Origin of the sequence: Limosilactobacillus avium (assembly GCF_947381485.1) — a bacterium.
Classification (GTDB): domain Bacteria; phylum Bacillota; class Bacilli; order Lactobacillales; family Lactobacillaceae; genus Limosilactobacillus; species Limosilactobacillus avium.
The window spans coordinates 1-47,447 of the sequence record NZ_CANCWN010000015.1 but is presented as its reverse complement, the minus strand read 5'-3'; the positions used below and the strand labels follow the sequence as shown (position 1 = coordinate 47,447).

40 protein-coding genes, 2 tRNA genes, 1 pseudogene and 1 riboswitch are annotated in these 47,447 nt (G+C 51.1%); of the genes and pseudogenes, 14 read left to right on the top strand and 29 right to left on the bottom strand.

Going from position 1 to position 47,447, the window contains the following annotated elements; all coding sequences use genetic code 11:
• Positions 1 to 270 precede the first annotated feature (270 nt).
• Together QOS01_RS06200 and QOS01_RS06195 are read left to right on the top strand one after the other, a co-directional pair.
• A complete protein-coding gene (locus tag QOS01_RS06200; protein ID WP_283621561.1) occupies positions 271 to 873 on the top strand; it encodes a nitroreductase family protein in 603 nt (200 codons plus the stop codon).
• Between the two features lie 123 nt (positions 874 to 996).
• Complete coding sequence (locus tag QOS01_RS06195; RefSeq protein ID WP_283621560.1) at positions 997 to 1,830, top strand: AraC family transcriptional regulator; 834 nt, start codon at positions 997 to 999, stop codon at positions 1,828 to 1,830.
• Positions 1,831 to 1,874: 44 nt separating this feature from the next.
• Here QOS01_RS06195 and QOS01_RS06190 read toward each other — a convergent pair whose 3' ends face one another.
• Positions 1,875 to 4,103, bottom strand: a complete 2,229-nt coding sequence (locus QOS01_RS06190) for an alpha-galactosidase (RefSeq protein ID WP_283621559.1) — start codon at positions 4,101 to 4,103, stop codon at positions 1,875 to 1,877.
• Between the two features lie 169 nt (positions 4,104 to 4,272).
• Here QOS01_RS06190 and QOS01_RS06185 point away from each other — a divergent pair, with 169 nt between their 5' ends.
• Together QOS01_RS06185 and hpt are read left to right on the top strand one after the other, a co-directional pair.
• Complete coding sequence (locus QOS01_RS06185) at positions 4,273 to 4,566, top strand: type II toxin-antitoxin system RelB/DinJ family antitoxin (protein ID WP_283621558.1); 294 nt, start codon at positions 4,273 to 4,275, stop codon at positions 4,564 to 4,566.
• A gap of 177 nt (positions 4,567 to 4,743) precedes the next feature.
• The gene (gene hpt, locus QOS01_RS06180; RefSeq protein WP_283621557.1) at positions 4,744 to 5,283 is read left to right on the top strand and encodes a hypoxanthine phosphoribosyltransferase; all 540 of its coding nucleotides are present in this window, start codon (positions 4,744 to 4,746) and stop codon (positions 5,281 to 5,283) included.
• A 45-nt stretch (positions 5,284 to 5,328) separates the two neighbouring features.
• On the opposite strand, the gene QOS01_RS06175 is transcribed toward hpt, so the two are convergent.
• The 11 genes from QOS01_RS06175 to QOS01_RS06125 form a co-directional block, all read right to left on the bottom strand.
• Positions 5,329 to 5,466, bottom strand: coding sequence for a hypothetical protein (locus QOS01_RS06175; protein ID WP_283621556.1), 138 nt, complete (start codon positions 5,464 to 5,466; stop codon positions 5,329 to 5,331).
• A gap of 130 nt (positions 5,467 to 5,596) precedes the next feature.
• On the bottom strand, positions 5,597 to 6,760 hold the full coding sequence (locus QOS01_RS06170; RefSeq protein WP_283621555.1) for an RNA-guided endonuclease TnpB family protein: 1,164 nt from the start codon (positions 6,758 to 6,760) through the stop codon (positions 5,597 to 5,599).
• 166 nt (positions 6,761 to 6,926) lie between these two features.
• Entirely contained in the window at positions 6,927 to 7,904 is a 978-nt protein-coding gene (locus tag QOS01_RS06165) for an aminotransferase class I/II-fold pyridoxal phosphate-dependent enzyme (RefSeq protein WP_283621554.1), read from the bottom strand.
• Between the two features lie 185 nt (positions 7,905 to 8,089).
• A complete protein-coding gene (locus QOS01_RS06160) occupies positions 8,090 to 9,901 on the bottom strand; it encodes a KxYKxGKxW signal peptide domain-containing protein (protein WP_283621553.1) in 1,812 nt (603 codons plus the stop codon).
• Positions 9,902 to 10,131: 230 nt separating this feature from the next.
• Positions 10,132 to 10,203, bottom strand: a tRNA-Gln gene (locus tag QOS01_RS06155).
• A gap of 6 nt (positions 10,204 to 10,209) precedes the next feature.
• A tRNA-Glu gene (locus QOS01_RS06150) sits at positions 10,210 to 10,281 on the bottom strand.
• Positions 10,282 to 10,334: 53 nt separating this feature from the next.
• The gene (locus tag QOS01_RS06145; RefSeq protein WP_283621552.1) at positions 10,335 to 10,574 is read right to left on the bottom strand and encodes a hypothetical protein; all 240 of its coding nucleotides are present in this window, start codon (positions 10,572 to 10,574) and stop codon (positions 10,335 to 10,337) included.
• A gap of 42 nt (positions 10,575 to 10,616) precedes the next feature.
• Entirely contained in the window at positions 10,617 to 11,363 is a 747-nt protein-coding gene (locus QOS01_RS06140) for an alpha/beta hydrolase (RefSeq protein ID WP_283621551.1), read from the bottom strand.
• Between the two features lie 14 nt (positions 11,364 to 11,377).
• Positions 11,378 to 12,283 (bottom strand): ArsR/SmtB family transcription factor, encoded by a 906-nt coding sequence (locus QOS01_RS06135; protein ID WP_283621550.1) that lies wholly within the window; start codon positions 12,281 to 12,283, stop codon positions 11,378 to 11,380.
• Positions 12,284 to 12,445: 162 nt separating this feature from the next.
• On the bottom strand, positions 12,446 to 13,540 hold the full coding sequence (gene asd / locus QOS01_RS06130; protein ID WP_283621549.1) for an aspartate-semialdehyde dehydrogenase: 1,095 nt from the start codon (positions 13,538 to 13,540) through the stop codon (positions 12,446 to 12,448).
• A 109-nt stretch (positions 13,541 to 13,649) separates the two neighbouring features.
• Positions 13,650 to 14,306, bottom strand: coding sequence for an NAD(P)H-binding protein (locus tag QOS01_RS06125; RefSeq protein ID WP_283621548.1), 657 nt, complete (start codon positions 14,304 to 14,306; stop codon positions 13,650 to 13,652).
• 171 nt (positions 14,307 to 14,477) lie between these two features.
• Here QOS01_RS06125 and QOS01_RS06120 point away from each other — a divergent pair, with 171 nt between their 5' ends.
• Both QOS01_RS06120 and QOS01_RS06115 read left to right on the top strand, forming a co-directional pair.
• On the top strand, positions 14,478 to 15,488 hold the full coding sequence (locus tag QOS01_RS06120; RefSeq protein WP_283621547.1) for a hydroxyacid dehydrogenase: 1,011 nt from the start codon (positions 14,478 to 14,480) through the stop codon (positions 15,486 to 15,488).
• Positions 15,485 to 15,916 (top strand): winged helix-turn-helix transcriptional regulator, encoded by a 432-nt coding sequence (locus QOS01_RS06115; protein ID WP_283621546.1) that lies wholly within the window; start codon positions 15,485 to 15,487, stop codon positions 15,914 to 15,916. Before QOS01_RS06120 ends, QOS01_RS06115 begins: the two co-directional genes overlap by 4 nt.
• Positions 15,917 to 16,016: 100 nt before the next feature.
• Here the strand turns inward: QOS01_RS06115 and QOS01_RS06110 are convergent, their stop codons facing one another.
• From QOS01_RS06110 to QOS01_RS06090, 5 genes are all read right to left on the bottom strand, one after another.
• A complete protein-coding gene (locus QOS01_RS06110; protein ID WP_047769170.1) occupies positions 16,017 to 16,268 on the bottom strand; it encodes a GlsB/YeaQ/YmgE family stress response membrane protein in 252 nt (83 codons plus the stop codon).
• A gap of 15 nt (positions 16,269 to 16,283) precedes the next feature.
• Positions 16,284 to 16,457, bottom strand: coding sequence for a CsbD family protein (locus QOS01_RS06105; RefSeq protein ID WP_283621545.1), 174 nt, complete (start codon positions 16,455 to 16,457; stop codon positions 16,284 to 16,286).
• A gap of 222 nt (positions 16,458 to 16,679) precedes the next feature.
• Positions 16,680 to 17,024 (bottom strand): carboxymuconolactone decarboxylase family protein, encoded by a 345-nt coding sequence (locus QOS01_RS06100; RefSeq protein ID WP_283621544.1) that lies wholly within the window; start codon positions 17,022 to 17,024, stop codon positions 16,680 to 16,682.
• 118 nt (positions 17,025 to 17,142) lie between these two features.
• Positions 17,143 to 18,435: a C1 family peptidase gene (locus QOS01_RS06095; RefSeq protein ID WP_408612466.1), complete on the bottom strand. Its 1,293-nt coding sequence runs from the start codon at positions 18,433 to 18,435 to the stop codon at positions 17,143 to 17,145.
• A gap of 102 nt (positions 18,436 to 18,537) precedes the next feature.
• Complete coding sequence (locus QOS01_RS06090) at positions 18,538 to 19,170, bottom strand: sugar O-acetyltransferase (RefSeq protein WP_283621542.1); 633 nt, start codon at positions 19,168 to 19,170, stop codon at positions 18,538 to 18,540.
• 181 nt (positions 19,171 to 19,351) lie between these two features.
• On the opposite strand from QOS01_RS06090, the gene QOS01_RS06085 reads away from it, so the two are divergent.
• Together QOS01_RS06085 and QOS01_RS06080 are read left to right on the top strand one after the other, a co-directional pair.
• On the top strand, positions 19,352 to 19,834 hold the full coding sequence (locus tag QOS01_RS06085) for a nitroreductase family protein (RefSeq protein ID WP_326521102.1): 483 nt from the start codon (positions 19,352 to 19,354) through the stop codon (positions 19,832 to 19,834).
• A 141-nt stretch (positions 19,835 to 19,975) separates the two neighbouring features.
• A complete protein-coding gene (locus tag QOS01_RS06080; RefSeq protein WP_283621541.1) occupies positions 19,976 to 20,620 on the top strand; it encodes an NAD(P)H-binding protein in 645 nt (214 codons plus the stop codon).
• A 165-nt stretch (positions 20,621 to 20,785) separates the two neighbouring features.
• Here the strand turns inward: QOS01_RS06080 and QOS01_RS06075 are convergent, their stop codons facing one another.
• Complete coding sequence (locus QOS01_RS06075) at positions 20,786 to 23,215, bottom strand: glycoside hydrolase family 2 TIM barrel-domain containing protein (protein ID WP_283621540.1); 2,430 nt, start codon at positions 23,213 to 23,215, stop codon at positions 20,786 to 20,788.
• A 234-nt stretch (positions 23,216 to 23,449) separates the two neighbouring features.
• Here QOS01_RS06075 and QOS01_RS06070 point away from each other — a divergent pair.
• The 3 genes and pseudogenes from QOS01_RS06070 to QOS01_RS06060 all read left to right on the top strand — a co-directional run.
• Positions 23,450 to 24,286: pseudogene (locus QOS01_RS06070) on the top strand (glycoside hydrolase family 3 N-terminal domain-containing protein); the annotation flags it as partial.
• Positions 24,287 to 24,397: 111 nt separating this feature from the next.
• The gene (locus tag QOS01_RS06065; protein ID WP_283621564.1) at positions 24,398 to 25,738 is read left to right on the top strand and encodes a glycoside hydrolase family 3 C-terminal domain-containing protein; all 1,341 of its coding nucleotides are present in this window, start codon (positions 24,398 to 24,400) and stop codon (positions 25,736 to 25,738) included.
• Positions 25,738 to 27,180 carry a PTS galactitol transporter subunit IIC gene (locus QOS01_RS06060; protein ID WP_283621539.1) on the top strand — a complete coding sequence of 481 codons (1,443 nt, stop codon included), beginning with the start codon at positions 25,738 to 25,740 and terminating at the stop codon, positions 27,178 to 27,180. The genes QOS01_RS06065 and QOS01_RS06060 overlap by 1 nt, the downstream gene beginning before the upstream one ends.
• Before the next feature lie 355 nt (positions 27,181 to 27,535).
• Here the strand turns inward: QOS01_RS06060 and QOS01_RS06055 are convergent, their stop codons facing one another.
• The 5 genes from QOS01_RS06055 to QOS01_RS06035 form a co-directional block, all read right to left on the bottom strand.
• Positions 27,536 to 29,065, bottom strand: coding sequence for a glycoside hydrolase family 3 C-terminal domain-containing protein (locus tag QOS01_RS06055; RefSeq protein WP_283621538.1), 1,530 nt, complete (start codon positions 29,063 to 29,065; stop codon positions 27,536 to 27,538).
• Positions 29,007 to 29,507 (bottom strand): glycoside hydrolase family 3 N-terminal domain-containing protein, encoded by a 501-nt coding sequence (locus tag QOS01_RS06050; protein ID WP_283621537.1) that lies wholly within the window; start codon positions 29,505 to 29,507, stop codon positions 29,007 to 29,009. The genes QOS01_RS06055 and QOS01_RS06050 overlap by 59 nt, the downstream gene beginning before the upstream one ends.
• A 64-nt stretch (positions 29,508 to 29,571) precedes the next feature.
• A complete protein-coding gene (locus tag QOS01_RS06045) occupies positions 29,572 to 30,981 on the bottom strand; it encodes an MFS transporter (RefSeq protein WP_283621536.1) in 1,410 nt (469 codons plus the stop codon).
• Between the two features lie 282 nt (positions 30,982 to 31,263).
• Positions 31,264 to 32,484, bottom strand: coding sequence for a helix-turn-helix transcriptional regulator (locus QOS01_RS06040; protein ID WP_283621535.1), 1,221 nt, complete (start codon positions 32,482 to 32,484; stop codon positions 31,264 to 31,266).
• A 23-nt stretch (positions 32,485 to 32,507) separates the two neighbouring features.
• Complete coding sequence (locus QOS01_RS06035; RefSeq protein WP_283621534.1) at positions 32,508 to 34,037, bottom strand: DUF5060 domain-containing protein; 1,530 nt, start codon at positions 34,035 to 34,037, stop codon at positions 32,508 to 32,510.
• A 211-nt stretch (positions 34,038 to 34,248) separates the two neighbouring features.
• Here QOS01_RS06035 and QOS01_RS06030 point away from each other — a divergent pair, with 211 nt between their 5' ends.
• Together QOS01_RS06030 and QOS01_RS06025 are read left to right on the top strand one after the other, a co-directional pair.
• Positions 34,249 to 37,035, top strand: coding sequence for an alpha-L-rhamnosidase (locus tag QOS01_RS06030; RefSeq protein ID WP_283621533.1), 2,787 nt, complete (start codon positions 34,249 to 34,251; stop codon positions 37,033 to 37,035).
• A gap of 10 nt (positions 37,036 to 37,045) precedes the next feature.
• Positions 37,046 to 38,272, top strand: coding sequence for an MFS transporter (locus QOS01_RS06025; RefSeq protein ID WP_283621532.1), 1,227 nt, complete (start codon positions 37,046 to 37,048; stop codon positions 38,270 to 38,272).
• A 72-nt stretch (positions 38,273 to 38,344) separates the two neighbouring features.
• Here the strand turns inward: QOS01_RS06025 and QOS01_RS06020 are convergent, their stop codons facing one another.
• From QOS01_RS06020 to QOS01_RS05995, 6 genes are all read right to left on the bottom strand, one after another.
• The gene (locus tag QOS01_RS06020) at positions 38,345 to 41,014 is read right to left on the bottom strand and encodes an alpha-L-rhamnosidase (RefSeq protein ID WP_283621531.1); all 2,670 of its coding nucleotides are present in this window, start codon (positions 41,012 to 41,014) and stop codon (positions 38,345 to 38,347) included.
• 106 nt (positions 41,015 to 41,120) lie between these two features.
• A complete protein-coding gene (gene ribH, locus QOS01_RS06015) occupies positions 41,121 to 41,582 on the bottom strand; it encodes a 6,7-dimethyl-8-ribityllumazine synthase (protein ID WP_283621530.1) in 462 nt (153 codons plus the stop codon).
• A 2-nt stretch (positions 41,583 to 41,584) separates the two neighbouring features.
• The gene (ribA, locus tag QOS01_RS06010) at positions 41,585 to 42,766 is read right to left on the bottom strand and encodes a GTP cyclohydrolase II (RefSeq protein ID WP_283621529.1); all 1,182 of its coding nucleotides are present in this window, start codon (positions 42,764 to 42,766) and stop codon (positions 41,585 to 41,587) included.
• Positions 42,766 to 43,368, bottom strand: coding sequence for a riboflavin synthase (locus QOS01_RS06005; protein WP_283621528.1), 603 nt, complete (start codon positions 43,366 to 43,368; stop codon positions 42,766 to 42,768). Before QOS01_RS06005 ends, ribA begins: the two co-directional genes overlap by 1 nt.
• Positions 43,361 to 44,419 carry a bifunctional diaminohydroxyphosphoribosylaminopyrimidine deaminase/5-amino-6-(5-phosphoribosylamino)uracil reductase RibD gene (gene ribD / locus QOS01_RS06000; protein ID WP_283621563.1) on the bottom strand — a complete coding sequence of 353 codons (1,059 nt, stop codon included), beginning with the start codon at positions 44,417 to 44,419 and terminating at the stop codon, positions 43,361 to 43,363. The genes QOS01_RS06005 and ribD overlap by 8 nt, the downstream gene beginning before the upstream one ends.
• A 145-nt stretch (positions 44,420 to 44,564) precedes the next feature.
• A riboswitch (FMN riboswitch) is annotated at positions 44,565 to 44,707 on the bottom strand.
• A 90-nt stretch (positions 44,708 to 44,797) separates the two neighbouring features.
• Positions 44,798 to 45,580: a PhzF family phenazine biosynthesis protein gene (locus tag QOS01_RS05995; protein ID WP_283621562.1), complete on the bottom strand. Its 783-nt coding sequence runs from the start codon at positions 45,578 to 45,580 to the stop codon at positions 44,798 to 44,800.
• A 304-nt stretch (positions 45,581 to 45,884) separates the two neighbouring features.
• Between QOS01_RS05995 and QOS01_RS05990 the strand changes: the two genes are divergently transcribed.
• Positions 45,885 to 47,279 (top strand): L,D-transpeptidase, encoded by a 1,395-nt coding sequence (locus tag QOS01_RS05990; protein WP_283621527.1) that lies wholly within the window; start codon positions 45,885 to 45,887, stop codon positions 47,277 to 47,279.
• Positions 47,280 to 47,447: the final 168 nt, after the last annotated feature.

Genomic DNA, 47,447 nt, shown 5'->3' with positions numbered 1-47,447 from the left:
CCCCTTTATAACTTGCGCCATTTTCACCACAATCTTTCATCATCGGCCAGTCAACAAAGCTAATTAATACCTGAACATCACTCTCTGTTAAGAATATTATATCATATCCTAAAACGTGCGTTCGATTAAAGGATTAAAAATAGGCAATTCATCACGTCCTTAAAAGAACGTGTTTCCTTGCCTGTTTTCAAAAATAATTCCCCTCTTGTATTGCTTCAACATGTTTGTTACTATTAGTAAGTGAAATGAACGAACAAGGAGGAATTAACTATGGAATCAAAATTAAATGAATTACTAGCTAAGCGGCGCAGCATCTACGCCCTGGGTAACCATGTTAACGCCCAACCCGAAGAGATCTTTGACCTGGTGAAGGCCACCGTCCGCAACTCACCAAGTGCCTTCAATAGCCAAACCGTCCGGGCGGTTGTCCTCTTTAACCAGTCATCAGATAAGGTGTGGGATATCGTTGAGGCAACGCTGCAGAAGATTGTTAAGGACCCGGCCGCTTTCCAGAAGACCAAGGAAAAGATTGCCAGCTTCCGCGCCGGTTACGGAACAATCCTCTACCTCACTGACACGGCGACCGTTCATAAGCTAGAAAAGCAGTTCCCATCCTATGCCGCCAACTTTGGCCCGTGGGCAGAACAAGCAATCGGTGGTGCCCAGCAGGCAGTCTGGGCCGCCCTGGCCGAACAGGGAATTGGTGCAAGCCTCCAGCACTACAACCCGCTGATTGACGACGCCATTCACGAAGCATTCAACCTCCCCGCTAGCTGGCAATTAAGGGCAGAAATGCCGTTTGGCTCAATCGAAGCCCCTGCTGGTGAAAAGGATTACTTGGCGGAAAGCGACGTCTTCGAGCTAATTAAGTAACTACTAGTGAAAAAGCTCCTCATGGCCACAAGCCACGGGGAGCTTTTGGATGTTTCATGTGAAACACGACACCAATTTTCAAGGAAAGGGGGTAAAATAGGTGGTAGAAGGGGGACGGCAAATATGGAAAAGGCAACCGCATTCGATTTTTCACCAACTAACGATTCTTTCTTGGGGATTACGTCCCTGGGACGGTCCGACACATTGCCTGGCCACCATTATGGTCCCGCCGTCCGTCCCTACTACCTAATTCACTATATTCTCGCCGGTACGGGTACCTTCCGGGTGAGCGACGTTGAGTACCACCTCCACGCCGGCCAGGGCTTTTTAATTGAGCCCAATTACCAGACCTACTACGTTGCGGACGAGTACACCCCATGGTCTTATGTGTGGGTTGGTTTTACCGGTAAGTACGCCGATGAGCTGGTCAACCAGCTGGGCCTTTCCGAAGACCTGCCGACCTTCAATAACCAGTATTCCTACGAACTGGTTGACTGTATCAACCACATCATGAAGTTACCACCGGATAAGCCGGAAAACGAGCTGCTTGCCAACAGCTACCTCCTGCGCTTCCTCAGCTTTATCGCCCGGTCGAAGCCCATCAACGCGCCCCACACGATTTTGCAAAAGAACCGGTACGTTGACCAGGCCATTCAGTACCTGAGTACCCACATTGCTACGGCATCGACTGACCAATTGGCTAGGGCCGTCAGCCTGGACCGCAGTTACCTCAGTGGCCTTTTTAAGAAGACGACCGGGCTGACTCCCAGTCAGTATATCCGCAACTTCCGCATCACGAAGGCCCGCCACTTATTGGAGTCCTCCCAACTGACGATTGACGAGATTGCCCAGGCCAGTGGCTACGAGCACGCTAATTCCTTTTCCCGAATCTTCAAGCGAACGTACGGCCTCAACCCACGCGAATACCGCAAGCAGGCTCAGGGAAAACATAAATAAGGTCGCTAGTATCCCGAAATCTCGGATACTAACGACCTTTTTCATTACTTTGCTTCAAAGATAAACAGCCGACTGTAAAAGTCAGTTACCTGCTTGGTGGCGGCTGACTGTTCCGACTCCGCATCGGAAACTACAAGGCCAATGTTAGCAAGTTCCTGACCATAGTAGCAACCCCAATCCTGACCGTTTTCTTCCTTAACCTGGTATTCCTGGTCAGCCAAGAGGCCCGGAATATGCTGGAGGCGGTATTCCGCGTTAACGTCGTTGAGCATCTTAAAGTAGCCCAGTGCCGCGTGTCGTTGGTCGGGGGACACCACTAGCCAGGCGGTGAAATTCCCCTCAAACGGTGTCTTCAACCGGTAGAAGCGGCCAAATTGGAACAGGCGCCGGTACTTCTTCATGAAGGTAATTTGGTCCTTAATTTGGGCCAACTCAGCCCCCGTCAGCTTACCCAGGTCGAGTTCGTAGCCGAGGTCCCCAAAGAAGGCGACGTCACCCCGGGCCTTTAGCGGCGTCACCCGGTTGACCTGTTCGTTAGGACAAACCGAAACGTGGGCGCCCATCGCGCTGGTCGGGTAACAGTACGAGGTCCCGGTTTGAATCTTCAACCGCTCACCGGCATCGGAATCATCACTCGTCCAGGCCTGTGGCGCGTAGTACAACATCCCCGCGTCAAAACGGCCGCCACCGGAAGCACAGGATTCAAAGAGGACCTTCGGGAAGGCCTTGGTCAGTCGGTCGTAGAGTTTGTAAACCCCCAGAATGTAGCGGTGGAAGATCTCCCCCTGCTGGTCCGGACGGTAGGCGGCGGAGTAGCATTCAGTGATGTTCCGGTTCATGTCCCACTTCACATAGTCAACGTGCCCGTCCTTAATAACCTTGGCAACCAGCTGGTAAATATAATCCACCACTTCCGGTCGGGAAAAGTCGAGGACGTACTGGCGACGGCCCTGGGATGGGTGCCGGTCCGGCGTCTGGATGATGTAGTCAGGGTGGTTGCGGTAGAGGTCACTATCCTTATTGACCATCTCCGGTTCGAACCACAGGCCAAACTGCATCCCCAACTGGTGAATTTTCTTTGAAAGGCCGCTGATCCCATCGGGTAAGCGGTCGCGGTTGACCCACCAGTCACCTAGGCCGGCCGTTTCCTTTGTCCGTTCCCCAAACCAGCCATCGTCGAGGACAAACAATTCAACCCCCAGCTGCTGGGCCTGCTTGGCGAGCCGGAGCAGCTTTTCTTCGTTAAAGTCAAAGTAAGTGGCTTCCCAGTTATTAATCAAAATCGGCCGCTCGCGGTCACGCCAGTAGCCCCGGGCAAGGCGGGTCTGGTAAAGGCGGTGGAAAGTCTGACTGAGGCTGTTCAGACCCTTACTGGTGTAAGCCATCACCGCTTCCGGAGTTTGGAACGACTCCCCCGGCTTGAGCTTCCAGGAGAAGTGGAAGGGGTTGATCCCCATCTGGACCCGGGTTACCTTGTAGGCGTCCACCTCCGCCTGGGCGAGGAAGTTACCGCTGTATACGAGGGAAAAACCATACGCTGCCCCCTGGAATTCGTCAGTGTGGGGCCGCTTCAGAATAACAAACGGGTTTTGCATGTGGCTAGAAGCGCCCCGGGTACTACCCACGGACTGGATGCCGGGACGGAGGTGGGCCACCTTCTTTTGTCGTTCCCGGCCCCAGGCACCAGAGAATTGCACCCAGTCGTAGTCATCGTCCGGCAGGTCCAGGTTCATGCTCATCGCCGTTGTCAGCTGGTGGGTCGCAGTCCCCTGGTTAATGAAGTAAACACTGCGGGCAATCGCGTCGTGGTCCGTGAAGATCGTGTAGTAGAGGACCATCTCAACCTTGGTAAGGTCGTCGCGAAGGGTGACCGCCAGCGTTGTGGCCTCACCATCGTCCTCAGTATACGTAGCGGGAAGGCCGGACAGTGTTGGCTTTCCTGCTGAAATTTGGTGACTGACGTAGTGGAAGTTCGTAACCGTACTACCGTTGGGCTGTTCGAGTTCGACTGCCGGCATCCGGTAGTCGCTGGTTCCGTATGACGGGTACTCCTGCTTGACGTTCCCCAGCGAGAATCCATAATCATCATAGACGTAGCTCATCATCGGCCGGTAGCCATTTTCGACCAGGTAACCGTGGTCACCTCTGTCCGGGACCCGGGCACCGAAGTAGAGTTGGCCCAGTTGGCCGTTTCTCAGCACCTTAATAATGTAGCTAATGTGGTCATTATACAGGTGAAACTCCTGACTCGTTTGGTGGTACTTAATTGGCATTTTATCGTGCTCCCTTCACAAATTTAGTTTCATTCTAGCTAATAAAAGCGCTTTTGTCGTTGACCGGTCGTGGGTAAAAGGGAACATTTTGTGGGGTCCCATAATTGACGACTGCTCTGTTTCACTATATACTTATTTATATAAATTAGTATACGAAGGAGCAATTTGAATGGCACAGATTAATATCAAAGTTGATGACCAATTGAAGGATGACGTTAGCGCTATTTTCAACGAAATGGGACTCGATATTACAACCGGCATTAAGATTTACCTCAAGCGGGTCCAAAGAGACAGGAGAATCCCCTTTGACCTTACCAGTAACCAGTTTGACGCCCAAAAGCTTGCCCAGCGTCACCAGAACGGTGACCAAGAGGTCGTTGCCAACCTGAACGAGCTCTTCAACGCCCTTGCTAACCAGGGAACGTCAACGGGAATTGGCGGAACCATCCTTAAAAAACGTTAAAAAAAGAAGCTGGAGCCGACATACTCCAGCTTCTTTTTTGACTTAATTTGCCAGTTTCCCTTTAAATAGTTCAGATTTATGTTAAAATTCAAGAGTTAAAAGGGGCCATCAAAGTGATTGTTTCGTAAAACACGAACATTATTTTAACTGGTAGCGACACGGCAAAAGGAGAATTTGATGAATAACGATATTGAACAAGTCTTATACACCCAGACGCAGATTGACCACCGGATGGATGAAATCGCCAACCAACTGACGGAGAAGTACCAGGACCAGTGTCCCCTGATTGTCTCCGTCATGACGGGGGCGGTCGTCTTCACGGTGGAGATGATCAAACGTCTTAAGTTTAAGCTCAACCTGGACTACGTCGACGTCTCCAGCTACGCCGATGGTACCCAGTCAGCGGGAAAGGTCAAACTTGTTCAGGACCTGTCGTCAAACATTGAAGGGCGCCCCGTTATCATCATGGAAGACATCATCGACACCGGTCATACCCTGAAGTACCTGGCGGACCTGTTGAAGGGGCGTGGCGCCAAAAGCATCGAAATCTGTGCCCTCCTCGACAAGCCGGACCGCCGAGAAGTTGATGTCGAGGCGGACTACGTTGGTTTCAAGGTTCCCAATGAATTCATCGTTGGCTACGGGCTCGATTACAGCGGCCTCTACCGTAACCTCCCCTACATTGGAATCCTGAAACGGTCCGTTTACGAAAATTAAGATTATCCTATGGCACTCCGTCATCGTTTGGTAACGGGGTGCCTTTTATTTTTCAGCTAAGAAGGCGCTCACCCGGGAAAGGCCAGCCATCAAGTGATCACTTTCAAAGGCATAGCCAATCCGGACTGAATTCTCAACGCCAAAGCAGGCCCCGAGGACCAGGAGCGTCTGGTACTTGGCCATTAGCTGATCACGTGAACTACTCGGCCATTAATGACCGCGCTTCTGGGAACATAGAGTAGTATTTAGGATGTTATACCTGTATTCAAGCTACCTAACTTACAGAACTCCACTCTTTTACCATGGCTAGTCCCTAGCCAATAGCTTTTAATCCTTGATGTAAGATATTAACTGCCGCATTAATATCGCGATCGTGATGAGTACCACAGTTTGGGCAAGTCCATTGACGAACCTCGAGTGGTTTAGGACCAGTATGATAGTTACAGTGGCTACAAATTTGACTGGTATAGTCCGGTTTAACAGTTACTAATTTCTTACCATACCAGGCACATTTATATGCCAACATAATGCGGAACTGATACCAACTAGCATTCGTAATGGCCTTAGCTAGGCAGTGATTTTTCTGAAGGTTTTTGGCTTTCAAATCTTCAATGACAATTACGTCGTACTGCTTAACCAAGGTCGTTGTCAATTTATGTAAATAATCTTTACGCTGGTTCGCTACCTTAGCTTGGTAACGGGCCTTTTGTTGCTGGGCTCGTTGCCAGTTTTGGTAATCACCTAGTTCTTTCTTGATGGTTTTGTGGTTATGGTTCCATTGAAAGACGGCAACCGTCGCCTGATGCTTCCGTTTGGCATACTTACTTTGCCACCTGATTGCTTGCTTTTCTGCCCATTTAGCGTTAAAGGTTCCGTACTTAATCCCATCAGAACTAATGGCTAGATTAGCGATACCAACATCAATTCCGACTGCTTTTCCCGTCTTCTTTAAGTGTTCGGGAACCTCAACCGCCACTTGTAATGACAGATAGTAGCGGCCAGTGGGCTCGAGGCAAACCGTATAGCACTTAATCTTGTTATTAGCTAACCGGGTGGTTTTACTGGTTCGAATGCTACCCAGCTTAGGTAATCTCACTCGCCGCTTAGCAAGCACCCGACAAACTGACCGCCCCGTATAAGCTTGCCGAATAGCGCGACGCGATTTAAAACGTGGGTAACCGCCCCGATGTTTAAATAACATCTTGAAGGCTTGGGCGAGGTTGTGATTAACCACTAGAAAACTAGTTGAGTCACTCGCCCTAAGAAATGGGTATTCCTGTTTGAGTCTTTTCAGTAGATAATTCATTCCGTATTCATTGACAAAGTGACTACTGGGATTATTCTGATATCGCTCCTTGGCCATCGCCAACATTTGGTTCCAAACGAAGCGCTCGTTACCAAACATCTGCCATAATTGTTCCCTTTGCCGGCCATTGGGATATAGGCGAAGTTTGATTCCCTTTATAACTTGTGCCATTTTCACCACAATCTTTCATCATTGGCCAGTCAACAAAGCTAATTAATAACTGAACACCACTCTCTGTTAAGGACATTATATCATATTCTGAAACGTATGTTCGATTAAAAGATTAAAAATAGGCAATTCATCACGTCATTAAAAGAACATGTTTCCTTGCCCATTTTCAAAAAGCGGTGCTGGCCAAGGGGGCATCGTAATAAAGTAAAGCAGTGGTCCCCGCAGTTGGCCGTTGCCACGAAATCTTATCCTGCCCGGCAACCCACTTGGTTAAAAGCTGGAGGTTTTCCCGGATAATCAGGCGGTTACGGTGCAGGATCTTTTGCCAGTTCTGCAGGGCCAGCGTACCGATCATCTCATCCACGACACCACAGGAAATGGTGGCATAGTCCCGGTGAGAAAGGAGTTGGGTCATCAGCGCCCGGTCACGAGTAGCAATCCAACCTAGGCGGAGGCCGGCCAGCGAGAAGGCCTTGGAAAAGCTACTGGTAGAAATTCCCTTTTCATAAAGGTCAATAATTGATGGTGAATACTGGTCGTCCTGGGTTAGGTGGCGGTAAACTTCGTCACATAAGACATAAGCATCAACGGACTTGGCAACCGTCACTACCTCTTCAAGTTTAGCTTCTGGTATCAGGGCCCCGGTTGGGTTATCGGGATTATTCAGGATGATCAGCTTGGTGTGCGGCGTCACCAGCTGCTTAAGTTCTTGGATGTCCGGGAGGTAGTGGTTCTCCTTGGTCAGGGGCAGTAACTTAACGGTTGCCCCCAGGGCCTGGGGAATCGACTCCAACTGCTGGTAAGTCGGCGTTACCACCACTACCTCGTCCCCGGGCTCGACCACCGTATTGAGGACCAGGTTATTGGCACCAATTGCGCCGTGCTCGGTCACAATGTCATCCGGTGCAAGCGGCGTCCGGTAGAGCTGGGCAATCCCCTGCTTCAGCTTGCTGGCCCCCTCAATTGCCCCGTAAGTTAGGCGCGTGTCCAATAGCTTAGTGGTAAATTCGTTTTCGTCGACTCCAGCAACTTTCAGGAGCGCCCGGAGGGAAAGCGGTGAGACACAGGTTTCACCCAAGTTGTACTGGGCCTTAGTTTCGTACTTATTCATCCACTGTTCTACTCCAAAATCCTTGATTTTCATCTGTTTGTCCTCCTTAAAAAATAAGGCACTTATAGCAAACCTTAGATGGCCAGGCCATCATACCTGCGGCTTACTATAAGTGCCTAGAGCTTACCCAACCGGTGTCGGGTAAGCCGTTTTTTAATTTGAAACTAATTTATTCTCTTTAGGCAGCATTGTCAAGGTACCAGCATAGAAAGATTTCCTTACAGCGGCGTCACCCGGTTAGGGTTAAGTACATCTAGGTAAAAACGGGCTTCATTGGCATTAGTACCATTCTCATCATCAGCATACTGACTAATAAGGGTGTACTTATGGCCGATTTGGCAATCGGTCATATATCCCTCAATGAAGAATCCCGAGTCTGCAGCGTTCTTATATTGCTGACCAAAACGTTTTGCCACGTCAGGCTGCTTATGATTCATTTTCATCCAGTCTTCCATTGGCATATCGTCGCAGATAAACTGCTTTGCTGATAAGACCTGGTTAGTGGTGTTATCAAGCATTATGAACCGGCGATATTTTTTAGTGTCATTGGTCGCGTGCCACCCCTCCGCAATAAAACTCAAGAAATTAGGGCTGATCTGTGCACCTATTGCGTGTCTTTCCCGATAAAGTTTAAAACTCTTAAGGTGGGCCGCATTTTCGGCTGTTGGTGCTGGTTGACCAATTGGCGCTGGTTGAGCTGGTTGACCAGCCACTAACTGCTTAGGATAGAACCAATGATCGACCGGAGTACTACCGTTACCAGCTTGGTCATTGGTCCACCGGCTAACGACCAGGAGCTCGTGGCCATCCCAAGCCTTATTATATGGGATGGTTATATTAAGCCCAGAGTTTGCCGCATTGGCGATATGTGGGAAGACCTTGGCAACGTCAGGACGGGATTGATTTGTCGTTACCAGCTGACGGGCAACCTCTATGCCGGCCGTATGGTCAAGGACGATGATGTAATGGTACTTCTTGCCATAGGCCAGATTATCCGCGTGCCAACCCGCAATAGTCATTTGCCCATCCTTTTCAACAAACTGGTCAAGGTTAGCACGGTCGTCATCGTCACCGAAAAGCCATTGTGGATCAAACCATTTATCGACATAGTTGCTGTTGGCGTCAGCGGCCCCAGTCCACCGACTGATAAATAGAACTTCATCGTTAACAAACGCTGGATTCAGGTCAAAGTTAAGGTCAAAGCCAGATTGGTTGGCGTTGAACACACCCGGGTATGCCTTGGCAACGTCCCCCCGGACATTATTATCCGTGACTTCTTGCCGTGCAATCTCCCGATTTTGGGTCTTATCATAAGCGATGATGTAGTGGTGACTGCGGTTCCCTATTGCCGCCTGGTTTGTTGCGTGCCAGCCATGAACACGAACCTGATTACCATTCAGCTCAACACCGTCAAGGTAAGCATAGTTATTCATATCGATATGAACTGGTAGCCAATAATCGGTACGCAGGCCTTCACCGTTCTTAGTGTCGTTACTGTAACGACTTACCAAGACTAAAGAGTCACCTAGGTTAGCATACGGGATCTCCAAACTTGCCCGGAAGCCTGCTTTTTGACTGTTAGCAATCCCCGGGTAAACCTTTTGGACGTCAGGACGGTTGATAATATCAGGTCCAGCAACCTTGACCCGCGCCAGTTCTGAGTTTGTTGTTTTGTCAAACATGATGGCATAGCGGTAAGGCAGGGTCTGACTAGCATCGGCTGCGTGCCAACCAGTTGCAACCACCTGTACGTTGCCCGCCGTTGATGACGGCGCCAGTTCTACCTTGTCCAGGTAACCCTTATTTTCATTATTAGTTGCTTGGCCATTTGTAGCAGCAAACTGCTGTTGGGTAGTCGCCGTCATGGTGGTGGAACTTTGGTTTGCCTGCTGAGCTACCGTTGCCGTTTGCGTCGGCGTCGTTGTATCAGCACTGGCATTGCTGGTCAGCATAATCCCCCAAGTTGCCAATGCAATTGTTGCCGTTAGCCACAGTTTGCCGGCTTTGTATAACTTCTTATGTTCTTTCATTAGAATGAAAACTCCCCTCAAAATAACTTGCAGACTTGTACCCGGTAAAGTGCAATCCTGCAGTATTTTAATTATATAGTTACTTTCCTAATAAAAGGGAGAAATCTGCGAACGCTTTCAAAAACATCGCTTTTAGCTGAAATATTGAGAGGAAAAATTTCAGTTTCTGCATAAAAGCAAAAAAAGGTGGTCAAAACGGACACAATCCGTTTTGACCACCCTAAAGCTGATTGGGCTAGCTGGATTCGAACCAGCGCATGACGGTACCAAAAACCGTTGCCTTACCGCTTGGCTATAGCCCAATAAAGTGACCCGTGCGGGATTTGAACCCACGATACCAGCGTGAAAGGCTGGTGTCTTAACCACTTGACTAACGGGTCATTCAACAGCATTAACTATTCTAATAAACTTCATCCTAAAAAGCAAGAACTTTTTACAATTTTATCTGCCGCCGGATCAGGTTGCCGTAAGAGTGTTGGCCGCTTTCAATCACCTTTGCCCGGTTTTCGGCCTTGATCCAGTAGTCGAGCTCCTTAGCCGCTGCCAGTGACCGGTACGTTTCCGGATAGTCTTTTTGGTAGGCCCGACGCTTGGCCGCCAGTGCTTCCTCGTAGACCCGCTGGCAGTCCGCCACCGTCTTGGCCCGGACCAGTGCTGTTTGATAGTCATCCACTGGGGTCACCCTCCTTGTACGTATAGGATTATCTATATAATCCTAATTCTTGAGAAACTCAGTTACCGTGTTCAGAATTCCATCTAGCTTGGCGCCCTCCAGCATGTGGTCCTCACCCTCCATTAGGTAAAGCTTGCTCTCGGGCAAAATAACGTTGTACTTGCGTGCGGCCTCGGGTGAAACGACCTTATCAGCGAGGCCATGAATGATCAGGGCTGGGCCAGCGAAGTGTTGGGCCGTCTCGTAAATTGGCAATAGTTGGGCGGTCCGGAAGTACTGACCACTAACGTCCTGGTCGTGTACCCGGACCTTCAACGGAATGTGGTTGGGGTCGTACTTGGTCCCCTGACACTCACCCACTAGGACATCGTCCTTCAGGGTCGCGGCCGGGGACATCAGGACGAGCTTGTTAATCACGTCGCGGTAGTAGGCCGCCAGCATTGAAGCTACGACCCCACCTTGGGAGTGGCCCACCAGGTCAATCGTTTTTGCACCCATCTTTGTCCGCGCAAAGTCAATGATTGCCATCCCGTCCAGCAATTCACCCAGCACTGTCATATTGGCGAAGTCGCCATCACTCTCACCACAACCAGCAAAGTCCATCCGCAAAGTTGCTAGGCCGGCCTTGTTCAGGGCGTGGGACAGGTCATAGAGAATTTTGCCAGCCTCATAGCCACGGTTTCCTTGGAAACCATGCATTAGGATCACGACATGGTCATTCTTGAGGCTGGTTGCCCCCTCCAGGACCCCACGGAGGGTGAGTCCGGAGCGTTTAATTTCAACTTTCATTTCTTCTTCCCCTTCTAGTGTTCGTTTGCTTGGCTGTAGTAAAAGGTGCCCTTGATTCCCTGGTCATGGTTGCCGAAATGGTTGCCAAAAATCGTGCAGCCCCCGGCATTCTTGGCCTTTTCCTTAACCTCAATCCGCAGCGTCCAGAAACTCTTATGCGAATCAATATCGCTAATCACGGTATCGGCAGCGTGGTGGCCGTCAATGAAAGAACCGTGCTTGGAAATCCGGAATGACTTCAGGATCCCGTACTGGTTCATATCATTGTAAACCCACTTTGGCGTGTACTTCCCCCGCACGTCTGAGAAGTCACCCGGGCTGGTCCAGGTCCCGATCTCGTACCCATCAAGGCTGACGGTAATGTCAGACGGCCACTTATTATTGGAGAACGGGAACTCGGAACTCAGCTCCGCCGACAACTCGATCATCTCCAAATCCTGGTCGGGGGTCAGGTAGTTGGGAATCTTGTATTCGATGTAACCCTTGGCAAACCACACCATCCCAGCCTGGTAACGTTGCGGGTCCACAAAGTAGCGTGGGTTGTCCACTTTACCAATGAAGCCCTTTTGCCCGGCCAGCCCGCACGAGGGCTTAACGTCAAAGTTGCTAAACTGGCCCACCGGGATCTCAACGTGGTAGTTCTCGTACGGAACGTACAGTTGTTGCGGAAAGTTAATGTCGATCGTATCAATCTGCAGGCTTGAGATCCGCTGGTTTCCCTTCTTTTCCGTCCGAATGATGTGGGCGGCTTCCAGCTTATTCAAGTGCATAATGATAATCGTACTGCTTAAGCCCAGCGCCCTAGAAAGCTGGGCAACGTTCATCTTGCTCTTGGACAGTAAGTTGATAATCGCGATCCGGACCTTACTGTCTAAGGCCGTAAAGACCGGGAGCGACTTCTCCGAAACGTCAATATCCATATTTAATTCCCCTCTTTATCAACGTCCACTATCACAATAATATTAATACAAATATTAACATCGAGCCACCGCTTTGTGAATTATTCTGCCTAAAACGGACACGCCTCACAGAGTAAAAAAATAAGCTTGCGGGCACCGTTGCTCGCAAGCTTATCTAATCATTTACTTAGCTTCAATATAACCCTTAGCCTTCAGTAATTCGGCTAGTTCAATCGCCCCACCGGCGGCACCACGGGCGGTGTTGTGGGACAGGCCGACAAACTTCCAGTCGAAGAGCTTGTCTTCCCGCAGACGGCCAATGGAAATTCCCATGCCGTGCTCGAAGTTGACGTCGTAGCGGACTTGCGGCCGGAAATCATCATCCAGGTATTGGATGAACTGCTTAGGGGCACTTGGCAACCCCAGCTTTTGTGGTTCACCACTGTAGTCCTCCAGGGCCTTGATCAATTCTTCCTTGCTTGGCTTTTGCTTAAAGTTAACGAAGGCCGCCACGGTGTGCCCGTACAGTACTGGCACCCGCAAACACTGGCTGGTGATCACTGGTGATTGGGCCGGCACGATGGCCTTCTTCTCATCGTCGACGTGGCCCCAGATCTTCAGTGGCTCGTCTTCGGACTTCTTTTCTTCACCAGGAATATATGGGATGACGTTCCCCTGGATTTCTGGTGCCCCTTCCAGCGTCTTTCCGGCACCGGAGATGGCCTGGTAGGTACATGCCAGGGCCTGGGTCGGTTCAAACTTCATCCAGGCTGCCAGGGCTGGCGTATAACTTTGGATTGAACAGTTGGGCTTAACCGCCACGAACCCGTGCTTAGTTCCCAGGCGTTCCCGCTGGTACTTGATGACTTCGATATGGTCCGGGTTGATTTCAGGAACCACCATTGGAACATCCGGCGTCCACCGGTGGGCACTATTATTGGAAACAACTGGGGTCTCGTGCTTAGCGTACTCGTCTTCCAGCTGGCGAATGGCGTCCTTGTCCATGTGGACCGCGGAGAAAACAAAGTCAACCTGGTCGGCAACCTTGTCAACGTCCTCCGCATCAAGGATAGTCAGGTTCTTGACGTTTTCCGGAATTGGGGTCGTACCCATCTTCCAGCGGTCCTTAACGGCTTCACCGTATTTCTTACCAGCACTATGCTTGCTGGCGGCCACGGCCGTCACTTCAAACCAGGGGTGGTTAGCAAGTAATGTAATAAAGCGTTGGCCAACCATCCCGGTCGCACCAATCACACCGACTTTTAGCTTTGCACTCATTCCAAATGCCTCCATACTTTTATCATTAATTTTTAATCATCTTCTAATATACACTTATTATTTAAAAGTTTCCATGTTTTTACGATAAAAGTGGCGACAAGATTGCAAGTTAGTACCAAGCCGGTTTATCGCCAGCGGTGTGCGGCTTGTTAACACCGAGGTCCTGACGGGCATACTTGGCAGGGTGGGCAATCACTTCTTCTACCAAGTTGCCAATTGACTTTCTGGAAACCTCGGTCCCCTTAAAGGGTTCGCCCCGCTTGGTGGTTTCGTAATCAACCTCGTCCTTATCGGTCAGCCAGGCCGGCCGGATAATGGTGTAATCAAGGTCAGATGCCGAAACCACGTCGGCGGCTTTGCGGTAGGTGCCCAGGTAGCTGTCTTCCTTGCCCCCACCGAGCATTTCATTATTCCATTCGCCGAACTTGCCAGGGACCTCATCATAGATACCAATCGAAGAGATCCATACCAGCTGCTTGACCCCGTTTTGGTCCATTGCCTCAACGATGTTTTGGGCCTGCTGCTCAATCTGGGGGTTCCGCAGGTTGGCGTACACAACGTCCGCCTTGGCTACCGCTGCATTTAGCTCCGCCGTCTTCAAGGTATCGCCCTTGATCACCGTCTCCCGGACATCATCAACGTTGGTCAGGTTCTGGGGATGACGGGTAAAGAGCAAGAGGTGGTCGTCAGTCTTCTTTAAGAGGGCCGTAATTGCGTGCCCCGCGATCTTACCAGTTGCACCGAGAATCAAAACTTGTTTCGTCATTATTATCGTCCTCCTCGTTCTTCGTTCACTTACCAGTATAGTAGGATTATGGCTTATTAAAAGTAAGCACTTTTGGGTAAGCTAGTTACCCACGGGTAAGATACCGTTGAGCGCTGGGCACTCACGCAATTCACCTTTTTTGCCATATAATAGGGGAAAGGAGGCGCACTTATGAAAATTGTAATTGCTGACTACCCTGAATCGATGATGAAAAGCCACCAGCTGGAGAAAAAGGTCCTACAGGCGGGCCTTCCCGGCTGCCAAGTCGTGGTCTTCCCCTACCAGGATGACCGCCGGACAGCTTTTCTAGAGGAAATCCACGATGCTGATGCGCTCCTCACCGCCTTCATCAAGGTTGATGAAGAGATGCTGCGGGCGGCACCACAGCTCAAAGTGGTTTCCATCAACGCCACCGGTTACGATAACGTTGACCTGACGGCGGCCCGGCAGCATGGGGTCGCCGTCTGCCCCGTCGGTGAGTACTGTACGGAGGATGTTGCTGAATTCACTATCACCACCATGCTTGCCCTGGTGCGTAACCTCAAGGCCTACCTAAGCGACGTCGACCACCAGCACGAGTGGCGCTATGATTACGCCCAGCCTAACTGCCGGCTTAGTAACATGACGCTGGGGATCTTCGGCCTCGGTAAAATTGGCCGGGCCGTTGCCAAGAAGGCCGCCGCGCTGGGGATGACGGTTATCGCCAACGACCCCTTTATCAGTAAGGAAAACTACGCCAAGGTAGCTGACCGGGTAAGGCTGACCAGCGTCAACGATATCTTGGCCCATGCAGACGTCATCACCAACCACATGAACCTCAACGACAGTAACCACCACTTCTTTACCGCCGACCGCTTCCAGAAGATGGCCAAGCACCCCTACTTTTTGAACATGGCCCGGGGCGCCGAGGTCAACGAGGACGACCTGGTCCAAGCATTGGATGAGCGGCAAATCAAAGGGGCAGCCCTGGATGTTCTGGCAACCGAGTTCCCCGACCTCGCCCATAATCCGTTGGTCGGCCGGGAAAACGTCCTGGTCACGCCGCACACCGCCTTTTACAGCACTGACTCGGTGACTGCCCTGCAAAGGATTTCGTGTCAAAATATCGTCGACTACCTGACCGGCCACCCGGAAAAGGTCTTCAAACTCGTGGTTAACCCCCAGGAAGGAGGAGAACAATGACCGCTCCCAAGATGTTTAATACCGGCGCTGAATACGCCCTTTCCATCATCGGCGGTAAGTGGAAGCCCGTTATTTTATACCTGCTGGCGGGGCACCCTCGCCGGACGAGTGAACTTGTGAAACAACTGGGTGCCTCATACAAGGTGCTTAGCGACCAGCTTCGTGAGCTGGTGGATGCGGGCATTGTTAGCCGCAAGAGCTTCAACACGATGCCACCCCACGTTGAATACCGGTTGACCAGTGAGGGAGAAAATCTCTACGCCGCCCTGCGCTACCTGAACTACTGGGGTGAGCAGCGGGCAGCAACCGACCCTGATGTTAAAATTATGTGCACCGAAAAGATGAAGGAGCTGGGTAACGACGGCCTCTGCGTTATTACCAAGCAGCACCTCCACCACTGGAAGCAAGAAATTATTAAACAAAAGTGATGTTTCATGTGAAACTTATTTGAGTGAGCAGTAAATGTTCCGCAAAATAAAAGCACTTCTCAACACCCCAATCGGGATACTGAGAAGTGCTTTTTCTTTCTTAGGTTTCCGGCCGGATGCCGAAAATCAGGGAGACGATTAGTACCAGGATCACCGCACCGATGATTGACGGGACAACTGCCATCCCCGCAACCTGGGGTCCCCAGCTACCAAGAACTGCTTCACCGAGTGAGGAACCAACCAGTCCAGCGATGATGTTACTGATGACCCCCATGGAGCCACCGCGTTTGGTAATCGCTCCGGCAATCAAACCGATCACGCCACCAACGATTAATACCCATAACCAATGCATTGCGTCCCCTCCTTACTATTCTTTATCTTTTAATTCGTCCTTAACGTCTTGGGCCTTGTCTTTGGCCTTACCAAATGTTTTTTGGATTTTGCCTTCCGCTTGTTCGCTCTTGTCATTGGTCAGTTTACCCTTGACTTCCTTGAACTTGCCGGCAACTTGATCCTTTAATCCGTGTTTATCGCTAACCATCGTAATCAACCTTTCGCTGTTGTCTATTGCGACACGACAATTCGGGCCTTTCTCCCGGTGACTAGTGACATTTGCTGATTTTAGTGTACCAAGGCTCCCGGCCCCCAGCAATCCTTTTGCGGTGACCTTACGCTTTAGTTAACCTTCTTGGCGAATCTTAAGATTTTGATTAAAAAAAGCGCGAGCGCCCGGTTTTACCCGTACGCTCGCGCTAAATTCCTCCTACTTGTCTCCGAGGAGCTGGTCAGCACATGCTAGTGCCTTGCCACCGTATACCGTTGATGGGCCACCACCCATCATGATGGCAACGTTGATGGTTTCAACAATTTCATCCCGCGTGGCACCAAGCTTAATGGCACCCTGCACGTGTTGAATAATACAGCCCTCACAGCGAATCGTGATTGCAATGGCTAATGCTTCTAAGGCCTTGGTCTTGCTATCTAAGGCCCCGGCCTTGATTGCCTCATCGTGGACGTTTAAGAAGGCCTTCCCCGTTGCTCCCGTGCTGGAAAAGAGGTTCTTATTATTTGCCATTACTTCGGCTAACTCTTGCTTGTAATCAGTCATCTTCAGCCACCCTTTCATGATCAACATCTAAACATCTGTTTAAATAATACTATATGGAAAGCGCTTTCTCAAGTGAGTGTTTAAAAAGGCCACGCCCAATTGCATGGCCCTTTCAAATCTATTGTAGTGAATCCCAAGCCGTCAGTTCGACCGGTTCACTTGCGGCCAGTTTTTGCAGGTCGGCTGGCAGGTACTTCTTGTCAATTACTGCTTCGTAGGTATATTCCTCAAACCAGTCCTGGGTCATCACGAAGTAACCATTGTCCCCGTTATCCTTGCCCCAGCTGTTTTCAATCTTCCACCGGCTTGGTTGACCGTTTTCCAGGTCAAAGCCGGTCAGGGTCATGGCGTGAGAAACCATTGCCTGCCGGGATTCCAGCCGGTCCTTCTTGTCCATTGTAAAGTCCACGTCCAAAAGTTCGGCGCGGTGGAAGAGCTGGGCATCCATCAGGCCCCGCTTCCGGTCCATCTGTTGGAGGACGTCATTACCAACCCAGACGGTTTCACCCGCCTTTAACTGCTTGATTGCGGCGTCCTGGAGGTCCTTAAACGGTACGTTCATAAACTTGATTGGCACCCCACCAACCACGCTATCCTGGGTTGGCATTGAGTAAACCTTACCGTACTCGTGGTCCGGTGCATTGGTGACCACCACGTAGTCGTTGAAGTTGGTGTCGAAGTACTGGTGGTAGAAGTCAAGCGGCGTCAAACCGAGAACCTGGTGGAACTTCTTGTCGTCGTCTTTAAATTCCAGGTCAAACTTAACCGGTGGTTCACCGAAGGAGTAGGCAGCAACCTTGTAGACGTCGGCCATCATTTCTTCCTTAGCCGCATCCAGGTCCGCCTCCTTGGCCCCGTCGTTAACCAGCCTGCGGAGCTTCAAGGCATCCTTACGCATCAGGTAGTTCATTACCTCGGCCACATCAGTAGTGTCCTTGGTATTGTGCGTGTCCGGCATGACGTATTCCGGAACGACCCCGTACTTTTCAACAATGGCGGCGGCGTTGGCCCACTGACCACCGTCATTCAGGGCAAAACTAAGGTAGAAGTCGACCAGCCGGTCATGGAGGGGCTTATCCGCCGTCTCAATAATCTTTTGGAAAAACATGTTTGCCCGTTCAATCCGGTCCCAGAAGAAAAGGTAGTTTTGGGAAAGCTCGAAGTCTTTAAAGTTGTACTTCTTCGCAAACTTGTGCCGGAGGGTATTCAGGGTCGCAAATGACCAGCAACGACCACTGTGCCGCTGGTTACTTGGCTTCCCCGTCTTGATCTCATAGGAAAAGGCCCGGTGGAGGCGCTGACTGGCGATGGGGTCCTCACTAGCGTTTTTGATCCCGTTCTTTTGTACCGCCCGGGAGATGACTGCTGCATCCTTGCGGGCGTGGAAAATTTTTTGGTATTTTTCAACCATTGCTGTTGTTAACTGGCTTTCTTTTGCCACAATAATCCCTTCTTAATTAAAACATTTACTACTATCATAGCGCATTTACGGTGGGGCAACATCAATATTGACCTATTCACCGTAGTGGTAGTCGCCGGTCCGGTTTTCCATTCCCCGGTAGCGGTCATCAGTCCAGAGGGGCCGAATTACTTTTGCCGGATTACCGGCAGCGATGACGTTGGCGGGGATGTCAGCAACCACCACGCTCCCGGCACCAATGATGCTGTTATCACCAATCGTAACCCCGCCGACCACGGTTACACTAGCGCCAAACCAGACGTTATTGCCCACCGTGATGGGGCGCGATTCAACGTAGCCCGCCCGGCGGCCGACCGCGTCTTCCACGTGGTTTGAGGTGTAGAAGCCGCACTTAGGACCAATCTTGACCTCATCGCCAAACTTAATTGGCGCGCAGTCCATGAAGAAGCAGTCGTAATTAGCAAAGAAGTTGCGGCCCAAAAAGATGTTCCGGCCAAACTCAACATGGAAGTTGGGCAGGACCGTGAACCCGTTCGCCGGCGTCTTCGCAAAGAGCGTCTTCAGCATCGCTAAGTCGGCCTTCCCCGTCCGGTAATATTCAAAGTTGTACTGTCGGCACAAGTCGAGGGCCCAGTTGCGGACCGCCGTGATTTCTGGAGCAACGTCGTCATAGGGTTCCCCCGCGTTGACCGTCGTCAGGACCTTCTTAATTAGCTGTTCATCCATCGTAAATTCTCCTTTCTGCCCATTATATCATTGCGGGTCCTCCACCAAGGGTTTCTCCTTTACTTACTTATCTTTAGTAAGATAGAATAACAATGAATAAATTGACTAGGGAGGAATTTTCATGGAATTCAAGGAAGCCGTTAACTACCGCCAATCCATCCGTTAATTCACTAACCAGCAAATCGCCCCGGATGACCTTAAAGAGATTGTCCAACTCGCCCAGCGGACACCATCCTGGGCTAATTCCCAACCGTGGCAGGTTTACATTGCCACCGGTCAGACCCTGGAGAAAATCAAGGCTCACCACCTGGCAGCTGCCCAACAGGGCGTCAGTGGTAACTCTGACTTTCCGGTTGCTCACCGTACCCAGTGGGGGCAACAAGCCCAGGAAAACATGGCAAAGTGGGGCCAAGAACTTCAATCATATCTTGGTGACCAAATGCCCCAGATGAGTGCTGCTCAGGCCCACCTCTTCAACGCTGCCGCCCTCGTCTACCTAGTTTTGCCACAGGGCGCTACTGACTGGTCGGTTTATGACCTCGGCGCTTTTGGCCAGACCCTGATGCTCGCCGCAGCGGACAAAAAAATTGACTCAATGCCCGCCTACGAGATTGTTCGCTACCCCGATGCGGTTCGCAAACTGATGGGAATCCCGGCTAACTAGCAGGTAGCAATGGGGATTGCCCTCGGCTACCGTGACCCGGCATACCGAATCAATGGCTTCCGGACCAAGCGAGCGGCTGAGTCAACAATTTTGACAATCAAGGACTAAGCAAGTTAAGTTGAACATAAAGGAGGAATTCTCATGAGTAAAGTATTTATCGCGGGCGGCTCTGGCCGGGTCGCAACTGACCTAATCAAGGACCTGGTAGCCGCCGGAAACAACGTTGTTGCGGGGGCCCGCCATCCCGAAAAGATCATTGAGTTGGCTGGGGTCACGCCGGTCACCCTGGACCTCCATGGTGACGTCGCTAAGATTGCGACCCTGATGGCCGGCAGTGACGCGGTTTACTTCGTTGCCGGCTCCCGGGGCAAGGACCTCTTACAGACCGATGCCATGGGTGCGGTCAAGACGATGCAGGCCGCCCAGCGTGCCGGCGTTAAGCGCTACATCATGTTGAGCTCCATGTACGCCCTCCAGCCAGAAAAGTGGGCCGACTACCCGGCATTGGCTTCGATCACCGACTACAATATCGCCAAGTTCTTCGCCGACAACTACCTAATCAGCAATACTGACCTGGACTACACAATTATCCAACCGGCTTCACTGACCGAGGAAGCGGCCACCGGCAAGGTTAGCTTTGGAGAAGGCAACGACACTACGAACCCGATTCCGGACGTTGCCCGTGTCTTGGCCAGCGTACTGACGGCTGATAACACCATCGGCAAGGTCATCATGATGCGCAGCGGCCAGGCACCAATTGAAGACGCGGTGGCAGCTGTAAAGTAGCCCTCCATACCAAAGGAGTACCCGTTTCCGGTACTCACCTAAAAAATAATGCTAATACCGAAAGTACGGTCCAACATCCAGAAGGGATTCGACGTTGGACCGTACTTTTTCTGTCATTTCTTTGTATAAGGAGTTTGTTTGTATTCCTGAGGTTGTTGAATACAATTATTTGCTACTTGGTGCAATCTGAAACTTAACTTTTGCATCTGATAGTTTGGAGTTTGAAATAGTAACCGTCACCTCCCCTCGTTGCGTCGGCCGCAGGATTGCCTGGGCCTGCCCATGATAGGTATGGGTCTTAGTATCAGCATAGTTATCTTCACCTTGCGGGTTAGCATTTCCAAAGCCCACTAACTTTGCTGGGCCATCAACCGTTATCGTGAGCGGACAATCCTCTTGCGAATTCAATCGACCATTTTTATCAACCAAAGCAAGGTCAACGTAGGCGAGGTCAGCCGAGTTATTAGTAATTTGATTTTCTTCTAGCTGGGCCCGAATGTGGTCGACCTTTCCAGCCGTCTGCAGGCTAAATGATTTGCCCGCACTAGTCGCGGTTAACGTACCGGGTTGGTAAGGCAGGTTAAATATTGCCCGGTGGTCCTTAACCGCTTGGGTGGCGATTTGGTGACCATTTAGGGTTAGGGTAGCCTCCTCACCGGCAGCGTATACTTCGACCGTGACGTCTTGACCTTCGTAGCCACGCCAGGTCCAACTACTAATACCATCGATGAAGCCCCAGCTACCAAAACCAAACTCATTTGGCTCTTTCTTGATCCAGGGGTAGCGAACCGCGATGTACGGCGCCTGCCGTTTGCCAAAAACAATTTCCCGGTAGTACGAAACTGGACAGCGGTTGCCAAGCAGGTCAAAGTCCCCGCTAGCGGCAGTCCGCCACGGGTATTGGCCATAAAAGTCGCCTTGACCGCGCCCGTAGTGCATTTGACCAATGCCACACTCGCCAAGGTAGTCCCAACCAGTCCAGGTGAAATCCCCTAGCAGGTATGGGTACTTTTTAATGAGGGCCCAATTTTCACTAATCTGGTAAGGGTAGGTTTCCGTCCCCAGAATCAACCGGTGCGGGTACTTCTTGCCATCCATCACGTAACGAGCGGTCCCGTAGTTATAACCGGCAATGTCGAGGGCCGCAAACGATTCGGCCGTCGCCTGACCGGTCAGCTCATCTTCAATGACTTCCTTGGTCAAGGATGACATGTTAGCCGCGAGGGCATTGATATCCATCTTTGCCGGGTGGTCACCATTTTTTGCCTGCCCTTGTTGCATCTTTTTGGCGATTACCGCTCCCAACGTTACCAGGAAATTCGTCGCGTCGGTAATGTAGCGGGTATTATCAAGCTGACGAAGATAAGCAACAATCTTACGGGCCTGCTGTGCCCCATACGGTGTTCCCAGTGACTGAATTTCGTTACCAATTGAGTACAGAACTACCGACGGGTGATTATACGAACTATTTACGAGTGAACGGGCCATATACTTCCAGTGGCCAGTAAAGTCTTGGGCAACATCTTGGGGATTCTTTGGCCGGTCCCATGCATCGCTTAACTCGTTTAGCACCAGGACCCCATAGTGGTCACAGGCATCCAAGATATTTTGACTAGCCTGGTTGTGGGAGCAACGAATTGCGTTGAAGCCCGCAGCATGCAGCTTTTGAATCCGGCGCCATTCAGCAGCCCGGATGTCCGCAGCACCAATTAACCCGTTGTCGTGGTGAAGGCAAGCTCCCCGTAGCTTGACAGTCTGGCCGTTCACCATCAGTCCCCTTTGCCGGTTCAGGGCTAGGGTCCGAATGCCCACACTGGTTTGGGCTGTGTCAATGACCTGGTCACCATCCATAATTGCTACCTGTAGGGCATACAACGTTGGCGACTCTGATGACCACAGCTGGGCATCGGCCACATCGAGACGCTGTTGAAATTCTTCCCTGTCACCATCACCAAACATGGTTAATGGGCATGCGGTACTAGCAACGGTTTTGCCATCTGCATTATCCAATGTGATCCGGGCGGTCAAGTCCTTAGCATGGTGTCCATGGTTAATAACTTGAGTAGTCACGGCAAGCGTTGCCAGTCCGTCCGCTACTCCCATGGCCCGGACACGCAAACCATTAACCGGAATTTGAACCTCATTACCAACATAAAGGTGGACGTCCCGGTACACCCCCAGGCCGGAGTACCAACGAGAATCATCAGCACTTACCGCGGTGACCTTGATATCGTTAGTCTGGCCGTAACGTAAGAAGCGGTCGAGTGACACCAAAAAACTAGCATAGCCGGTTGGTTCACCACCTGCATACTGGTCATTAACGTACACCTTACTGTGGGTATAAACACCTTCAAACTCAAGGGTAACGTACTTAGCGGCCCATTCTTTGGGAACCATTAAGTGCTTTACTAGGGTCACCGTCCCGTTCGGGTAGTAGCCCTTCTTATTACCGGTTGGCGCATTGTGGTCACGGTCACGGTGAATTAGGTCATCGTATGGCAGGGTAACCGGCTTCCCCTTGGCAGGAGCAAGGGACAGACCACCTTGGCCACCAGTTAATACCTCCCAGTTACTGTTAAAATCTGTTGGAATCATTGATCTTCACTCCATCCTCTGTTCCTATGTAAGCGTTTCACATTCACCGTGAGTATACCGACTTCCACTGGTTGGCAAGCACTATTTTTAGGTATTTAGGGTCAATTTTAGCGTTAACAGTAAGCAAACTTCCTATTCACCATTTATTCCCCCAAAAAGCTAATATTATTTTTTAAAGCCCTTTCATAGAATTTAAATTAGGAACTGAATTAAGAATAAGGAGGTTACCCAACTATGGAGGAACCAAAAGCAATTTTAAAGAAGTTAACACTAGAAGAAAAAGCTAGTCTGTGCTCAGGACGTGGCGCCTGGCACACCAAGACCATAAAGCGGCTCGGCATTCCAGAAACGATGATGTGCGATGGCCCCGTCGGCCTGCGTAAGCAAGTTGGTAAGGAAGGCAACTTGGGAATCAACGAATCCGTCAAAACGGTTTGTTTTCCTGCCACTGCAACCCTGGCCTGGTCGTTTGACCCCCAAGCAACGGCTGCCCTTGGTAAGACCCTTGGACGGGAATGCCAATCACAAAATGTCCAAATGCTCTTAGGACCTGGAATGAACATCAAACGAAACGTCCTCGGTGGCCGTAACTTTGAATACTACAGCGAAGACCCTTACCTCACCGGTCAACTTGCGGCCGCCTACATCAATGGGCTCCAGTCCACGGGGGTGGCTGCCTGCGCCAAGCACTTTGCCTGAAACAGCCAGGAAACCTTCCGGATGTCTGGTAATTCAATCATCGCTGAGCGCCCACTTCACGAAATTTACCTGGCCGCCTTTGAACATGTTGTTAAAAATACCCACCTGCGGTCAATTATGGCCGCTTACAATTCACTCAACGGTCACTTCTGCTCGGAAAATAAGGACCTCCTTACCACCACTTTAAGAAACAAGTGGGGATTTTCCGGGATGACCGTTACTGACTGGGGAGCCGTCAAAGACCGGGTTAAGGGAATTCAAGCCGGCTGTGACCTGGAAATGCCTGGTGGCCCAGGTGCCCAAGACGATGCCATTGTAGCTGCTGTTAAGGATGGGCGCTTAGCAACGGCCGACCTCGACAAGGCCGTTTTAAACGTCCTCCGCTTCATCAAACAGGCCGTTGATAACCGGCAAACGGTCACTGGTAACCTTGATGCTGACCACGACCTCGCGGTTAAGTTAGCGACCCAGTCAGACGTGCTTATGCAAAACAAACATAACTTGCTCCCGTTAAATAAGGGACAAAAGGTAGCCTTTATCGGCGCCTTCGCCCAAAAGCCACGCTTCCAAGGTGGCGGTAGTTCGCACGTTAACGCCTACAAGGTCAGCTCTGCCCTTGATTATGCTAAGGACCAACACCTCAACATTAACTTTGTGCCTGGTTACGATGCCGATAGTGACGACCCTGACCATCAATTAGAAACTGCCGCAGTAACTGCTGCCCAGGGTGCCGATGTGGTAGTTATCTTTGCTGGCCTTCCTGACCGTTACGAAACTGAGGGTGAAGACCGGACAACCATGAAAATGCCTGCTAACCAAAACCAGCTGATTCACGCGATTAGCGCCGTCCAGCCGAATACGGTGGTCGTCCTCCACACTGGCTCACCAGTTGAAATGCCATGGAAAGATGACGTTGCTGCCATCATGAACATGGGCTTAGCTGGTGAAGGGGTCGGCGAGGCCACCGGTCAACTGCTCTACGGTCAAGCTAACCCTTCTGGTCACCTAACGGAAACTTATCCTCAACGACTGGAGGATACTTCTTCCTACCTCAACTACCCTGGTGAAAAAGGGACAGTCCACTACCGGGAAAACATCTTCGTCGGTTACCGTTATTACGACAAGAAGAAAGTCGCAGTTAACTTCCCATTTGGTGCCGGTCTCTCCTACACGACCTTTAAATTTACTAACCTAACGCTTTCAACAAGCAGCATGAAGGACACCGACCAGGCAACTATTAGCTGTGACGTAACTAACACTGGCAAGCAGGCTGGGGCAGTGACTGCTCAGCTATACATTGGCTGCCAGCACTCCGCCGTCCTGCGTCCTGTCCGTGAGCTCAAAGGCTTCCAGAAATGTTTCTTAAAGGCCGGGGAAACTCAGCAGATCACCTTTATCCTTAACCGGGAAAGCTTCCAGTACTGGAACGAACAAATTCATAACTGGACAGTTGAGTCTGGAAACTATCAACTAGCAATTGGTGACTCAAGCCGGCACTTACCATTAACCGGTTCAATCACGGTAATAGCCACGACCAAGCTGCCAATTCACTACTCAATTTATACGCCAATTGCCGAGGTAATCGACCACCCCGACGCTAAGAAGGAACTGGCCAAGGTTATGCAGCACCAGGTTTTGAAGATTGATGACCAAACGCTGGAAGCAATGGATCCCCAAAAGCGACAGAAGACGGAAGCAACGATCGAAGGAATGCTCCAAAATGCTGCTTCGATGACCCTGATGGCAATGGTTAGTCTCGGTAGCATGAGCATCAAGAAGCTCCGCCTAATGATTGACCGCCTCAATAGCAAGGAGGACGCTTAATGCTGACGACCTTAACCCACTTCTTTGCGGCATTCGGCGCTACCGTCGTGGTGCCGGTAATGATCTTCATCATTGCCCTATGCCTGCGGGTGCGTCCTAAAGTCGCCCTTGCTTCCGGTCTGTATGCCGGGGTCGGATTGACTGGTTTTTCCTGGATCATTACCGCCTTTACCCCGCTCGTCACTAAGATCATCAAGCAGATGGTCCATTCAACGGGCATTAACCTCCCGATTGTTGACCTTGGGTGGCAGGCGGGATCACTGGCCGCGTTCGGGGCGCCAGTCGGTATCCTGATCTTTGTTTTGGCCCTCATCTTCGAGCTTATCCTTTTCTGGCTCGGTATCACAAAAGTCCTCGTCCCCTCCGGTCTCTGGAACAATTACGGGGATATGATTTGGGGCGTGCTCGCCTATTACGCCACCGGCAAGTTATGGATTGCCCTTGCCCTACCAGCGTTTCTAATTTGCTTTTCACTGATTCTGTCCGAGATCCAGGCCGACCGGTGGTCAAAGTACTACCAGATTCCCAACGCCTGTACCTGTTGCCTCCACAACATTGAAATGGTGATTCCCGCCATCATTCTGGACCCGCTGTGGAATTGCCTGGGGCTCAACAGGATTGCCATCACCCCCAATGGTCTCAAAAAACGTTTCGGTGTCCTTGGTGAGCCAACTTTCCTTGGTGCCATCCTCGGTGTTTTCATTGGGATATTAGGTAATTTGACTGACCTCTTCACTTTTAAGGCCTGGGGCCAAATTCTCCAGTTTGCCATCCAACTAGCAGCGGTCATGACCATCTTCCCCCTGGTGACAAAGATCTTTGCCGATGCCTTTGTCCCACTGGCCAACGAAATTGATGCCCACCGCAAGGCCCAGGACGCCAAGGAAGGGACCATTTCCAATAAGAAACAGTGGTTCCTCGTAGTCGATGATGGTGTGGGGTACGGTGAAACGACCACTATCCTCTCGGGAATGATTCTTATCCCCATTATGGTGGCAATTGCCTTTCTCCTCCCCGGCAATCGGACCCTTCCAGTGGTCGACCTGATTGCCCTGCCATACATGTGTGAATCATTTGTTGCACTGACTAATGGTAATATCGCCAAGGTGATTGCCAATGGGGTCGTCTGGTTTAGCGTCGGCCTCTATGCTTCATCCTGGCTGGGGTCAATCTACACCGGCGCGGTTTCACACTTTGGCGTCGCCCTACCAGCCGGGGTGGTAATGATCACTAGTTTTAACCTGATGGCCCGACCAATCAACGCCTTGATCTTTGCCGCATTTATTTCCCAAAGTCCCCTGTGGATTGGTATTTGTATCGTTGCCTACCTTCTTTCACTAGTTGGCTTACGACGTTATCGACCACAAATCTGGTCCTACCTGAACAAGATGGCTAGCAAGAACGCCAGCAGCAAGGATCACGCTATCCAAACAAATAAATAGCAACTACTTAAATGGCCCCCTACAGGCAATTAAATTACTTGTAGAGGGCCGCGCTTTTTAGGGAGCAATTGTTTCACTATTTATATTTTGTGGGGCCACAGGGCCAGGTACTTTTTGGCGACTGCTAACTCCAGTCTAGCATCGTATAATTCTTGGCTTTTCTTTGCCCGTCGCTGATTAGTGAAGCCCGGGGTTAATGACCACCAGCTTCGACTAATGATTTTTTAATAGTGGTTTGCCACAGCCAGTTGGGAAGCGTAATGGACTTATTTATGATTCCCCTTTACAATTACAAATACAAAGCGACTGCTAACTGCCGTATTTACCGGGTGTTAGCAGCCGCTTCATTTTTCTTTTATTCAACTTGGGCAACAAATTGCCGCTTCGTGCCGTCAATCAGGGCATCCTTTGTGACGGTGACCTTTCCTTTGGTATTCAAGTTATCCGATACATCCCCAGCCAACAAGGTGAACTGGCCATGCTCAACCTTCCACTTCATATCTTCATCCAAGAAAGCGAACAGGCTCGGGTTGACGATGAAGGTAACCGTCTCCTTCTCACTAGGTTGGAGTTCAACCCGTTTGAACCCGGCTAACTGCTTATTGGGCCGAACCATTGAGGCGACCTCGTCTCGAAAGTAGAGTTGGACAACCTCGGCACCGGCCACGTGGCCAGTATTTTTAACGTCCACACTGACCTTAAATACTTGATCAGGGGTGACTTGGTCATGGTCAACTCGCAGGTGGTCAACCTTAAAGCTCGTGTATGAGAGTCCGTGGCCAAAGGCATAGCGTGGTGTCCGCGGCCCGTCAACGTAAGTATTGAAGGCTGCGGATGCCCCTGTATCAGTCCCCGAACCATTGTCATGGTTATAGTAAACCGGAATTTGTCCGGCGTTCCGGGCTACCGAGCAGGTTAGCTTGCCGGACGGGTTAATTTTGCCCGTCATAATGTCGGCCAGGACTTCCCCACCGAATTCGCCAGGTGTCCAGGCCTCAATAATGGCGTTTAAGTACTTATCGGCCACATCACTGGAAATCGGCCGGCCGTCAAAGTGGACCCCTACTAAGGTCTTGCCTAGCTTGGCAACCTGCTTAATAAACTTATCCTGAATTGCCGGCAGGTTAATGCTTTGGGAATCAATCCCTTCCCCGGTGGTCGAGGTCATGTTCCAGCCGTACTTACCACCAAGCGTCAGAACAACAACATCCGCCTTCTTAGCTACTGCAAGGGCCTCAGCGAAGTGCGTATCGTCATTGCCGACATAGGGGAAGCCGTATGCGTACTCGACAGTTGCCCGTGGACAGGCGTCCTTAAGCGCAGCAAAGAGACTCTTTGCCTGTGGGTAACACTGCCGGGTCAGTTTCTCAACGGCAGCCGGTTGACGGTGCACGATTGACCCGGGATAGGTATTCACGGTTGCGTGGGGGTTAACCGGTGAATCATCATCGGTTTCGATTCCGGCCATCGTGACCTTAACCCCGACCGTTGATTCTTTCATCCCCATATAGGTGTAGCAGCCAAAAAGGGACCGAACTGAATCGGCGTGGCAGCCGATTACGGCAATCCTCTTGGTTTCAGTGTTGAGCGGCAATGCACCATCGTTTTTTAGCATGATAACTGATTTAGCAGCCGCCTCCCGGCTAATCTTCTTTGCTGCCGGGTCACTGTAAATTTTGGCGACCTCATCGTTTTCTTTAGCAAAGGGGTGTTCGAATAAGCCGAGTTTAAACTTCGTTACAAGGGTGTGATAAACGGCCCGGTCAAGGTAGGCCTCATCTAGTTGGCCATTCTCAATCATCTTTACCAGGTCCTGGTTGTAACAGTTAACAATTGGCAACTCGGCATCCATCCCGGCCAAAGCGGGGATCGCGGGTGACGTCAAGGACGGGGGCACACACCTGCCGCATTCCCACTGCCCGACTCTGCTTACCAATGACCTTCCCAACCTCTTCCTCAAGGACGGGGTCCCAGGTCGAAGCCTGACCAATTCCTGATGGAAAGGTTGTTGAATTAGCCACCAGGGGGCCCGACAGTGACTCAATATGGAACAAAGCTGGGATGTGGTGGTCAGACAGGCGCATTGCCAATCGCTGGTCTTCGTTGACCATCTTGGCAACCGCCTGCTCTGTTGGCATTGCCACAGCAATCAGGTTAGAAACCTGGCCGAAGCCGTGGGGAAAGAGGTCGTCCGCCTTCCGCTTTCCCATTTGAGCCCGTCCAAAGCATTGGACTTGCCCTAACTTTTCGGCTAGTGACATCTTACTTAGCAGGTCCTTCGCCCGCTCCTCTGCACTAAGCGCGGAGTTTAAATACTTTTCCGTCATCGTTCATTTCCTCCTTAAATGAAAAAGCCATAGCTTAACTTAGTTATGACTTTTGAACCTAAAACTATTTTTCTGGAGTACCCTTATCGCTTGCTTGCTGAGCCCGCTTCTTCTTTAACGCTTCACGAATGGTTGGTAGCTGAGCATCCAGCTTGTTATAACCAAGCAGGCGGAAGCCAAGCATGAAGAAGAGCACAGCGGGAACCACTGAGAAGAGCAGCCGAATCATCAGGATTGACAAGCCCGAGTTCGTGGCGGCTGAACCGGTGTAACCATAGGCACTTAAGAAAACTCCTAGGCCGGCAGAACCAAGCGCCGCACCCAGCATGTTCATCAGGTTATTCAGGCTTGACATTGTTCCTTCCATCCGGGCTAATCCCCGGTATTCGTTAAAGTCAGCACAATCCAGAATCAAGAGAACCAGGAGCATTGAGAATGGTACCGCCCCGGCTCCAAAAAGAATTTGGCCAACCATCAACAGTGGAACGTTGCCACCCGCAAAGTAGTTAATCAGGTAACCGAGTGAAGCGATGAAGAACCCGGCTGACATCAGCTTGGCAGTCGAAAACTTCTTGATCCAGCGGGGGAACAGGAAGGCCAATGGCAGGACGATGATGTTTGCCGCGGATACAATTCCCATAGCACCAACGTTGTGGGCAATGTACTTGTAGTAATAAACCTGGACCCCCATGCTGGTAATAAAGTTGAAGAAGAAACCAGCAAAGCAGATAATCCAGATGTAACGGTTATTCTTCAAAACCGTCAAAATATCCTTCCAGCTAACCCGGTTAGCCTTCTTGGCATCCTGGGCAGAAGAATCAATTTGGTATTTTTCAGGAATGAAGAACATCCGGAACAGGCCCAAGATGGCCATTGGAATGGCCCAGATTAATGCTAAATGACTCCAGCCAGCAGCACTATTTTCGTAAACCTTGAGCATCATTGGGAAGAGAATATTGAACAGGATTGAAACTAGCATAACAATGATTCCACCGATTGAAGTAATCTTGTTAATCTGTGGTTTCTTGAATGCCCGTGGGAAGTACACCGTATTTGAAGCCACCAGGATTGGGTAGAAGATTGAATTAACCAAGGTGTACATCACGAATACCCAGATTACCTTGGCGGTCATACTAAACCAACTCGGCGTCGAGAAGAGCAGGAAATTTGCTAACCATAGGCCAATAACGAATAATTCGAATGGTCGTGCTTTCCCCCACCGGGTGACGGGGGCGTTATCAACGATCCAACCCGCAATAGCGTTAGAAAAGGCATCAACAACCTTTGACACAACCATTACAACACTAACAATTGCGGCAGACATCTGTAGGGTGTCAGTACAGTACAACATTAAGAAACCGGCAAATAGAATAACAATTGACCGTGAAACTTCACGACTTTGCCAGCACCATAGATCCTTTTGACTAACATAGTCCGGTTTTTGCTTCCGGGCTGCTGCTTTTTTGCCAAACATACTATTCACGCTTTCTTTTTTATCCTTGTAAGTAACGATTACCAACCCCCACCAACTATTCTTGGCGCCTTAACTGCCGATGAGGGAGCCATTTAGGTTTGCCCTAATTACACCCCATATCATAAAGAAAGCGGATACATTGGTAGGGCAAAAATTAGCTAAATAGGATTTATTTTAACTGATTGCGATAATTTCGTGAAAAAATTACTAAATTTGATAATAAAAGAAGGGGGGCGCTAGTGCCCGGAAAATCCGAACACTAGCGCCCCTTTTTGCATTCTCCTACTCCTTCATATCAACATTCTGCTTTTGCTTCCGGTATTCCCAGGGACCCATCCCCACAACCTTATGGAAGACCTTTGTAAAGTAGTTCCGGGTGCCGAAGTGGAGTTCCTCGGAAATATACTGGACGCTCCGGTTGGTGGTGGTTAAGAGGATCTGGGCCTCCCGAATTCGGACTTGATTTATGTACTGCTTTAAGCGAATTCCCGTCTCGGCGTAGAATTTTTTTGTAAAGTAGTATTTTGTATAGCCCATCCGCTGGGCAATCTGTTCAACGTTTAGGTCATCTTTAGCATGGAGTTGGATGTAGTCACAGCATCTTAAAACCGTACTGGAGACCCCACTTTGTTGCCGATATTCATGGACCCGGGTTACGTACTCGCTCAGCATCTCACGAGCTAATGTTTCCAAAGAGCTCGTCGTTGCAGCATCTTCAATTGCCTGTAAAAAGTTATTCTGGATCTTTTGGGCCGTCTCGGCAGGCATCCCACCATCCATCGCCGCTCGAGCGCCTAATGCACAAAAAATCATCAGGGTGTCCTTACCATCACGGAGGGGGGTGCCCGAGCTGAGGAGGAGGTCGCCATTAGAGTTAAATGAACTCTGGTCAAGAATTTCGCGGTAGTTTAAGTTCCCATCACGAATTGCGTCAAGGATCTGCCGCTCGCTCCGCATGTCGGCCTCTGCATTCTTCCTTTTTATTTTAGTGGCGGTCTTACTGTCAACCTGAATACTAGCAAAGTTCTGTGGGGTAGTCGCAGTCTGGTAAATTAAGTAATGGAGCATAATGGCGTACTGGTTGAGCATCTGGGGAAGAATCGTTGGAATTTTCTTTACCAATATATTCGCCATGTTGATCTCATCATGCGAGTGGTGCATCAATAACAACTGGGTATCCATTTTACCGATTGAAACCGGGTGGATAAAGACTGGCCCGAATAACGCCAAGTATTTACGCTGGTCATCATATGACACCCATTCAGCTAGCCAGTTGAAATCAAGGCGGTCGCTGAATAAGATTGGCTGGTTAACTTGTGCCTGGTCTTGCAGTTTCGTGTACAGGTTTTCGTGCAAGAAGAAGTTGAATAACTGCCCCTCAAACTCACCGCTACTAATGATATGTTCGCGGTGGTCATCTAAAAGGGCAACGTTCATACCGGTCGCTACGTGCACCTGGTTAGCAAACAATTTTAACGCCGCAATCTTTTTCGCAGCCTCCATTACAATCGCTCCTTCGTTTTTTATTATTCAATCCGGCGAGCAAGGATTGCCATCCCCTCCTTGCCAGGGAGGCTAACGGTAATTTGGCCGTTGACCCCCGCTACAACCATCTTCTTAGTCATTTGCCAACTGTCAATCACTTCAATCTGGTACTTACCGTCCGTCGGCAAGTTAATCGTTGGCCGGGCGGTACAGTGCCGGTCGTAATAATACAAGAAGGCACTATTGTTAGGGCACTTACCAATGAATTCCCGGTTGCTATTCATTAGGCTCTCCGCCTGCTGCCAGTCAAGCTTAGCTAACATATAGTGGGCAAAGCCGGGAAAGTCCGCCGGGTGTTTAGCCGCCCGGGCCTTGAGTTGGTTATACTTTTCCTCATTCATATCATTTCCGGCAAATTCCAAGGGACCGGGGAGGCTTTCGACAATTTTCTTCAAGAAGGCAATCCGTGCTGGACTCTCCCCCTTCAATTTGCCACCGGCTGCCCACCACAGGATGTTGTCCGGCGATAAATATGTTTCCCCGTGTGTACAGTAAGCGCCCTGGGTAATAACTTTCCAGAACCGGTTGACCATTTCAAAGGCGGAAATGTTTCCCCACTCGTCATTAATGTTTCCTTCGTAACGACACTCATCGACCATCATTGGCTTTTGGAACTTACGAATCGTCCGGCTGACGTAGTCCACGTTCTTAATTTGAACGCAGATGTGGGTAGTGGCCGGATTATTGAAGTCCCATGGGATTACCATATGGTGGTTACTTAACAGGTGGTGGTAAGGGTCGTTTTGGTGAAGGTAATCGGCAATCGCCAGCCATTGCTCCTTTTTAAACGGTAAGAGGTCGTACTCGTTTGCCAGGCTCCACCAAATATTGGGGTAGGCACTAAACCGCCGAATAACGTAATTCAAATATGTTAAGCACTGCTTGGTATTAAGCTTAGCTAGTCCCCAGTGGTCGTAGGGGTGGAAAAGAATCAGGTCGGCCTGGATCCCCAACTGGTTCAAACGAGCAATCACCCGATCTAAATTATCCCAGTACGCCCAAACTGGCTGGTCAACATTGAATTGGTCACCGTCCTTTTTAAACGGCAACCAGCGGGGCTCCCGGTGGTTAAATTCATACCACTTGGGGAAAATACAGAGTCGAACCTTATTAAAGGGGGCCGCGGTTAATGACCTAAACGTCTCTTCAATTACCGCTTCACTTTGGTGGGCTAAGGCATAAACGGTTATACCAAAGGGGTAAAACCAGTGACCGGATTCTGTCTTAAAGTGGGTCCCCGCTGCCCGAATAATTCCCGTGGCGGTTTCGTCAGCAGGCTGGCACACCAGGTCGCCGGTGTCCGTGACCACCCCACTTACTTGGTAGTGGTACTGCCCTGCGAACCGGGGATAAAAGCGGACCCGGTATTCCCCATTACCAGCGTAAAAGCCACTGACTGTTTGCGAATGACCATCACTGCTAGTAAACGTTGCCGTTAAGTCAACATCAACGGCTGAACCCGCGGGTGCGGGTGCTTGGTATTCTAGTTCCATCATTTCATATTGTTTCATACGGCATCAGCCTCCTTTATTTTACCGTTATCATAGCGCCCTTGAAACCGATTACAGTAAAAAAATAGCGTTTGCTGATAATAATTAGCGTTTTTGCAGTTAAAAGCTAATTATTATCTTTATTGCCCAAAAAGGTAACGACAGATTAACAACTGCCAACCTATAATTCAATGAAAGCGCTATAAAAATGTTAATGAAGGAGAGTATTACCATGAAAATTGACCGTCTACAAGTTAACCACCTCACCCGGCCCCTCGGGTTTGACCTTAGCTCAACAAGCCTTTCCTACTACTTTTCTGGTAGTGAAGGGACCCGGCAAGCCGCTACCCGGATTGTGGTCGCCACTAACCAGGAACTGCAAAACCCGGTTGAAGATACCGGTTGGCAAGCTGATATTTCACCCTTGGGTTATCGCCTGCAAACAAGGCTCGCCCCCCGCACCCGTTACTATTGGCAAGTGAGTGTAAAAAATGATCTTGACCAGACCTTCACCAGTGGTATTGACTGGTTTGAGACCGGCAAGATGACCGAATCATGGAGTGGCCAGTGGATAACCTGCCAGTCAACTACTGACCGCCACCCCATCTTCACCAAAAAATTTAATTGCCAACAGACAGTTACCAAAGCACGCCTGTACATCTGTGGACTTGGTCTTTATGTTCCCTGCCTTAACCACCACCGGGTCGGTAACGAATACCTTGCCCCCGGCACCCATGATTACGCGGCCTGGCTCCAGTACCAGACCTATGACGTAACGGACCAGCTACAAGGTGAAAACCAATTAGCAGTTCTTCTTGGTAATGGATGGTACCGGGGACGGTTCGGACTTAATGCTCCAGCAGTTGATCCTAAGAAGCAGGCCCCCTGGTCACTGATTGCCGAATTACACGTTACCTATGCTGACGGCAGTCAGGAAGTAATTAATTCTGACGAAAGTTGGGCGGTCGGCCGCTCAACAATCACATCTTCCGGAATCTACGACGGTGAACGGCGGGACGATACCCTCCAACCAGTTGAATTGACCCCGGCCCAGCTCGATCAAAGCCAGCACGCCCCACTTCATGGCCGCCTATCCTTGCCGGTTAAGATCCATGAAAAGCTACCAGTTAAACGAATCATTCACACTGCTAAGGGCGAAACCGTCCTTGATCTGGGGCAAAACTTTGCGGGGACATTCCAGATTACCGTTGACCGTCCCGCAGAAAGCATCCTCTACTTGCAATTTGGTGAGCACCTTCAGGACGGCGGCTTTTTCCGTGGTAATCTACGGTCGGCCAAGCAAGAATTCTCCTACGTTTCTGACGGGAAGCCGCACACGATTCGTCCCCAATTTACCTACTATGGTTACCGCTATGTTAAGGTTACCGGCTGGGAAAACATTACTAAGGATGACTTTGTCGGTCTTGCCCTCTACTCCGATTTGACCCCCGCTGGGCAGCTCGGTACGGGAAATAAGAATATTAACCAGCTGGTTCATAACGCCCGTTGGGGAATGCACAGCAACTTCATCGATACACCAACAGACTGTCCCCAGCGGGATGAGCGGCTGGGCTGGACAGGGGATGCACAGGTCTTCTGCCCCACAGCAACTTACTTTGCCGACACGGCAGCTTTTTACAAAAAGTACCTCTTTGACATGCGAACGGAACAGGAAAAAGGTGACGGCCGTATCGTCAACGTCATCCCCGACTACATCAAGGATAAGCAGTCAGCAGCTGTTTGGGGAGACGTTGCGACGATTATCCCGTGGACCCTCTACAAGTTCTATGGTGACCGTAACATTCTCAGGGATAACTTCTTTTTAATGCGCGACTGGGTTGACTACATTACTAAAGTTGACGGCAACGACCACGGCTGGGAGCGGGTCTTCCAGTGGGGTGATTGGCTGGCATTAGACAACCCCCGCCATGATCCTAACGAGGTCTTCGGTGGAACAGACGCGGGCTTCATTGCGGACGTATACTACTTCAATAGTGCAATGATTGTTAGCCAGGCCGCTAACCTACTCAGTAACACCAAGCTAGCTGACCGCTACCAAGAGCTTGCTAGCCGGGTTCGCCAGCGAATTGAAGACGAGTTCTTTGCGCCGAACGGGCGGCCGTGCATTGCGACCCAGACCGGGTTGTTACTCGCGCTAAAATACCAGCTCAGCAAGAATCCAGACCAGGTTCGGGCAATGCTGCGGAAAGCCTTTAGCGACAATTGCGACCACCTGCAAACCGGCTTTACTGGGACGCCGTTACTGGGAGACGTCCTTACCCAAAACAAGATGACCGACTTAGTCTACAAGCTCCTCCTCAATACTGATTTTCCTTCCTGGCTATATGCCGTTAAGATGGGCGCAACAACTATTTGGGAACGGTGGAATTCGGTTAACCCCGACGGTAAAATTGAAACCTCAATGTCGAGCCTTAATCACTACTCATACGGGTCCATCGTTGAGTGGCTATTTAGGTATGCCGCTGGTCTCCACCAAGACCCCAACCACATTGGTTTTACTAACCTCGCCTTTGCTCCCCACCCGGATAAGTCGCTGAGGTTTGTCACGGCTTCATACCATGGTGCTGGTGGTGACTGGCACATCAGCTGGCAAATTATCGATAACCACCACCTGAATATCAAACTAACGGTCCCATTCAACTGTCAGGCAACTATTAAGCTGCCCTACTTAGCTGACCAGGAGGCTCCCCTAGCAAACAAGATCTTCGCTAATTTTAATGACCACACCTGCCACCTAAGTGCTGGTCATTATGACGTCACCTACACAAGTGACCGGCCCCTCCTGTATGTCTTTAACAATAACTGTAAAATTAAGGACCTCTTCGCTAATCAAAAGGTCAAGGACTGCCTGCTTACCAGTCTCCCGCAGCTGAGCCGGCTGCCAAAGGATGTCTTTGACCAGCCCCTCCGGCCATTCTTACTCCAATATGGTGGACCACTGGGAATTGACAAAGCCGACCTGGATAAAGTTGACCAGCAACTGCAGGCACTGAAGTAGGAGGGTCGCCATGACAAGTAAAATCAACGCACGCGCTGCTAAATCTGTCCCACTAGCTAATTTCTTAAATTCCGGGGCGATTGTTACCGGTAGTACGGGGCTCGCCCTGTGGACAAAAAGCCTTAATTTGAGCAGTCTTCAAGTTGGAGCTCTGGGAGCCTGTTCTGCTAACGCTTTTGGCGCTGCCTTTGGTGCCCTAATTGGTGGTTGGATTGCTGATCGGTGGGGACGGCAGATGATCTTTCGCTATGATATGCTGGTCTACTTGCTCGGGACGATACTAATTATCTGCGCCCCTAACTTTTTCCTTCTTTTGACCGGCTTTATCGTGACCGGTCTAGCCGTTGGCGGGGGGATTCCTACAACCTGGACCTATGCCGGTGAGTCAACCGATTCTCACGGCCGGGCCCATAGTGTGGGAATCACCCAATTTGCCTGGACAATCGGTCCCGCAATTATCTATGCAATTGGGGGGATGGTCGCACCACTGGGCCTAATTGGTACCCGGATCCTTTTTAGCCTGCTGAGTATCGTCGCCATCATCACTTGGCGACTGCAGTGCCAGCTGGCGAAGATTACGCCGCCAGCAAGTGGCCACCAGGATGCGCACCCGTACCGGGCCCTCTTTACTAATCCAACCAACCTCAAGTCGCTGCTCTTCCTCCTGGGGGTCTACCTCTTCTGGAACCTTGTCGCTGGCGCAATGGGCTTTTTCATGCCCTACGTCTACGTCCAAGCCGGGGGACTGACTAATCTTCAAGCCAATGCCCTTCAGATGGTCCTCTGGGCATGCACCGGACTAGGTACCTACTTTTTCTTTGCCAAACTCGGTGACCGTTATCCCTACCGCCGGTTATTTGCCTGCGGGGCCCTGGGAGAAATCGTTGCCTGGGTAATTCTAACCTACGGCGGAATGAACTGGACCTGTTTAATTTTGTTTATCCTCATCTACGGTTTGGCGGCCGGACTGGGGGCCCAACAATGGTACAGCCTATGGACAACTGAACTTTTCCCCGCTAAGTACCGGGCCAGTGCCCAGGGCTTATCCTTCTTCATTGTTTATGGCTGCTCTGGTATCTGGTCACTGGTTTTTCCTTCATTATTGAAGATTGGTGGATTAAAGGTTTTGGGGACTGTCTTGATTCTCTTCCTTGTTATCTCCCTAGTTGTTGGGGTCATCTGGACCCCGCATACCCAGGGAAAGTCCCTGCAAGAGATCATTAAAGAACGATATTAAAACTAAATAACGACGTGGATCAGAAATCTGCAAATGACGATTTCTAATCCACGTCGTTATTTTAATTCCTAACTATTTCACTTGGCAGCCAAAGTGGTAATGACCACTCCCCACATAGTGTTGCTGCCCGTTTGGCAACATCACCCGGGCCCGGGAATTAGCTGGTACCTCAATTTGAATATCAAAATGACCATCCCTTACACGCCAGTCACATTTGGCAGTCCCCTGGCTTGTTACATAGGTCCGCTGGGCGTTGGTAATACCGTATCCAACATGGGGCTGGAAGACCAGCTGAGTAAAGCCATGGTCAGTCTTCTCCTGGTCCAAGCCCCCAATGTCTTTAAACATCCAGTTAGCGACACAGCCATTAGCGTAATGGTTAAAGGAAGTTGGCAGCGGATTACCATCCTTATCATAAGAAATCCAACTCTCCCAAATAGTCGTTGCCCCCCGCTTAACCTCCGCCACCCAGCCTGGCGTTTGTTCCTGCAGTAGTACCCGGTAAGCTAGGTCCCGCCGGCCGATCCTGCACAGGGCGTCAAGTAGGAAGGGGGTGCCGAGAAAACCGGTATCTAACCGGTAGTTATTTTTCCGCAAAATAGTACACAGGCGGCTAGCAAATTTGTCCTTGAACTGGGCCGGAACTAGTTCAAAGACAATCGGCATAACATAGGCCCCCATTAGGTCTGACGGCATGTTGCCATCCGCGTCAATTACCCCGCCGTGCTGAATCGCGTACTTCATTAAGTCAGCCTCAGTCTGATACTTGACCTGGTCACCGGTCTTATGTAGCAATTGCGCTGCTTTAGCCAATTCAACCATTGACAGCCACCCAATAATTGGCGCCGTATAACAAGCCGAGTGCGCCATATTGGCGATAATCTGTTTAAAATCTTGGCTATCCGTAGCTTCACTTGGAATCAGCCATTCACCATACTGAAAGCCAGTGTTCCACAGGTGAAGCTCTATCTTATCTGGCAGGCGACTACCAGGCTTGCGTTGCCGGGCCTGGCGAATAATGTACTCCCCCCAGGCGCGCATACTTGTGTATTGGCGGCGAATGATCGCCAAATTGTCAGTAATGTTATACATCGTGATTGGCAGGTGGATTGCTACGTCCCCCCAACCAGCGGAGTTGACGATGCCATTACAACCAAATTGTTTCCCCATCTTTACTCCCGAATCATGATACTGGCTAGTGTCCGGACAGGTAAAGGTGACAATACCATTGTTTTCCTCTTGGTCAGCAGCCAAATTTTCCAGCCACTCAGTTAAGAGGGGCGTCTCGTTGGCGTTCTCCAGCGCCGTCCGGCCGTAAACCCAAACGTCACCAGTCCAACCGGCCTTTTCTCGTTGGGGGCAATCGGTTGGAATCGAGAAGAAATTCGCCTGCTGACTCCAGAGAATATTATGGTAGAGTTGGTTAACTAGCTGGTTTGAGCACTTAAAGCTCCCTAAATCCTCACCAGTTGAAGAGAGGACAATTGCCGTAAAGTCGTCCAGGTCAATCTTGCTAAAGCCCTTGAGACGAACGTAACGGAAGCCGTGGTAAGTAAAGTCAGGTACGAAGGTCGCCGGCTGGCCGTCGGCAATATAGACGTCCTTTTGCTCTGTTACCCCAAGCGCGCTCTTGGTGTTAATAAAGTAGTTGCCATCCTTGTCGAGAACTTCGGTATGTTCCAGGCTAACCTGGTGACCACTTTCTTCGTTGATCCGGCAGCGGACAACCCCTGCTAGGACCTGACCGAAGTCCAAAATCTGGTCACCATTAGGCGCGTGGATTAGCTTGACCGGTTTTAACTCACAGACTGGTCGTACAGGCATCTTTATTTGTGGCCGTAAATTAACCAGGGGATATTCTGTAGCAACTGTCGACCGCCAACCGGAAGTTGCAGCCACGGTATTCCACCCCGCCACCTTCTTAGTGGCATCGTACAGTTCACCAGCATACAGGTCGGCAGCCTGGACCGGGCTTTCTTGCCACTGGGTTGCTTCATCCGAAACTACTAGTTCATGACTGCCGTCTTGGTAATCAATCATTAGCTGAAATAGTACCGCGTGATCCGGTTTCAATCCCTTGATTGGCGGCATTGTCTGTGGGTTACAGTACCAGCCGTCACCGACCTCCATTCCAATGATGTTCTGACCGGCTTGCAACAGCTCAACCACATCGTAGTCTTGAAAATCGAGGATTCGGCGGTAGGCCGTGTGGCCGGGCGCCAATTTACGCTTATCAGGATGGTGACCGTTAATTGTTATTTGGTAGGCTCCTAAGGCTGTTGCAAAAATCCGGGCCCGGGCAACCGTCTTATCAGCGAGGCGAAAGATACGACGGAACAAACTGGCTGGTGGTTGGTGGTTAAATCCCTTTTGACGTTGTTGGTAAGGTCGATCCACCCGCCGCCACTGGGCATGCCAATCATGGGGTGACAAAAGACTGGTACTGAACGATGTCGCATTAGTCGCCTGGTTGTGGTGGTTATCCCAAGCCATCACGATTACCCGGTAATCAGCATTGCTCAGCCACTTCTTATCGGGATGAAGTGTAATAAAGGAGTTCTTAGCACTAGTAACTCGCCCGGTATCAAGAACTTGATGTTTCATGTGAAACACCTTCACCTGGTAAGCAACCTGGTTAGTGCTCTTCTGATCACTCTTTAGTTGCCATGAAACATTGACTTCTTGACCAACGCCCAATGGATGGGGCCGGGCATTAATTAAAACATTTTTTATACCTAACATAATTTCCCCTTCTTTAACGATTTACCCCTATCTTAAAAATAAAGGGCAGGTGCTTTAGGAAATTATTCGGCAAAAAGGGAAATACTTCGGCAAAAAAGAAAGCGTTTTAAATTTGTCCACTCAGTGACATCATCTCAAGTAGGCTCTGGGCCGTGCTGGCGCCCTCATTGCCCATCTTCAGGCCGGCCCGTTGCATTGCCTGTTCAATGTTATCGGTCGTCAGGATGCCAAAGGTTACCGGGACCTTCCCTTGGAGATTCAGTTCCATGATCCCCCGGGCCACGTTCTGGCAAATCAGGTCATAGTGGTCGGTCTCGCCCTTGATTACCGCCCCGAGGGTCATGATGCCATCAAATTCCCCCTTATCCAGGAGCTTCTTAACCGCAAAGGGAATCTCGAAGGCACCCGGGACGTGGAAAACCGTCACCTGGTCATCTGCCAGGCCAAACTTGGTGAGCGTGGCCACGGCCCCCGTAACCAGCTTACTCGTGACGGCGCCGTTGAAGTCGGCGACCACGATTCCCACACGTGCGTTGCTTTGGTTAAACTTTCCCGTAATTTCTTCCATGATTATGCCTCCAAATCTAATAGGTGGTGGAACTTGTTCTTCTTCGTTGCGAGGTAGCGGCGGTCGTACTTGTTTGCCCGAATTTCCAGTGGCAGGCGGTCATGAATCGTGATCCCCGCTGCCGCTAACTGGTCAATCTTATCCGGATTATTGGTCAAAAGGTCAATCTTCGTGATCCCCAACTGGCGGAGGATCTGCGCAGCCACCTTATACTGGCGCTCATCTGGTTTGAAGCCCAGTGCCGTGTTGGCCTCAACCGTGTCGTACCCCTCCTCCTGGAGGTGGTACGCCCGCAGTTTATTCTCAAGGCCAATCCCGCGACCTTCCTGGCGAAGGTAGAGGACGACGCCCCGACCAACCGCGTTAATCCGCCGCATGGCCTCGTGGAGTTGGGGCCCACAGTCACAACGCAAGGAGCCAAAGACATCCCCCGTAAAGCACTCGGAATGCAGGCGGACCAGCACCGGTTCGTCCCCGGAAACATCACCCTTGATGAGGGCCAGATTATCCCCGGCAAAGTGACGGAGTCGGAAGTCACCATACTCGCTCGGCAGATGGACCTCCTCAGCTGGCTGGCTAACCCGACTGCGCCGGTACTCCTGGAGGTCCTTGATGGTAATGATTGGCAGGCTGAACTCAGCCGCCTTCTCGTGAAGTTCCTTGGACCGGGCCATTTCCCCGTTGGACTTTAAGATCTCGCAGATATAGGCCACCGGCTCCTCCCCAGCCAACTTGGCCAGGTCAACGGCCGCTTCCGTGTGGCCGTCCCGTTCCAGCACCCCGTTTTCCTTGGCAACCAGCGGAAAGATGTGGCCGGGCTTATAGAAGTCCGCGTTGGTGGCCTGTGGGTCGGCCAGGTGGGTGATCGTCCGCCAGCGGTCAAAGGCGGAGATCCCAGTAGTCGTCGACTTGTGGTCCACACTGATGGTAAAGGCCGTGCCAAACGGGTCGGTGTTGTCCGCCGTCATCTGGGGCAGGGCCAACCGCTTAGCAACCGCTGGCGCGATCGGGACGCACATTAGCCCCCGGGCATACTTGGTCATGAAGTTGACCTTCTCCGGGGTGGCCTTACTTGCCAGCCCAATCATGTCCCCTTCAGCTTCCCGGTCTAAGTCATCCATTACAATTACCAGGCCACCCTTCTTGAGGTGGTCAATTGCGGCTTGAATCTTTTTAACGTCCATTATTGTGCCCCTTTCTGCAAATTTGCGGCAACGTACTTTCCTAAAATATCAGTTTCCATATTGACCCGGCTGCCCACCTGGAGGTCATCCAGGTTGGTCACCGTCTGGGTATGGGGAATCAGGCCGACGGAGAACCAGTCCGCGCCGGTGTCCATGACGGTCAGGCTCACCCCGTTGATGGCGACGCTCCCCTGGGGAACCACCTGGTTAGCCAGGCGGGCCGGCAGGGCAAAGCGAACCTCAATGGCGTTCTCGTTGGGCGTCACTTCCCGGACCACCGTCACCTCATCGACGTGGCCCGTCACAATGTGCCCTTCCAGGCGGTCACCAACCTGCAGGGACCGCTCGAGGTTTACCAGGTCACCGGGCTGAAGGTCCTTAAACGTCGTCTTCTCAAAGGTCTGGGGCATGAGGGTGACGTGGAAAAGCGTCCCCGTTTGCCCGACCACGGTTAGGCAGGTCCCGTTAATTGCGACCGAATCACCAATTGCCAACTCTTCTACTAGTGCCGGACTGGTCGGGGCGATTGTCAGCTCAATTGTCTCGCCCTGCTCCGCCAGCTTTTGGACCTTCCCAGTTCCCTGAACTAAGCCACTAAACATGTTCCTGCTTCCTTTCTGTGATCCTGACGTTATCTCCTAACAGCTCCACTTGCCGGTCCAAAAACGACCACGGGACCGGCGGGGTAAAGGCAGCAACCCCGTTTTGTCCCAGCATCTGGGGGCCAATGTAGGTGGTCACCTCTTCGACCAAGTCAGCCGCCGCAAAGGCCCGGTGAATCGTCGGGCCCCCTTCAACGTACAACGACTGGAGGCCCTCCTTGGCGACCGCCGCAACGACCTCCTCTACCCCACAGGTGGGCAGGCAGAATACTCGGGCAGTGGTTGCGCTGAGTCGGTCAGCGAGGGTTGGGCTGGCCGTAAATACCCAGGTCGGTGCCAGGCCATCGTGGAGGAGTTTCAACTGGGGATGGTCGGCTAACCGCCCCCGCCGGTCGAGAACAATCCGCACGGGCATGAAGGCCGGCTGTGGTTGGGGAACCAATGTTGGGTTATCAACAATTGCCGTGGTGCTGCCAATGACAATCCCCTGAAAGCGGGCCCGTTCCTGGTGGACCCGGTCATAGACCGCCCGGTTAGTGATCACCGTCCGCTGTCCCGGGCCCGCACTGACACGGTGGTCAAGGCTGATGGCCTGTTTAAGCGTGATCCAGGGACGACCGTGGCGGAAGAAGAAGTTGTAGTGGGGGTTCACCTGGGCGGCCGCCTGCTCACTGACCCCGATCACCACCGTAATGCCGTGTTGGCGTAACTGGGCGATCCCCTTCCCCGTCACCAGGGAGTGGGGGTCGGTCTCGGCAATGACAACCCGCTTAATCCCCCGGTCGATGATCAACTGGGTGCAGGGGGGCTGCTTACCGTAGTGGTTGCAGGGTTCCAGGGTTACATAAAGGGTGGCCCCCTGGGTCTGTGCCGACGTGAGTTTGGTCAGGGCGTCCCGTTCCGCGTGGGGTCCACCGAATCGCTGGGTGTGCCCACTCGCAAGGATTTCACCATCTTTGACCACTACGGCACCCACCTGGGGATTCTGCCAGGTGGCTGTCGCCTGTTTGGCCTGGTCAATGGCGATTTTCATAAAGTACTGGTCGTTGATTTCCATCACCCTCCAACAAAAAAAGCGTCCCAAGATTTCTCCTGGGGCGCTAAGCTTTCACCTTTGACGGCACTGCGGGTAAAAATAAAACCCGGATAACAAAGGTGTCATCCGGGGTCATTTTAAACTGGTAGTGTTGTACAGCGTTTTTCTTCTCCCATCCAGACTATACTGTCGGTACCAGACTTGCACTGGTTCAACCGCTGGTCACTGTCGACTAGCGGGTCACGGACTTCAAGTTGCCTTGTCACCGTCGGTTGGGAATTTCACCCGGCCCCGAAGAAAACTAACTTTCAATTTACCTATAGTGTACTTGCTCACTAACTTTTTGTAAAGGTTTTCTTTAACATTTGGACCAAATTTGTTTATCCGCCGGGGCTAAATATGCAGGGTCCCACTGGAATAGAGGACGGCGTGACCAGCTAATTTGGTAATGGCCCCCTGGTAGTTGCAGTAGAGGACACCACCCCGCGGGGAGGCCTGGTAAGCCACTAGTTTATCTTTCCCCAGTTTTTTCGCCCAGTACGGAATGATGTGACAGTGGCCACTCCCGCAGACGGGGTCCTCGGCTACTGCTAGTTTGGGGGCAAAGGACCGGGAAACACAGTCGTAGGCGGTCCCTTGAGCGGTGACGTTTTGCAAAAGGCCCGGTAAGTGCTTGAGCTTTTCCTGGTCAGGGTTCATCTGCCGGACTAGCTGTTCGTCATCAAAAACGCAGAGGAGGTCCCGCCCCAAGTAGGCTTCCACCGGCCGGGCTCCGAAGGCCGCCGTCATTTCAGCCGTCACCGCGATTGGCTTCAGGTCATAGGACGGGAAGGCCATCTCGTACTTATCCCCCACCTTCGTTACCGTCAGATCATCGCTCTTAGTGGTTGTGAAGGTAATCGTCGCGGTCGATGCAGGAGCCGCCGTCTGAAAAATGATGAAGGCTGTGGCCAGGGTGGCGTGCCCGCAGAGGTCGATCTCGCCGCCCGGGGTGAACCAGCGAAGGAGGTAGTGGTGGTCGTCCTGCTTGATGGTAAAGGCTGTCTCGGAGAAGCGGTTCTCCATGGCAATCTTTCTCATCAGGTCATCGCTGGGCCACTGGTCAACAAAGCACACGGCCGCCGGGTTACCCTTGAACAGTTCCTTGGTAAAGGCGTCCGCAATATACATTTTCATCATCATAACCGCCACCTTATCGTAGTTTATCCCCCATTATAGGGACGCTGCAGACGGCAATTCAACATCCTTTTGAAAGCTTAACATCTGGTGCGCTCCCCCTCGTTGCCCGATAACTTGTTTTATCATTATCCTCATCACGTCGATAGTGGATACTTTTGCCAAAGGGAATGGCCCTATAAATTAATATTTATCTCCCTGTTGGTACGTTGGGGCCCTGGGCAGTTGCCGCAAGCCAAACACTTGTATTTTCATCAATTCGCAGTAATATGACTCTAGTAAATATGACAAAGAGGACTGAATAATGCAAAATCTAACCCTGAAAAAGGTCATTGCTGGGGTGGTCGTGCTTTTGCTGGTGTTGCTTTTGGGCGTTCACCTGCACCAGCGGAACCACTTCAACCGCAACGTCACCATTAACCACGTGGCGGTTGGTGGCTTAACCGCCCAACAGGCCTATGATAAAGTCAGCAAGACGAAGCGAACGTCAAAGATTTACGTGAAGCAAAAGCTCGTCTACGTCGGGAAGCCGACCCGGTCAGGCTTTACCGCCAGCGACAAGGGGCGGATCGTTAAGGCACTCCATGAGCAGTACACCTTCTTCCCGTCCCGGCGGCGGGTCAACCTGATTGTTGAGCCGGCCAATCTAGATAAGTCGGCACTTGGTGACATCGACGCGGCCGTAAATAACCGCCTCCAGCAGCTCAACAGCGGCCGGCGGGCACCCCACGATGCCTACGCCGTCTACCAGGATGGCAAGGTGAAGGTCATCCCCGCCGTCAAGGGCACCCAGTACAGTGACCAGGGGTTAACCAGGACTGTTAGCCGGGAATTTGTCAATGGGACCGTCCACCTGGAGCCAAAGTTCATCATCCCCCTCAGCGCGAACAGTGCGACTGTGCAAAACGAGAAGAAACAGCTGACCAAGCTTGAGGGCCGGAGCGTGACCTACCGGGTACAAAACAAGGACTACCGGTTCACCACGGCTGAGGTTGTGGCCCGGGCCACCTACCAAAACGGTCATTACAGCTTTAAGACGGGACCGATTAAGGCCAAGATCAACCAGATTAACCGTAAGCAGGCCACTTTGGGAAGGGCCTTCAAGTTCAAGACGGCTTCCGGAAAGGTGGTCACCACCACGAATTCCGGGACTTACGGCTGGAAGATCAGCAGTAAGCAGGCTGGCCAGTCATTGGCAAGTGCCCTGGTCGCCAATAAGAAGCAGGTTAACGCCGAAAACGATATTTACGGCAAGGGCTACAGCCATCTTGGAACAGGGTACAACAATATCAGCAACGACGGGCTTGGAAAAACCTACGTCGCGGTTTCCCTCGCCAAGCAGCACGCCTGGTTCTACAAGAATGGCAAGTGCGTTTTGAGTACCGACATCGTCAGCGGGAGCAATAACGCCGGTAACCGGACTCCCAAGGGCGTATGGTACATCATGTACCAGCAGAGTCCATCGGTCCTGCGGGGCACCAACGATGATGGATCCAAGTACAGCAGTCCAGTCCAGTACTGGTCGCCATTTACCCTTTCTGGTTGTGGTTTCCACGATGCCAGTTGGCGCCACGACTGGTCAAAGACGGCCTACAAGGAAACCGGCGGTGGTTCACACGGCTGCATTAACATGCACCCCGAAAACGCCGGAATTGGTTTCCACGCCCTCTCTAAGGGTGAACCAGTGATTATCTACTAAATAAGTTAATACGGCGTCAGCCTCAATTGCGGGCTGGCGCCGTTTTTCGTGGTTTGTCAAAAAGTATAAAGAAGTATGTGAACTACTCGGCCATTAATGACCGCGCTTCTGGGAACATAGAGTAGTATTTAGGATGTTATACCTGTATTCAAGATACCTAACTTACAG

Bases quoted from the DNA above. Each gene is read 5' to 3' on its own strand.
- QOS01_RS06200 (WP_283621561.1), top strand. From the start codon at position 271: ATGGAATCAAAATTAAATGAATTACTAGCTAAGCGGCGCAGCATCTAC.
- QOS01_RS06195 (WP_283621560.1), top strand. From the start codon at position 997: ATGGAAAAGGCAACCGCATTCGATTTTTCACCAACTAACGATTCTTTC.
- QOS01_RS06190 (WP_283621559.1), bottom strand. From the start codon at position 4,103: ATGCCAATTAAGTACCACCAAACGAGTCAGGAGTTTCACCTGTATAAT.
- QOS01_RS06185 (WP_283621558.1), top strand. From the start codon at position 4,273: ATGGCACAGATTAATATCAAAGTTGATGACCAATTGAAGGATGACGTT.
- hpt (WP_283621557.1), top strand. From the start codon at position 4,744: ATGAATAACGATATTGAACAAGTCTTATACACCCAGACGCAGATTGAC.
- QOS01_RS06175 (WP_283621556.1), bottom strand. From the start codon at position 5,466: ATGGCCAAGTACCAGACGCTCCTGGTCCTCGGGGCCTGCTTTGGCGTT.
- QOS01_RS06170 (WP_283621555.1), bottom strand. From the start codon at position 6,760: ATGGCACAAGTTATAAAGGGAATCAAACTTCGCCTATATCCCAATGGC.
- QOS01_RS06165 (WP_283621554.1), bottom strand. From the start codon at position 7,904: ATGAAAATCAAGGATTTTGGAGTAGAACAGTGGATGAATAAGTACGAA.
- QOS01_RS06160 (WP_283621553.1), bottom strand. From the start codon at position 9,901: ATGAAAGAACATAAGAAGTTATACAAAGCCGGCAAACTGTGGCTAACG.
- QOS01_RS06140 (WP_283621551.1), bottom strand. From the start codon at position 11,363: ATGAAAGTTGAAATTAAACGCTCCGGACTCACCCTCCGTGGGGTCCTG.
- QOS01_RS06135 (WP_283621550.1), bottom strand. From the start codon at position 12,283: ATGGATATTGACGTTTCGGAGAAGTCGCTCCCGGTCTTTACGGCCTTA.
- asd (WP_283621549.1), bottom strand. From the start codon at position 13,540: ATGAGTGCAAAGCTAAAAGTCGGTGTGATTGGTGCGACCGGGATGGTT.
- QOS01_RS06125 (WP_283621548.1), bottom strand. From the start codon at position 14,306: ATGACGAAACAAGTTTTGATTCTCGGTGCAACTGGTAAGATCGCGGGG.
- QOS01_RS06120 (WP_283621547.1), top strand. From the start codon at position 14,478: ATGAAAATTGTAATTGCTGACTACCCTGAATCGATGATGAAAAGCCAC.
- QOS01_RS06115 (WP_283621546.1), top strand. From the start codon at position 15,485: ATGACCGCTCCCAAGATGTTTAATACCGGCGCTGAATACGCCCTTTCC.
- QOS01_RS06110 (WP_047769170.1), bottom strand. From the start codon at position 16,268: ATGCATTGGTTATGGGTATTAATCGTTGGTGGCGTGATCGGTTTGATT.
- QOS01_RS06105 (WP_283621545.1), bottom strand. From the start codon at position 16,457: ATGGTTAGCGATAAACACGGATTAAAGGATCAAGTTGCCGGCAAGTTC.
- QOS01_RS06100 (WP_283621544.1), bottom strand. From the start codon at position 17,024: ATGACTGATTACAAGCAAGAGTTAGCCGAAGTAATGGCAAATAATAAG.
- QOS01_RS06095 (WP_408612466.1), bottom strand. From the start codon at position 18,435: ATGGTTGAAAAATACCAAAAAATTTTCCACGCCCGCAAGGATGCAGCA.
- QOS01_RS06090 (WP_283621542.1), bottom strand. From the start codon at position 19,170: ATGGATGAACAGCTAATTAAGAAGGTCCTGACGACGGTCAACGCGGGG.
- QOS01_RS06080 (WP_283621541.1), top strand. From the start codon at position 19,976: ATGAGTAAAGTATTTATCGCGGGCGGCTCTGGCCGGGTCGCAACTGAC.
- QOS01_RS06075 (WP_283621540.1), bottom strand. From the start codon at position 23,215: ATGATTCCAACAGATTTTAACAGTAACTGGGAGGTATTAACTGGTGGC.
- QOS01_RS06065 (WP_283621564.1), top strand. From the start codon at position 24,398: ATGCAAAACAAACATAACTTGCTCCCGTTAAATAAGGGACAAAAGGTA.
- QOS01_RS06060 (WP_283621539.1), top strand. From the start codon at position 25,738: ATGCTGACGACCTTAACCCACTTCTTTGCGGCATTCGGCGCTACCGTC.
- QOS01_RS06050 (WP_283621537.1), bottom strand. From the start codon at position 29,507: ATGACGGAAAAGTATTTAAACTCCGCGCTTAGTGCAGAGGAGCGGGCG.
- QOS01_RS06045 (WP_283621536.1), bottom strand. From the start codon at position 30,981: ATGTTTGGCAAAAAAGCAGCAGCCCGGAAGCAAAAACCGGACTATGTT.
- QOS01_RS06040 (WP_283621535.1), bottom strand. From the start codon at position 32,484: ATGGAGGCTGCGAAAAAGATTGCGGCGTTAAAATTGTTTGCTAACCAG.
- QOS01_RS06035 (WP_283621534.1), bottom strand. From the start codon at position 34,037: ATGAAACAATATGAAATGATGGAACTAGAATACCAAGCACCCGCACCC.
- QOS01_RS06030 (WP_283621533.1), top strand. From the start codon at position 34,249: ATGAAAATTGACCGTCTACAAGTTAACCACCTCACCCGGCCCCTCGGG.
- QOS01_RS06025 (WP_283621532.1), top strand. From the start codon at position 37,046: ATGACAAGTAAAATCAACGCACGCGCTGCTAAATCTGTCCCACTAGCT.
- QOS01_RS06020 (WP_283621531.1), bottom strand. From the start codon at position 41,014: ATGTTAGGTATAAAAAATGTTTTAATTAATGCCCGGCCCCATCCATTG.
- ribH (WP_283621530.1), bottom strand. From the start codon at position 41,582: ATGGAAGAAATTACGGGAAAGTTTAACCAAAGCAACGCACGTGTGGGA.
- ribA (WP_283621529.1), bottom strand. From the start codon at position 42,766: ATGGACGTTAAAAAGATTCAAGCCGCAATTGACCACCTCAAGAAGGGT.
- QOS01_RS06005 (WP_283621528.1), bottom strand. From the start codon at position 43,368: ATGTTTAGTGGCTTAGTTCAGGGAACTGGGAAGGTCCAAAAGCTGGCG.
- QOS01_RS05995 (WP_283621562.1), bottom strand. From the start codon at position 45,580: ATGAAAATGTATATTGCGGACGCCTTTACCAAGGAACTGTTCAAGGGT.
- QOS01_RS05990 (WP_283621527.1), top strand. From the start codon at position 45,885: ATGCAAAATCTAACCCTGAAAAAGGTCATTGCTGGGGTGGTCGTGCTT.